The sequence below is a fragment of the Streptomyces sp. NPDC033178 genome (assembly GCF_055577685.1).
This window is the reverse complement of the sequence record NZ_JBVIPT010000006.1, coordinates 303,590-356,401: the sequence shown is the minus strand read 5'-3', so window position 1 is coordinate 356,401 and position 52,812 is coordinate 303,590. Positions and strand designations below refer to the sequence as shown.

Annotated in this window: 72 protein-coding genes (1 of these 72 running past the window's edge); 62 read left to right on the top strand and 10 right to left on the bottom strand. The window is 69.9% G+C overall.

Going from position 1 to position 52,812, the window contains the following annotated elements; translation table 11 throughout:
- Positions 1–346: 346 nt before the first annotated feature.
- Positions 347–1,015 (bottom strand): HAD family hydrolase, encoded by a 669-nt coding sequence (locus ACZ5VQ_RS17895; protein ID WP_469105711.1) that lies wholly within the window; start codon positions 1,013–1,015, stop codon positions 347–349.
- A gap of 332 nt (positions 1,016–1,347) precedes the next feature.
- On the opposite strand from ACZ5VQ_RS17895, the gene ACZ5VQ_RS17890 reads away from it, so the two are divergent.
- From ACZ5VQ_RS17890 to ACZ5VQ_RS17875, 4 genes are all read left to right on the top strand, one after another.
- A complete protein-coding gene (locus tag ACZ5VQ_RS17890; protein WP_189838102.1) occupies positions 1,348–1,992 on the top strand; it encodes an HNH endonuclease family protein in 645 nt (214 codons plus the stop codon).
- 188 nt (positions 1,993–2,180) lie between these two features.
- A complete protein-coding gene (locus ACZ5VQ_RS17885; RefSeq protein WP_469105710.1) occupies positions 2,181–3,824 on the top strand; it encodes an alkaline phosphatase D family protein in 1,644 nt (547 codons plus the stop codon).
- Positions 3,825–4,375: 551 nt separating this feature from the next.
- Positions 4,376–6,301, top strand: coding sequence for an FAD/NAD(P)-binding protein (locus ACZ5VQ_RS17880; protein WP_469105807.1), 1,926 nt, complete (start codon positions 4,376–4,378; stop codon positions 6,299–6,301).
- Between the two features lie 89 nt (positions 6,302–6,390).
- On the top strand, positions 6,391–6,855 hold the full coding sequence (locus tag ACZ5VQ_RS17875) for a DoxX family protein (protein WP_469105709.1): 465 nt from the start codon (positions 6,391–6,393) through the stop codon (positions 6,853–6,855).
- Between the two features lie 136 nt (positions 6,856–6,991).
- Here the strand turns inward: ACZ5VQ_RS17875 and ACZ5VQ_RS17870 are convergent, their stop codons facing one another.
- Positions 6,992–7,534, bottom strand: a complete 543-nt coding sequence (locus ACZ5VQ_RS17870; RefSeq protein ID WP_469105708.1) for a superoxide dismutase family protein — start codon at positions 7,532–7,534, stop codon at positions 6,992–6,994.
- Between the two features lie 335 nt (positions 7,535–7,869).
- On the opposite strand from ACZ5VQ_RS17870, the gene ACZ5VQ_RS17865 reads away from it, so the two are divergent.
- Positions 7,870–8,586, top strand: coding sequence for a DedA family protein (locus ACZ5VQ_RS17865; protein WP_469105707.1), 717 nt, complete (start codon positions 7,870–7,872; stop codon positions 8,584–8,586).
- Between the two features lie 241 nt (positions 8,587–8,827).
- Here the strand turns inward: ACZ5VQ_RS17865 and ACZ5VQ_RS17860 are convergent, their stop codons facing one another.
- The gene (locus ACZ5VQ_RS17860) at positions 8,828–9,109 is read right to left on the bottom strand and encodes a DUF2277 domain-containing protein (protein ID WP_469105706.1); all 282 of its coding nucleotides are present in this window, start codon (positions 9,107–9,109) and stop codon (positions 8,828–8,830) included.
- 150 nt (positions 9,110–9,259) lie between these two features.
- Complete coding sequence (locus ACZ5VQ_RS17855; protein ID WP_469105705.1) at positions 9,260–9,772, bottom strand: GNAT family N-acetyltransferase; 513 nt, start codon at positions 9,770–9,772, stop codon at positions 9,260–9,262.
- Between the two features lie 145 nt (positions 9,773–9,917).
- On the opposite strand from ACZ5VQ_RS17855, the gene ACZ5VQ_RS17850 reads away from it, so the two are divergent.
- A complete protein-coding gene (locus tag ACZ5VQ_RS17850) occupies positions 9,918–10,289 on the top strand; it encodes a hypothetical protein (protein WP_469105704.1) in 372 nt (123 codons plus the stop codon).
- Between the two features lie 36 nt (positions 10,290–10,325).
- Here the strand turns inward: ACZ5VQ_RS17850 and ACZ5VQ_RS17845 are convergent, their stop codons facing one another.
- Complete coding sequence (locus tag ACZ5VQ_RS17845; protein WP_469105703.1) at positions 10,326–11,723, bottom strand: Tat pathway signal sequence domain protein; 1,398 nt, start codon at positions 11,721–11,723, stop codon at positions 10,326–10,328.
- 266 nt (positions 11,724–11,989) lie between these two features.
- Here ACZ5VQ_RS17845 and ACZ5VQ_RS17840 point away from each other — a divergent pair, with 266 nt between their 5' ends.
- Positions 11,990–12,487: a hypothetical protein gene (locus ACZ5VQ_RS17840; protein WP_469105702.1), complete on the top strand. Its 498-nt coding sequence runs from the start codon at positions 11,990–11,992 to the stop codon at positions 12,485–12,487.
- 303 nt (positions 12,488–12,790) lie between these two features.
- Here the strand turns inward: ACZ5VQ_RS17840 and ACZ5VQ_RS17835 are convergent, their stop codons facing one another.
- The 3 genes from ACZ5VQ_RS17835 to ACZ5VQ_RS17825 all read right to left on the bottom strand — a co-directional run bounded on the left by ACZ5VQ_RS17835 (position 12,791) and on the right by ACZ5VQ_RS17825 (position 14,931).
- On the bottom strand, positions 12,791–14,074 hold the full coding sequence (locus tag ACZ5VQ_RS17835; RefSeq protein ID WP_469105701.1) for a tyrosine-type recombinase/integrase: 1,284 nt from the start codon (positions 14,072–14,074) through the stop codon (positions 12,791–12,793).
- A 38-nt stretch (positions 14,075–14,112) separates the two neighbouring features.
- Entirely contained in the window at positions 14,113–14,364 is a 252-nt protein-coding gene (locus ACZ5VQ_RS17830; protein WP_469105700.1) for a hypothetical protein, read from the bottom strand.
- Between the two features lie 204 nt (positions 14,365–14,568).
- A complete protein-coding gene (locus tag ACZ5VQ_RS17825) occupies positions 14,569–14,931 on the bottom strand; it encodes a helix-turn-helix domain-containing protein (RefSeq protein ID WP_469105699.1) in 363 nt (120 codons plus the stop codon).
- A gap of 268 nt (positions 14,932–15,199) precedes the next feature.
- Here ACZ5VQ_RS17825 and ACZ5VQ_RS17820 point away from each other — a divergent pair, with 268 nt between their 5' ends.
- From ACZ5VQ_RS17820 to ACZ5VQ_RS17695, 26 genes are all read left to right on the top strand, one after another.
- Entirely contained in the window at positions 15,200–15,514 is a 315-nt protein-coding gene (locus ACZ5VQ_RS17820; RefSeq protein ID WP_469105698.1) for an XRE family transcriptional regulator, read from the top strand.
- Complete coding sequence (locus ACZ5VQ_RS17815) at positions 15,498–15,722, top strand: hypothetical protein (RefSeq protein WP_469105697.1); 225 nt, start codon at positions 15,498–15,500, stop codon at positions 15,720–15,722. Before ACZ5VQ_RS17820 ends, ACZ5VQ_RS17815 begins: the two co-directional genes overlap by 17 nt.
- A gap of 92 nt (positions 15,723–15,814) precedes the next feature.
- Complete coding sequence (locus tag ACZ5VQ_RS17810; RefSeq protein WP_469105696.1) at positions 15,815–16,168, top strand: hypothetical protein; 354 nt, start codon at positions 15,815–15,817, stop codon at positions 16,166–16,168.
- Positions 16,165–16,644 carry a hypothetical protein gene (locus tag ACZ5VQ_RS17805; protein ID WP_469105695.1) on the top strand — a complete coding sequence of 160 codons (480 nt, stop codon included), beginning with the start codon at positions 16,165–16,167 and terminating at the stop codon, positions 16,642–16,644. Before ACZ5VQ_RS17810 ends, ACZ5VQ_RS17805 begins: the two co-directional genes overlap by 4 nt.
- The gene (locus ACZ5VQ_RS17800; protein WP_469105694.1) at positions 16,641–16,964 is read left to right on the top strand and encodes a hypothetical protein; all 324 of its coding nucleotides are present in this window, start codon (positions 16,641–16,643) and stop codon (positions 16,962–16,964) included. The genes ACZ5VQ_RS17805 and ACZ5VQ_RS17800 overlap by 4 nt, the downstream gene beginning before the upstream one ends.
- On the top strand, positions 16,961–17,422 hold the full coding sequence (locus tag ACZ5VQ_RS17795) for a hypothetical protein (protein ID WP_469105693.1): 462 nt from the start codon (positions 16,961–16,963) through the stop codon (positions 17,420–17,422). Before ACZ5VQ_RS17800 ends, ACZ5VQ_RS17795 begins: the two co-directional genes overlap by 4 nt.
- Complete coding sequence (locus ACZ5VQ_RS17790) at positions 17,422–18,357, top strand: hypothetical protein (RefSeq protein ID WP_469105692.1); 936 nt, start codon at positions 17,422–17,424, stop codon at positions 18,355–18,357. Before ACZ5VQ_RS17795 ends, ACZ5VQ_RS17790 begins: the two co-directional genes overlap by 1 nt.
- Positions 18,357–19,499: a recombination directionality factor gene (locus tag ACZ5VQ_RS17785; protein WP_469105691.1), complete on the top strand. Its 1,143-nt coding sequence runs from the start codon at positions 18,357–18,359 to the stop codon at positions 19,497–19,499. Before ACZ5VQ_RS17790 ends, ACZ5VQ_RS17785 begins: the two co-directional genes overlap by 1 nt.
- Positions 19,496–20,248: an exonuclease domain-containing protein gene (locus ACZ5VQ_RS17780; RefSeq protein ID WP_469105690.1), complete on the top strand. Its 753-nt coding sequence runs from the start codon at positions 19,496–19,498 to the stop codon at positions 20,246–20,248. The genes ACZ5VQ_RS17785 and ACZ5VQ_RS17780 overlap by 4 nt, the downstream gene beginning before the upstream one ends.
- Positions 20,248–20,733: a hypothetical protein gene (locus ACZ5VQ_RS17775; RefSeq protein WP_469105689.1), complete on the top strand. Its 486-nt coding sequence runs from the start codon at positions 20,248–20,250 to the stop codon at positions 20,731–20,733. Before ACZ5VQ_RS17780 ends, ACZ5VQ_RS17775 begins: the two co-directional genes overlap by 1 nt.
- Positions 20,730–21,098, top strand: a complete 369-nt coding sequence (locus tag ACZ5VQ_RS17770) for a hypothetical protein (RefSeq protein WP_469105688.1) — start codon at positions 20,730–20,732, stop codon at positions 21,096–21,098. Before ACZ5VQ_RS17775 ends, ACZ5VQ_RS17770 begins: the two co-directional genes overlap by 4 nt.
- Positions 21,095–21,376: a hypothetical protein gene (locus ACZ5VQ_RS17765; RefSeq protein WP_469105687.1), complete on the top strand. Its 282-nt coding sequence runs from the start codon at positions 21,095–21,097 to the stop codon at positions 21,374–21,376. The genes ACZ5VQ_RS17770 and ACZ5VQ_RS17765 overlap by 4 nt, the downstream gene beginning before the upstream one ends.
- Positions 21,373–21,795, top strand: coding sequence for a restriction endonuclease (locus ACZ5VQ_RS17760; protein ID WP_469105686.1), 423 nt, complete (start codon positions 21,373–21,375; stop codon positions 21,793–21,795). Before ACZ5VQ_RS17765 ends, ACZ5VQ_RS17760 begins: the two co-directional genes overlap by 4 nt.
- Complete coding sequence (locus ACZ5VQ_RS17755; protein ID WP_469105685.1) at positions 21,792–22,217, top strand: hypothetical protein; 426 nt, start codon at positions 21,792–21,794, stop codon at positions 22,215–22,217. The genes ACZ5VQ_RS17760 and ACZ5VQ_RS17755 overlap by 4 nt, the downstream gene beginning before the upstream one ends.
- Positions 22,217–22,609, top strand: coding sequence for a hypothetical protein (locus ACZ5VQ_RS17750; RefSeq protein ID WP_469105684.1), 393 nt, complete (start codon positions 22,217–22,219; stop codon positions 22,607–22,609). The genes ACZ5VQ_RS17755 and ACZ5VQ_RS17750 overlap by 1 nt, the downstream gene beginning before the upstream one ends.
- Complete coding sequence (locus ACZ5VQ_RS17745) at positions 22,606–23,031, top strand: WhiB family transcriptional regulator (RefSeq protein WP_469105683.1); 426 nt, start codon at positions 22,606–22,608, stop codon at positions 23,029–23,031. The genes ACZ5VQ_RS17750 and ACZ5VQ_RS17745 overlap by 4 nt, the downstream gene beginning before the upstream one ends.
- Positions 23,028–23,222 (top strand): transcription factor WhiB, encoded by a 195-nt coding sequence (locus tag ACZ5VQ_RS17740; RefSeq protein ID WP_469105682.1) that lies wholly within the window; start codon positions 23,028–23,030, stop codon positions 23,220–23,222. The genes ACZ5VQ_RS17745 and ACZ5VQ_RS17740 overlap by 4 nt, the downstream gene beginning before the upstream one ends.
- The gene (locus tag ACZ5VQ_RS17735) at positions 23,219–23,485 is read left to right on the top strand and encodes a hypothetical protein (protein WP_469105681.1); all 267 of its coding nucleotides are present in this window, start codon (positions 23,219–23,221) and stop codon (positions 23,483–23,485) included. Before ACZ5VQ_RS17740 ends, ACZ5VQ_RS17735 begins: the two co-directional genes overlap by 4 nt.
- Before the next feature lie 128 nt (positions 23,486–23,613).
- Entirely contained in the window at positions 23,614–23,985 is a 372-nt protein-coding gene (locus tag ACZ5VQ_RS17730; protein ID WP_469105680.1) for a hypothetical protein, read from the top strand.
- 2 nt (positions 23,986–23,987) lie between these two features.
- Positions 23,988–24,806: a DUF2303 family protein gene (locus ACZ5VQ_RS17725; RefSeq protein ID WP_469105679.1), complete on the top strand. Its 819-nt coding sequence runs from the start codon at positions 23,988–23,990 to the stop codon at positions 24,804–24,806.
- 85 nt (positions 24,807–24,891) lie between these two features.
- Complete coding sequence (locus ACZ5VQ_RS17720; protein ID WP_469105678.1) at positions 24,892–26,499, top strand: DnaB-like helicase N-terminal domain-containing protein; 1,608 nt, start codon at positions 24,892–24,894, stop codon at positions 26,497–26,499.
- Positions 26,500–26,872: 373 nt separating this feature from the next.
- Positions 26,873–27,340 (top strand): hypothetical protein, encoded by a 468-nt coding sequence (locus ACZ5VQ_RS17715; protein ID WP_469105677.1) that lies wholly within the window; start codon positions 26,873–26,875, stop codon positions 27,338–27,340.
- 85 nt (positions 27,341–27,425) lie between these two features.
- On the top strand, positions 27,426–27,620 hold the full coding sequence (locus tag ACZ5VQ_RS17710) for a hypothetical protein (protein WP_469105676.1): 195 nt from the start codon (positions 27,426–27,428) through the stop codon (positions 27,618–27,620).
- On the top strand, positions 27,617–27,967 hold the full coding sequence (locus ACZ5VQ_RS17705; RefSeq protein ID WP_469105675.1) for a hypothetical protein: 351 nt from the start codon (positions 27,617–27,619) through the stop codon (positions 27,965–27,967). Before ACZ5VQ_RS17710 ends, ACZ5VQ_RS17705 begins: the two co-directional genes overlap by 4 nt.
- Entirely contained in the window at positions 27,964–28,638 is a 675-nt protein-coding gene (locus tag ACZ5VQ_RS17700) for a hypothetical protein (RefSeq protein ID WP_469105674.1), read from the top strand. Before ACZ5VQ_RS17705 ends, ACZ5VQ_RS17700 begins: the two co-directional genes overlap by 4 nt.
- A 204-nt stretch (positions 28,639–28,842) precedes the next feature.
- A complete protein-coding gene (locus ACZ5VQ_RS17695) occupies positions 28,843–29,592 on the top strand; it encodes a hypothetical protein (protein ID WP_469105673.1) in 750 nt (249 codons plus the stop codon).
- A gap of 51 nt (positions 29,593–29,643) precedes the next feature.
- On the opposite strand, the gene ACZ5VQ_RS17690 is transcribed toward ACZ5VQ_RS17695, so the two are convergent.
- Entirely contained in the window at positions 29,644–29,940 is a 297-nt protein-coding gene (locus ACZ5VQ_RS17690; RefSeq protein WP_469105672.1) for a helix-turn-helix domain-containing protein, read from the bottom strand.
- Positions 29,941–30,105: 165 nt separating this feature from the next.
- On the opposite strand from ACZ5VQ_RS17690, the gene ACZ5VQ_RS17685 reads away from it, so the two are divergent.
- The 11 genes from ACZ5VQ_RS17685 (at position 30,106) to ACZ5VQ_RS17635 (ending at position 37,535) form a co-directional block, all read left to right on the top strand.
- On the top strand, positions 30,106–30,282 hold the full coding sequence (locus ACZ5VQ_RS17685; protein ID WP_469105671.1) for a hypothetical protein: 177 nt from the start codon (positions 30,106–30,108) through the stop codon (positions 30,280–30,282).
- A complete protein-coding gene (locus ACZ5VQ_RS17680; protein WP_469105670.1) occupies positions 30,279–30,473 on the top strand; it encodes a hypothetical protein in 195 nt (64 codons plus the stop codon). Before ACZ5VQ_RS17685 ends, ACZ5VQ_RS17680 begins: the two co-directional genes overlap by 4 nt.
- A gap of 61 nt (positions 30,474–30,534) precedes the next feature.
- The gene (locus ACZ5VQ_RS17675) at positions 30,535–30,918 is read left to right on the top strand and encodes a hypothetical protein (protein ID WP_469105669.1); all 384 of its coding nucleotides are present in this window, start codon (positions 30,535–30,537) and stop codon (positions 30,916–30,918) included.
- Complete coding sequence (locus tag ACZ5VQ_RS17670; RefSeq protein ID WP_469105668.1) at positions 30,900–31,073, top strand: hypothetical protein; 174 nt, start codon at positions 30,900–30,902, stop codon at positions 31,071–31,073. Before ACZ5VQ_RS17675 ends, ACZ5VQ_RS17670 begins: the two co-directional genes overlap by 19 nt.
- Positions 31,070–31,615, top strand: a complete 546-nt coding sequence (locus ACZ5VQ_RS17665; protein WP_469105667.1) for a hypothetical protein — start codon at positions 31,070–31,072, stop codon at positions 31,613–31,615. The genes ACZ5VQ_RS17670 and ACZ5VQ_RS17665 overlap by 4 nt, the downstream gene beginning before the upstream one ends.
- Positions 31,612–32,241 carry a hypothetical protein gene (locus tag ACZ5VQ_RS17660; protein WP_469105666.1) on the top strand — a complete coding sequence of 210 codons (630 nt, stop codon included), beginning with the start codon at positions 31,612–31,614 and terminating at the stop codon, positions 32,239–32,241. Before ACZ5VQ_RS17665 ends, ACZ5VQ_RS17660 begins: the two co-directional genes overlap by 4 nt.
- A gap of 303 nt (positions 32,242–32,544) precedes the next feature.
- A complete protein-coding gene (locus ACZ5VQ_RS17655; RefSeq protein WP_469105665.1) occupies positions 32,545–32,967 on the top strand; it encodes a PASTA domain-containing protein in 423 nt (140 codons plus the stop codon).
- 69 nt (positions 32,968–33,036) lie between these two features.
- A complete protein-coding gene (locus ACZ5VQ_RS17650) occupies positions 33,037–33,576 on the top strand; it encodes a helix-turn-helix domain-containing protein (RefSeq protein ID WP_469105664.1) in 540 nt (179 codons plus the stop codon).
- On the top strand, positions 33,566–34,858 hold the full coding sequence (locus tag ACZ5VQ_RS17645) for a PBSX family phage terminase large subunit (RefSeq protein ID WP_469105663.1): 1,293 nt from the start codon (positions 33,566–33,568) through the stop codon (positions 34,856–34,858). The genes ACZ5VQ_RS17650 and ACZ5VQ_RS17645 overlap by 11 nt, the downstream gene beginning before the upstream one ends.
- Positions 34,845–36,392 (top strand): phage portal protein, encoded by a 1,548-nt coding sequence (locus ACZ5VQ_RS17640; RefSeq protein ID WP_469105662.1) that lies wholly within the window; start codon positions 34,845–34,847, stop codon positions 36,390–36,392. Before ACZ5VQ_RS17645 ends, ACZ5VQ_RS17640 begins: the two co-directional genes overlap by 14 nt.
- Before the next feature lie 3 nt (positions 36,393–36,395).
- Positions 36,396–37,535: a phage minor capsid protein gene (locus ACZ5VQ_RS17635; protein WP_469105661.1), complete on the top strand. Its 1,140-nt coding sequence runs from the start codon at positions 36,396–36,398 to the stop codon at positions 37,533–37,535.
- Here ACZ5VQ_RS17635 and ACZ5VQ_RS17630 read toward each other — a convergent pair whose 3' ends face one another.
- Positions 37,536–37,751, bottom strand: a complete 216-nt coding sequence (locus ACZ5VQ_RS17630) for a hypothetical protein (RefSeq protein ID WP_469105660.1) — start codon at positions 37,749–37,751, stop codon at positions 37,536–37,538. It abuts the gene before it with no gap.
- Between the two features lie 88 nt (positions 37,752–37,839).
- On the opposite strand from ACZ5VQ_RS17630, the gene ACZ5VQ_RS17625 reads away from it, so the two are divergent.
- The 18 genes from ACZ5VQ_RS17625 to ACZ5VQ_RS17540 all read left to right on the top strand — a co-directional run.
- Complete coding sequence (locus tag ACZ5VQ_RS17625; protein ID WP_469105659.1) at positions 37,840–38,610, top strand: hypothetical protein; 771 nt, start codon at positions 37,840–37,842, stop codon at positions 38,608–38,610.
- A 15-nt stretch (positions 38,611–38,625) separates the two neighbouring features.
- Positions 38,626–39,630: a major capsid protein gene (locus tag ACZ5VQ_RS17620; RefSeq protein WP_469105658.1), complete on the top strand. Its 1,005-nt coding sequence runs from the start codon at positions 38,626–38,628 to the stop codon at positions 39,628–39,630.
- Between the two features lie 14 nt (positions 39,631–39,644).
- Positions 39,645–40,046, top strand: coding sequence for a hypothetical protein (locus ACZ5VQ_RS17615; protein ID WP_469105657.1), 402 nt, complete (start codon positions 39,645–39,647; stop codon positions 40,044–40,046).
- 3 nt (positions 40,047–40,049) lie between these two features.
- Positions 40,050–40,637 carry a hypothetical protein gene (locus ACZ5VQ_RS17610; RefSeq protein ID WP_469105656.1) on the top strand — a complete coding sequence of 196 codons (588 nt, stop codon included), beginning with the start codon at positions 40,050–40,052 and terminating at the stop codon, positions 40,635–40,637.
- 13 nt (positions 40,638–40,650) lie between these two features.
- The gene (locus ACZ5VQ_RS17605; RefSeq protein WP_469105655.1) at positions 40,651–41,160 is read left to right on the top strand and encodes a hypothetical protein; all 510 of its coding nucleotides are present in this window, start codon (positions 40,651–40,653) and stop codon (positions 41,158–41,160) included.
- A gap of 12 nt (positions 41,161–41,172) precedes the next feature.
- Positions 41,173–41,589 (top strand): hypothetical protein, encoded by a 417-nt coding sequence (locus ACZ5VQ_RS17600; protein ID WP_469105654.1) that lies wholly within the window; start codon positions 41,173–41,175, stop codon positions 41,587–41,589.
- Complete coding sequence (locus ACZ5VQ_RS17595; protein ID WP_398893624.1) at positions 41,583–41,897, top strand: hypothetical protein; 315 nt, start codon at positions 41,583–41,585, stop codon at positions 41,895–41,897. Before ACZ5VQ_RS17600 ends, ACZ5VQ_RS17595 begins: the two co-directional genes overlap by 7 nt.
- Complete coding sequence (locus ACZ5VQ_RS17590) at positions 41,894–42,247, top strand: hypothetical protein (protein WP_469105653.1); 354 nt, start codon at positions 41,894–41,896, stop codon at positions 42,245–42,247. Before ACZ5VQ_RS17595 ends, ACZ5VQ_RS17590 begins: the two co-directional genes overlap by 4 nt.
- A 60-nt stretch (positions 42,248–42,307) precedes the next feature.
- Positions 42,308–42,739 (top strand): minor capsid protein, encoded by a 432-nt coding sequence (locus tag ACZ5VQ_RS17585; protein WP_469105652.1) that lies wholly within the window; start codon positions 42,308–42,310, stop codon positions 42,737–42,739.
- A gap of 14 nt (positions 42,740–42,753) precedes the next feature.
- Complete coding sequence (locus ACZ5VQ_RS17580; protein ID WP_469105651.1) at positions 42,754–43,227, top strand: phage tail tube protein; 474 nt, start codon at positions 42,754–42,756, stop codon at positions 43,225–43,227.
- The gene (locus ACZ5VQ_RS17575) at positions 43,227–43,736 is read left to right on the top strand and encodes a DUF7426 family protein (protein WP_469105650.1); all 510 of its coding nucleotides are present in this window, start codon (positions 43,227–43,229) and stop codon (positions 43,734–43,736) included. Before ACZ5VQ_RS17580 ends, ACZ5VQ_RS17575 begins: the two co-directional genes overlap by 1 nt.
- Positions 43,737–43,822: 86 nt before the next feature.
- Positions 43,823–43,963 carry a hypothetical protein gene (locus tag ACZ5VQ_RS17570; protein WP_469105649.1) on the top strand — a complete coding sequence of 47 codons (141 nt, stop codon included), beginning with the start codon at positions 43,823–43,825 and terminating at the stop codon, positions 43,961–43,963.
- 190 nt (positions 43,964–44,153) lie between these two features.
- Complete coding sequence (locus ACZ5VQ_RS17565) at positions 44,154–46,034, top strand: phage tail protein (protein ID WP_469105648.1); 1,881 nt, start codon at positions 44,154–44,156, stop codon at positions 46,032–46,034.
- A 2-nt stretch (positions 46,035–46,036) separates the two neighbouring features.
- Entirely contained in the window at positions 46,037–49,825 is a 3,789-nt protein-coding gene (locus tag ACZ5VQ_RS17560) for a hypothetical protein (RefSeq protein ID WP_469105647.1), read from the top strand.
- Positions 49,826–49,833: 8 nt separating this feature from the next.
- The gene (locus tag ACZ5VQ_RS17555) at positions 49,834–51,441 is read left to right on the top strand and encodes a right-handed parallel beta-helix repeat-containing protein (RefSeq protein WP_469105646.1); all 1,608 of its coding nucleotides are present in this window, start codon (positions 49,834–49,836) and stop codon (positions 51,439–51,441) included.
- An 18-nt stretch (positions 51,442–51,459) separates the two neighbouring features.
- On the top strand, positions 51,460–51,711 hold the full coding sequence (locus ACZ5VQ_RS17550; RefSeq protein ID WP_469105645.1) for a hypothetical protein: 252 nt from the start codon (positions 51,460–51,462) through the stop codon (positions 51,709–51,711).
- Between the two features lie 66 nt (positions 51,712–51,777).
- Complete coding sequence (locus ACZ5VQ_RS17545; RefSeq protein ID WP_469105644.1) at positions 51,778–52,005, top strand: hypothetical protein; 228 nt, start codon at positions 51,778–51,780, stop codon at positions 52,003–52,005.
- A protein-coding gene (locus ACZ5VQ_RS17540) for an N-acetylmuramoyl-L-alanine amidase (protein ID WP_469105643.1) crosses the window boundary here: on the top strand, positions 52,005–52,812 show its 5' portion. 20 nt of this gene lie beyond the right edge of the window; only the first 808 of its 828 coding nucleotides appear in the window; its start codon is at positions 52,005–52,007; its stop codon lies off the right edge, out of view. The genes ACZ5VQ_RS17545 and ACZ5VQ_RS17540 overlap by 1 nt, the downstream gene beginning before the upstream one ends.

Below are 52,812 nucleotides of genomic sequence, written 5' to 3'. Positions count from 1 at the left end.
CCCAGACCCCTGAACCCCGAAGGCCCCGGCTCCTGACAGACGGAGGGGGCCAAGTCCTGGCCTTCGAAGGCACCGGGCTCCAGTCCTTGAAGCCGCTGCCCCTTGGGCCTCGACAGCTCCGGGCTCCGGGCTCCGGGCTCCGGGCTCCGGGCTCCGGGCTCCGGGCTCCGGGCTCCGGGCTCCGGGCTCCGGGCTCCGGGCTCCGGGCTCCGGGCAGTGAAGGCATCGGACGCTGCCCTGTCAAACGGCTTGACCCCAAGCTTTCAGGGGCGCGGGGAACTGCGCAACAACCCCCACTCGGCCGAACCCGAAAGCCCACAGCCACAATCCCCACCCCCGCCCCCGCTCACCCCACCCGAAGCCGAACCTCCCCACCCCCCAAATCCTCGACCCGCACCTGCCGAAGATCCCGCACCACAACATCCGGCCGATGAAACCCGGCCCGGGGCCCGACCCCGACCACCCGCATCCCCGCGGAGCGCCCCGCCGAGATCCCCGCCCCCGAGTCCTCGAACACCACACACTCCTCAGGCGCGACCCCCAACTCGGCCGCCCCCTTCAAGAACCCCTCAGGATCCGGCTTGCTGGCCCCCACGGACTCGGCCGTGACCCGAACCTCCGGCAGCGAAAGCCCCGCCGCCCCCATCCGCGCGGTGGACAGCGCGACATCCGCGGACGTGACGAGCGCGTGCGCCACCACCCCCCGCAACGAGGCAAGAAACTCCGCGGCCCCCGGAACCGCCACGACCCCGTCCATGTCCGCCGTCTCCTCGGCGAGCATCCGCGCGTTGTCGGCGTAGTTCTGCTCCATGGGCCGGCTGGGCAGCAGCACGGCCATCGACGCGTACCCCTGCCGCCCGTGGACGACCTTCATGACCTCGTCCCCGTCGAGCCCGTGCCGGTCGGCCCAGCGGCGCCACACGCGCTCGACGACGGCGTCCGAGTTGACGAGGGTGCCGTCCATGTCCAGCAGCAGGGCACGGGCGGTCAGCACGGTTGACGCCGTCATCGGCATGCTCCAAAGCGTGGAAGAGGGGTCCCGAGCGGGGCCGTTCCGTGACCCCGGGGACAAGGCGGCCCCGCCCGCCGGTCAGGGAGTGCGGACGGGAGCCACTTTGTTCCTTCACGGTACAAAACAAGGACCCGATCCCGCTACCACCCCAGAGGCCCCATTCCGCACGAACCCACGACAAGGCGGCCGACGAAAACCCGAAAGTCCCGCCCCGCCCCTTGTTGTGTCATGACCACGTCATTAACTTCTCACCTGACGCACATCTCCCGGAAACCAACCACCGCGAGCATTCAGTAGCTCGCAGGTCAACTTCCCCCCACCCCAAGGGAGTTCGCATGCCGAAGATCTACGCGCGTCGACGGCTGAGTCTAGTGGCCGCCTTCGCCGGATTGATAGCCATGGTCGGGCTTTTCAACGGCCCGACCGCCTCCGCCGCGCTGCCCACCCCGGTCAGCGCCGCCACCGCCCGCACCTACCTCGCCTCGCTCACCGTGGCGACCGAGGACCGCACCGGCTACGACCGCGATCTCTTCAACCACTGGATCACCATCAGTGGCACGTGCAACACCCGTGAGACGGTCCTGAAGCGCGACGGCACGAACGTCGTCACCAGCTCCGCCTGCGCGGCCACCAGCGGCAGCTGGTACTCCGTCTACGACGGCGCGACCTGGACCGCCGCCTCCGACCTCGACATCGACCATCTCGTCCCGCTGGCCGAGGCCTGGGACTCCGGCGCCGACAGCTGGTCCGCGTCCACACGCCAGGCCTTCGCCAACGACCTCACCCGCCCGCAGCTCATCGCCGTCACGGACAACGTGAACCAGTCGAAGAGCGACCAGGACCCGGCCGAGTGGATGCCGTCGCGCACCGCCTACGCCTGCACCTACGTACGCGCCTGGGTCCAGGTGAAGTACTACTACGACCTCTCCGTCGACTCGGCGGAGAAGAGCAAGCTCAGTTCGGTCCTCAGCGGCTGCTGATCAGCGACCGATCCACAGCCGACCGGCAGCAGAAAGGCGGCCAACCGGCAGCAAGAGGGAAGCCGATCGCCGGCCGACGGGCAATTGGTCGGAATCGATCGGCGGCTGATCAACTGCACCATGCACGGAACCTCCCCGCTCACCTCCGTCGTTCCGTACCGTACGGGGCGACGGAGGAGAGTGATCGCGTGGCGGGACTGCGCCTGGGTCCACTGCTGAGGTACCTCGACGGCTCGTCCGCGACCATCTGGGTCGAGGCGAGCCGCCCATGCACCGCCGAGGTGCGCTGCCCGGACGGCGCGGGCGGTGAGTCCCGCACCTTCCAGATCGCGGGCCATCACTACGCCCTGATCCCGGTCACCGGACTGACCCCGGGCACGACATCCTCGTACGAGGTGCTGCTCGACGGGGCACAGGTCTGGCCGCTCCCCGACTCCCGATTCCCGCCCTCGGTCATCCACACCCCGGTGGACGACCACGAGACCGTACGGGTCTCCTTCGGCTCCTGCCGCTGGGCTGCCCCGGTCGCGGGCGAAAAGGACCCGGGAGGCCCGGACGCCCTGGACACCCTCGCGGCCCGCATCGCCGCGGACCCGGAGACCGAACGCCCGGACGTCCTGCTGCTGCTGGGCGACCAGGTGTACGCGGACGAGGTCTCGAACGCCACCCGCCGCTGGCTGGAGGCCCGCCGCGGGCTGAACGAACCGCCGGGCGCCGAGGTCGCGGACTACGAGGAGTACACGCACCTCTACTACGAATCGTGGCTCGACCCCGAGATCCGCTGGCTGCTCTCCACCGTGCCCAGCTGCATGATCTTCGACGACCACGACGTCATCGACGACTGGAACACCAGCGAGGCCTGGGTCGCCGACATGCGGGCCACGCCCTGGTGGCGCGAGCGGATCCTGAGCGGCCTGATGTCGTACTGGGTCCACCAGCACCTCGGCAACCTCCCGCCCGAGCACCTCGCCGAGGACCCCCTGTACGAAGCGGTCCGCGCCACCCCCGACGGCACGGACGCCCTGCGCACCTTCGCCGCCCGGGCCGACACCGAACCGGCCTCGGTCCGCTGGAGCTACCGCCGCGACTTCGGCCGCACCCGGCTCCTGATGGTCGACTCCCGCGCGGCCCGCGTCCTCGACGAGAAGAACCGCTCGATGCTCGACCCGGCCCAGGAGGCATGGCTGCGCGAGCAGGTACTGGAGGAACCGGGTTCGTACGACCACCTCCTCATCGGCACCTCCCTGCCCTGGCTGCTCCCCAACCTCGTGCACGACGCGGAGGGCTGGAACGCCGCGCTGTGCCGGGGCGAACGGGGCGAGCGCTGGGCCCGGTTCGGGGAGAACCTGCGGCGGGCGGCGGACCTGGAGCACTGGGCGGCGTTCCCGTCGTCGTTCGACACGCTGGCGGAGCTGATCGCCGAGGCCGGCTCGGGACCACAGGCACCGGCGACGGTGTGCGTGCTGTCCGGGGACGTGCACCACGCGTACATCGCCGAGCCGGTCTGGCGGGAGGGGCTGCAAGGACCCGACGCCCGGGTGCTCCAGCTGACCTGTTCCCCCGTCCACAACTCCATCCCGCTCTCGATAAGGCTCGGCTTCCGTTTCGGCTGGAGCGGGGTCGGCCGCGCGATCGGCCGCCGCTTCGCCCGGCACGGCAGACTCGGGCGTCCACCCGTCGACTGGCGGAAAACCGGCGGGCCCTGGTTCGGCAACCAGCTCATGACACTGACCCTGCGCGGCCGTTCGGCCCGCCTGCGACTCGACCAGGCGCGGCAGGTACGGGGCGGCACGGCCCGGCTGCGGACGGTCGTCGAATCCGAACTCAGCTGACACACGGACACGGAGAGTCACAACTCCCCCACGCGCAAGCGCTCTTCACGCGATCCGCGACGGGACGGGGCGGGGACGGGACGGGGCGGGGACGGGACGGGGGGCGCTCACGGCGACGCGCCACGCCCCGCAATTCCCCGATTGCATACGTTTATTGCCCACGATGCCCACGTTGCCCAAGTACTGTCGCGTTGCCCGTGATGCACACGCTTGTTGCCCGTGATGCTCGTGACGCATCCCACAACCGGCCCGGTTGATCCGTTCCAGGGCTCGGCTCCCGTGGCGCGCGACGGCATGATGATGCGGACCGTCCGCTTCCGGCGGACGGTGTGCTCTGCCCAGCGCCCCAGCGCCCCACCTGTCCGGGAGTCACACCTTTGTCTGCAGCGACCGCGGAGCCGACGGACCCGGCACGGACCACGGAACCGGCCAAGACCGCGGAACCGGCGGAGAGCACGGGACCGGCGGAGACCGCGAAGTCCGGGAGAGGCCGCCCCGCGTCCGTCGCGTCCGTCGCGCTCGTCGGCGCCGGGCCCCGCGGCACCAGCGTCCTGGAGCGCCTCTGCGCCTCCGCGCCAGAGCTCCTCGCACCCGGCACACATCTGACGGTCCATGTCATCGATCCGTCGCCGCCGGGCCCCGGCCGGGTCTGGCGCACCGCCCAGCCTGCCGAGCTGCTGATGAACACCGTGGCCTCGCAGGTCACCCTCTTCACCGACGACAGCGTGGACTGCTCGGGCCCGATACGCCCCGGCCCGAGCCTGCACACCTGGGCGGACGGCGAGCTGGGCCCGGACGACTATCCGACGCGCGCCCAGTACGGGCAGTACCTGGAGTGGGTCTTCGGCGAGGTGGTCCGCGGGGCACCGCCCGCGCTTCGGGTCCTGACGCACCGGGCGCGCGCGACCCGCCTCGACGAGACGGCCGACGGCCACCAGACCCTCGTACTAGACAACGGCCGCACCCTCCCGGACCTGTCTGCCGTGGTCCTGGCCCAGGGCCACCTGCCGGCCGTGGCCGACCGGGCACAGCAGCGCCTGGCCGCGTACGCCGACCGCCACGGCCTCCGCCATGTCCCGCCCGCCAACCCGGCGGACCTCGACCTCTCCTCCGTCGCCCCCGGCGAGACCGTCCTCCTGCGCGGTCTGGGCCTCAACTTCTTCGACCACATGGCGCTGTTGACGACGGCCCGCGGCGGCCGTTTCCGGCGCACCCCGGCCGGCCTGCGCTACCTCCCCTCGGGCCGGGAGCCGCACCTGCGGGCCGGGTCCCGCCGCGGTATCCCGTACCAGGCCCGCGGCGACAACGCGAAGGGCCCGTACGGGCGTCACGTGCCGCTCGTCCTCACCCCGGAGGTCATCTCCCGCTTCCGCAAGCGCGCGGACTCGGGCGACGCGCCCGACTTCCTCACGGAGATATGGCCGTTGGTGGCGAAGGAGGTCGAAACCGTCTACTACGAGGGGCTGTTGGGGTGCCCTCGGCGGCGGGAGGCCCTCGCGGAAGCCGCCCAGGACCCCATCCCGGGCCCCACCCCGGCGCCCGCCCTGGCCACCGCCCTGATACGTGGCTTCCGTGAGCGCTTCCTCTCCGTCCCCCACCGCGACCCCCAAGAGGCGGTAGTCCTGGGCGAGTTCGGGATCGCGGAGGCCGACCGCTGGTCCTGGGACCGGATCTCACGGCCGTACGGCGGTCGGGTCTTCACCGGTCCCGGTGACTTCCGGGAGTGGCTGCTGGACCATCTCCGCGAGGACGCCGCACAGGCCGCGCTCGGCAACGTCGACGGTCCCCTCAAGGCGGCTCTCGACGTACTGCGCGACCTGCGCAACGAGTTGCGGCAGATCGTCGACCACGGCGGGCTCGGCGGAGCCTCTCGCCGGGAGCACCTGGACCGCTGGTACACCCCGCTCAACGCGTTCCTCTCGATCGGCCCGCCCCGGCGCCGCATCGAGGAGATGACCGCGCTGATCGAGGCGGGCGTCCTGGAGGTGCTGGGCCCGCGGCTGGAGGTGCGGGCCGAGGGCGGGGCCTGGGTGGCGCACTCCCCCGACGTACCCGGCTCGACCGTGACGGCGACGACGCTCGTCGAGGCACGCCTGCCTGAGCCGGACCTCCGGCGGACGGCCGACGAACTCCTCGCCCGGCTCCTGAAGACGGGCCAGTGCCGCCCGCACACGGTGGACGGTTACGAAACCGGAGGGCTGGACGTAACGCAGCGCCCCTACCGCCTGATCGACCGTCAGGGACGCGTGCACGCAAGGCGGTTCGCGATCGGAGTGCCTACGGAGGGTGTGCACTGGGTGACCGCCGCCGGGGCCCGGCCCGGTGTGGACTCGGTCACGCTGTCGGACGCCGACGCGGTGGCGCGGGCAGTTCTGCGAACGGCCACGGAGCAAGCGGGACAAGGCCGGGAGGCGGATCCGGAACCCACAGCAGGCGTACAAGCATGGCCAAAAGTTGAACTTGCAAGCATCGATTAGGCAGACCTAACGTGGAGCACTCACTCGGTTCCGTCCCCCACACCGGCCCCTTTCCGGGTCCGGATCCAGACCGAAGGAGTTCTCCCCACATGACCGGACGCCTCAACAGCGCCCAGCCGTACGCCATCGGCCTGTTCCGCATGGTCATAGGCCTGCTCTTCACCTGCCACGGCGCCGTCTCGCTCCTCGGCGTACTCGGCGGACTGGACGGCAAGGGCTCCACCGTCGAGACCGGCGCCTGGCCCAACTGGTACGCGGCCGTCATCGAGCTCGTCGGCGGCAGCCTGGTCCTGCTCGGCCTCGGCACCCGCGTCGCGGCGTTCATCGCGTCGGGCGCGATGGCCTACGCGTACTTCAAGGTCCACCAGCCCGAGCACCTCTGGCCGATCAGGAACAACGGCGAGGGTGCGGCCATGTACTCCTGGTCGATGCTCCTGCTGGTCTTCACCGGCTCGGGCGCACTCGGCCTGGACCGACTGTTCAAGGGCCGCTCGTCCTCATCCGCGTCCTCGTCCTCGGACGGGGAGCGCTCCTCGGAGCCGATCACGGCCTGACACCCGCACCCGCAGGCGAGCCGTGCCCGCCCCTGCCGCATCGAGGGGCGGGCACCCGCGCCCCTAAGGGGCGCGGGGAACTGCGCGACCAGCCACGACGCACCCGCAGGCGACTCACTGGCCCCCGGCGGAGCGCTCACGCCCAGCCGAACGGCACCGTGAAGCAGGCCAACCGCACGCCCGAGCCACCCTGTTCACCGTGCAGCACAACGGACGCGGCCTCCCCGAACCGGAAGTTCCAGTCGTGCCGCGCACTCGCCCCACCCGCCCCACGTGAGTCGGCCGTGAAGTCGAGCCAGACCTCGTTGTCGGGGTTCACACTGGCGGGGTCCGTGGACGGCCGGTGCTGGTAGTGCCCGCCCGCGGCGGCCGGATCGGCGCCGCACGGCTTCCGGTGCACATGCGCGCCGTACTCGTGGCCCGCCTTCAGCCCGGTCACCCGCAGCTTCACCGTCGTGGCACCACGCTCCGCACTGCGCTGACCCACCTCGATCCACGAGCCGGCGGGCACGAGCCTCATGTCGTACGTGACGGCCGCCGACGGGACGAAGGCGCCGGGCGGGGCGAAGCGGGCGTCCGTCCGCATCGAGTACCCGTGCTTGCCGCCGGTACCGCCGTCGGCGGTCGCGCCGTGGGCACCGCCCGCGCCGGTCACGAGCGCGGCAGATGTCAACGCCACGACGACGAGACCAACCGCTCCGGTTCTTCCTGCCCGACCCGTGCGCCCTGTCCGACCTGTTCGTACTGCCGCTATTCCTGACACCATCGCCGGTTCCGCTCCTCACACCGTTGGTCGCCCCTCTCCGTTGGTACGGGACGCGGCGCGGGCCCGCCCGCCGGGAAGCGGCAGCCGGGTGAACATGATGTGGCGAACGCACGTGCCCCCTGTGGATCTCCTGTCGTACCCGAGGCGTACGCTGTATGGCTGTCACAGGCCGCTCCTGCCGCTCCCCCGCGACATCGCGGCATTCACGGCACGGTTCGGGCCTACGGGGGAGACACAGGGGAGTTCGGGTGCTTGAGAGTGTGGGGTCGCTGTCCGGCAGCCCATGGATCTACAGCCAATGGATCTATGCCGTGGTGGCTCTGTCGGTCCTGTTCGACGTCTTTCTGCCGGTACTGCCGAGCGGCGTCCTCGTCATCACCGCGGCGACGGCGGCCGCGGCCGGTACCGGTGCGGCGGCCGTGCACGTGCCGGACATCCCGACCGCGCACGTGCCGGACCTCCTCGCGCTGACCCTCTGCGCCGCGACGGCCTCGGTCCTCGGCGACCTGGTGGCGTACCGGCTGGCCTGGCGCGGCGGGGAGCGCCTGGACCGCGCCATCGCCCGCTCCCGCCGCCTGCGAGGTGCGCAGGAACGTCTCGGCGCGGCGCTCGCACGCGGCGGCGGCACCCTGGTCGTCCTGGCCCGCTTCGCGCCCGCCGGCCGCTCGGTCGTCTCGCTCGGCGCGGGCGCCGCGCACCGCCGCGTCCGCGAGTTCCTGCCGTGGTCGATCCTCGCGGGGCTCGCCTGGGCCGCGTACAGCGTCGCCCTCGGCTACTTCGGGGGCCAGTGGCTGGGCGCGACCTGGCTCGCCACCGGCGTTTCGCTGGTGGCGCTGTTCGGGGCGGGCGCGGGGGCGGCGTTCCTGATGCGACGACCGTCACCGGCACCTGTGTCGGTACCCGTACCCGTGTCGGTGCCGGCGCAAGTTCAGGTGCAGGTGCCCGAGGCGGGCCCGCGCGCCTGAGGCGTACGCGGCCTGGGCGGGAACGCCATCGGATGGGCGCGACCTCGGGTGGGCGCGCACTCGGGTGGGCGCGCCACTGAATGGTCGAACCGCCGGCAGGCCTCTCCAGCGGCTCAGCGCATCCCGGCGGCTGGCCGCCCCAGCGGCTGAGTACGCCAGGCCAGTGGCTGCGCGCCTCGGACGGTCCTCGTTCGACGGACGCCGCTCGGCAGGCCTCGTCCGACGGACGCCGGTCAGCCGGTCAGCCCGCCTGACGGCTGTGGGTCTGACGGCTGTGGGTGTGACGGCTGTCGACCTGGCGGCCGGCGGCCGTCTGTCCTCGTATCTCCAGGCCGTCCAGCAGCTCGGCCGTCGCCTCGGCGATCGCGTCGACCGCGCGGTCGAAGACCTCGCGGTTGTGCGCGGCCGGGGCGCGGAAGCCCGAGACCTTGCGGACGTACTGAAGCGCGGCGGCGCGAATGTCCTCGTCCGTGGCCTCTTCGGGCAGGACGGGCGGTCGGAGAGTCTTGATGCTGCGGCACATACGTCCAGTCTCGCGCGCGGCACTGACATCGCGCCCGGGAACGGCGGCGCCTCCACGGATCGCGGAGGAAACGCCCATGGGCATCGGCCCCGGCGCCGAGCCCCACGCCGGGCGGACGGACATCCCCACCGAGCCCCACCAAGCCCCGCGTCAGCCTTCGCCGAGGTCCACCCGCCAGTCGTTCGACGTGATCCAGTGGCCCTTCGGGTACTCGAACTCGGCCGTACCGAGCAGTTCGAATCCGGCGCTGCGGCAGACCGCGTTCGACGCGGGGTGATCCACACTCGGAAAGGCGTGAAGGTACCGGTGCTCGCCGGCAGCCCGCGCTTCCTCGACGACCACGCGGGCCGCCGCCGCGGCGAACCCGTGTCCCTGGAACTCGGGCAGGACCCCCCATCCGGTCTCCCACACCTTCCCGCCCCGCCACTCCCGCTCCCAGAAGCCGATCGAGCCCACGGTGTCGCCGGTGTCCGCCGACGTGACCCGGTACATGCACCCCGGCCCCAGGCCGACGTAACGCCGGTGCCGGTCGATGAGCTTCTCCTCGGTCTCCGGACCGCCCAAGTGCTCCGTCATCTCGGGGCTGTTGGCCCTCTGGAGAAGCCAGAAGTCGCCTTCCGCCCACGCGTGCAGTCTCACCTGCGATGTCTCTGCGCTGTCCATGGTGGCCACCCTAGGACGGGGGTCGGACAACGCCAGGAGCCCGACAGGGCACCGTGGCCGTGGAGGCGGCCGCCGCCGCGACACATTCGCGTGAAGTCCCCCAAGGAACTCGCATCCCAAAATCGAACAGGCGTAGCATTGTCGCGTGGCTACGACCTATGACTTCCCGAGTGACCTCCTGGCCGGTCAGGAGGAGCTGCATCAGGTCCGGGCCGAGCTTCTGGCCCTCCTGAAGCGCCTCCCCTGGTCGGTCGAGCCCCTGGACGGCTTCAGCGACGACCACGGCTGGCGCAAGGTGGAGCGCCCCGCCTCCCCCGGCTGGACGGCCGACGAACAGGCCGAGGTGGAGAAACTCCGCGAGCGCGAGCGCGAACTCACGGTCTTCGTGACCTGCCACCGCTTCTGGGCGGAGGTCGCGGCCGCGGAGAAGGTGGACGCGCGGATGTCGCTCAAGCACGCACGGGAGACGGAGGCACGCGTACGGGAGGCAGAGGCGGAGGGCCGCTCCGCCCCCTGAGACCTGCGACCGGCTCGGCCGTTCAGGCTCTGCCGCTCAGGCCCGCAGCGGATTGGTGCGAGTAGCCGCCAGCAGGTACCACGCCGTCGCCCCCACGTGCCGGTACGGGTAGTAGCCGAAGCCGAACCCGGTGTCGAGCGGGCTGCTCGCCGAGACGACACCGGAACGCTCGGGAAGCGCACGACCGCCGACGGTCTGCCCGGCGCCGAGCAGATCCTGAGCCCGCTCAATGCTCGCGACCAGCCGTCGGGCACGCGTCTCGTCACCGGCCCTGCTGCGGCCCCGCAGAGCGAGCGCGAGGTGAGCGGTCCCCTCGAACCACACCCCATTACGGTCGGGCTTGGGCTGGAACTCGGCGATCGGGGCGTCCTCGTTCGCCACCAGACTGGCGGAGCTGAAGGTGACGCCTTCGTACGTCTGCCCCGCGGGCACCGTGCTGTTCCGCCGCTCGGAATGGTCGACCACGGCCAGCTCAGCCGCAGCCCAATCCAAGGACCGGGAGTACGAGCGGGAGTACGAGTGGGACTCCGGCCGGGAGCCGAGGGCGAGGTGGGTCCAGGTCTGGGTGTCCTCGGGGATCGGGGACTTGTTGACCGTCACCCCGTCATTGGTGCCGGTGTAGAAGAAGCCCCCGTCCGGCTCCCACATCTTTTCGACGAAGGCCTCGGCCCGCGCACGCCGCCCCCGCCACACCCGGTCACCGGTGAGCAGGGCGAGCCGGCCGAACAGACAGACCAGATCGGTGTTGTGCTCGGTGGAGGTGAAGGGCAACTTCTCGTCGGCCCCGTTGACCCCGAACTTGTAGCCCCCGAGGGGTTCGTCGGTGCGCCCGATCCGATCGATCCACGCACCGATCCGCACGGCACCGTCAAGAAAACGGCGGGCCCCGGTCCGCCGGGCAAGGGCACTCAGCGCGATCCCCGCCCAGGCCATGTCACCCACGGCCGTCCCCGTGAACCCGAACTGCGTACCCACGTTGGCAGTTCCGTCGGCCCGCACGAATCCATCCGGCTGCAGCGACCCGTCGAAGAAGGTGTACGGCCCGACGTTGTAGGCCTGCCGCAACCTGCCGTCGTCGTACGCCGGGTCATGTTCCTGGGCGTAGAGCAACGCGTCACCGAGCGCCACGGCTCTGGCCCGCCCACCGGCGCCACCACCCGCCAGATGAGCCAGGATCGCCAGCGCGTTGTCATACGTGAACGCCGTGCTGAACAGCCCCGCCTGATCGCTGTAACTCTGCGTCAGCCGAACACTCCCATGATCCGGATAGCCATCCATGGCAGCACCCAAAAACCCGTGCCCACGCCGCTGAGCGGAACCCCCGGAGGCATGCGCCACCCCGGAACCAACCGCGACGACCCCCGCGGCACCGACACCGAGCCCGGCACCGATGAGCGCACGACGACTGAACGCCGAACCTTGCCTGCCGACCATGACTCTCCCTGGAAACGTACGAGACGAACGTACGAGGAGCACCCGCCCTGAGAGCGCTCTCAAGAGTGCGCGCTCATTGTGCTGACACAGAGGGCCGGGGTCAACGCCCCTGTCACACGCACCTGTTGAGACCCGGTCGACTCAGGACAAGTCACACAACTCACCTGCGCCGAGCCTCCGTTGACCACATCGAACGCCACGGGCGATGCTCCATGACGCATGGCGCACCGCAGCACCGAGGGATTCCCGACCGAGACTGGAAGAGAATGCTGTCGATCACCATTTCGACCATCGCAGTCACCCTTAGCCTCATCTCGCTCTTCATCAGCAGACGCAAGGACCAACGAGACGTGTTCCTGAAACTCCACGAGCTCCTGATCAGTCCTGATCTGCAGAACGGCAGACGAGTCCTGTTCGAACTGCACGCGCGAGCCGGTCGAATCGAGGATCTGAGCGAGCCCGACTACGCCAGCGCGAATCGGGCGCTGTCGGCGCTGGATGCCGCGGGCCTCTATTGCCACAAGAAATATGTGAGCGAAAAGGAAATACTCGACCTCTGGGCGCCCTCCCTGACCAGAATGAAGTACGCCTCCAGGACATTCCTTCAACACCGAGACGCCTTCTGGCCGGGCATCCCCACATGGCCGTACTACCGACGCCTGGCCGACAACGCGGAGCGGCACCTCAGATCCCAGGGCATAGACATCGAGCAGTTCGTCGCCCCGATACCCGCTCGCCCGCCGAGCCCCTCGGACCCCGCGTAGCCTCCTGCCACCGGCGCCCCGCTCCCGATCCGCCCAAAACGACCAAGGCCCAGGTCCCCGGATTCACACCGGTGGACCTGGGCCTCGTTCATGTCCTGAGACTGGTGGGCGCGGACGGTTTCGAACCGCCGACATCCGCCTTGTAAGGGCTCACCTCGATAAACGCAGGGTTTCCGAGCCTCGCCGAGACTCGCCGAGTTTCGAGCGCGACCCTCGCGAGACCCCTCGTCGGAACTCGCCGAGACTCGCCGGAACTCACCGAGGGGGCGTTGTGGACTCTTTGTGGATTCCGGCCCTAAACGATCACTGCACGGCGCGGAGTCCACTTTCCTCCCCATTCAGCGCGGCACGCACGTTCTCACGGGCGCCCTCGCTCTCGTGGGTGTAGAGCCACGTCACCTTGCCCCCGCGCTTCTGCCCGAGGAACGCCTGCGTGTCCCGCTCCTTCACGCCCGCGTGGTGCAGCCGACTGCTCACGTCGTGCCGATACTCGTAGATCCGGGGCCACCACTGCGAGCGCCCGGTCTCCGGGTCGACGAACTCCCGCGACACTCCGGCCTGATCGCACGCCTTCCGCCATGGCCGGCGGAGGTTGTTCTCGTTGAGCGCCGCGCCCCTCGGACCACGGAGCACAAGCTCCTCAAGGTGGAGGTCGAACCCGTCACCGATCGCGGAGCGCGTCCGCAGCGGCTTCCACTTCTGCTTCATGAACAGGTAGGCGCCCCACGCTCGATCGGTCAGGGGCACACCCCTGAACCCGGCGTCCGTCTTGGGAGCCGCCTGGCGACGCAGGCGCCCGCCATCGAGGATGAGGATCTCCTTGATGTAGGCGATGCGCTCTCCCTCGTCGATGCAGTGCTCGCGGAGGCCGGCGTACTCCCCCGGTCGCATGCCGGTCTCGTTGGCCCAGTCCCGGAAGATCACTTGGTAGTACGAGGGCAGTGCCGCGTGGATGAGCGTGTACTGAGCCTCGGTCGGTGGTTTGAGGTCGTCGGGATGCTTGACGATCTTCGCGGCCGTGGGCTCCAGGTGGGCCGCAGGGTTGGACGTGATCCGCTCGCCGTCCTTGATGGCCGCGTCCAGGAGCGCGACGAGCAGCTCCTTGGTCTTCTTCTGGGTCTCGTAGCCCTTCACGTCGCGGGTGAGCCACTGCTGAAGGGCCATGTACTCCAGGTCGATCAGCCGATACTCGCTCCACTTGGGCTCGATGTGGGCCCGCCACACGCCCGACTTCCGGTTCCTCGTGGTGGGTCGGCCCTTCTTCTGCTCGACCTCCCAGAACTCGGCCCACCACTTTCCCAGCGTGATCTTTCCTCGCTCGGGGTCGCGGTAGGTGCGTTGGCGGACGGCTGTCCGTGTCTCGTCGAGGAAGGCCTCCGCGGCGGCTTTGCCTCCGTCCTTGATTGGGAAGTTCCTGGACTTCTGCCTCCCGGTCGGATCCCGGTACCGGGCCTGCCAGGATCCGACGCAGTCACGCCGGGGCCGGCGCTCGCCGTACTCGTCTGGTGGGTACTCCTCCAGGCACAGGGCGCAGCCGCACACCTTGCTGCGGACCTGGCGGGGGTTGTTCGCGGCCCTACGCGGCATGGCGCCTCGTTTCCGCCATGGCGTTCTTGGGCCTCGGGCTACGCGCCAAGGTTGATCACCTCGTCGTTCCTTCGCTGCTGAGGTATGTAGGCGAGGAGTTTGATGAACTCCCCGCACCAGCACCGTGCGCCGTCCTCGTCCTGCTCGATGTCGAGCTCGGTGAGTACAGCGCGGACGGCTCGAAGGGCGAAGTTGCCCTTCAGCTCGCCTGGAATGGTGATCAGTTGGCGGGACGCGTCCCACGGCTCGTCGAGCTGGTGGCGCGGTACGTACTGGACGCGGATGCACATAGCGGCTCCCCCGGATACACGTGTGGCTATCGAGGGCCAAAGGGGGAGGACATCGGCCGTGTGCTCGAAACTACCCCGTGTTGGTGGAATATGCGACCACTCTGCGCCAGTTCTGTACGCGGAACCTAACCGTGAGTGATTGAGTCCGTTTAACGGAGACCAGCGACCCCAAGCGAGGGTTGTACGCGGCTTTATGACGCTATGTCAGTTCTGCTCGCGGTTGCTGTCCGCGAGCGCCTTCCCCTGAATCAACATGATCTCCTGCTGCTCTTCCGTCAGCTGGTCGAAGATGTCGAGGACCCGCTCCCTGCGGTCAGGTGTCAGTGGCGCCGACGGCTTGCGACCGACCGCTTCAGTCAGGCGCTTGACCGTGTACTTCGGGTAGGCCTCAGCGATCGTCCTGATCGTGTCGTTGCGCGGGGTTCGCCTCCCGCGCAGCCAGAGGCTCACCGTGGAAGGGGAGCCCTCGATGGCTCGCGCGATGTCGCTTTGGCTGACGTGGTACTCATCCATCAGCTCAGCGAGCACCTCCGCGAACGTCTCGCCGGGCTGCTCCTGATTCTCCACGCGCTAAGGGTGCCCTTCGCCATCTACTTTTTGCAAGCAAAAGTAGAAGCATGGCGCGAACGTTCGCAGCGCGCGACCTCCCCGCCACGCGCCGTGCTGGCTTGCATATGCGCAGAGAATAGAACACTCATTCGAAAAATGCAGGCCACTCGGCAGTTCTCGGGGAGTCTCGGCGAAACCGTTGACTACGCTGTGACTGTGACTGTAAAAATGTCACAGCACCCCAACCTGGGGGTGTCACACAGCCACCACCCGGCACGGGGTCCACATGCCAAAACTGCACCGCAAGGGCGAAGGCAAGCCACTCAGAGCCGCCATGCAGGCCGCCGGCCTCTCCGGCGCGGAGCTCGCGGAGGCCACGAAGGAGGTGGATCCGACGGGCAAGGGCGTCAGCCCGGCCACCGTCGGACGCATCGCCGGACGCGGCAAGACTGCCCGCAACTCCTGTGAGATGACGACCGCCTGGTTCCTTGCTGAAGCGCTGCACCGGAGGGTCAACGCGCCCCTCCAGGACCTCTTTGCCATGCCCCCACATTTGACTGTGACAGTAGAAAGGTCAAGGTCCGATGCCGAAGAAGGCTGACCGAGTCACCCCCCTACCGGCCGGTCTCATCCCCCTGCTCAACCAGCGCGAGATCGAGACGTACTACGGCGTCTCGGACTGGCAGATCCTCCGCTGGATCGAGGACGGGATGCCTGAGGAGCCCTTCGCGGGCCGCGGGCGCCGGTTCTCCCTCGCGAAGTGCGAGGCCTGGCACGCCAAGCAGAGCGCGCTCGCGCCGACTGCCTGATCCCCCTGAACGCGCCGAAGGGCCGCTCCGACTTCCCGGCCTGAGCGACCCCGCGACTCGGCGACTCCACCACAGAGAAAGCAGAGGTCACCGTGACCGCATCATCCCAGACCGCGCCCGCCGAGAACGGCGTGAGCGTCCAGCGCCGGAACTATATGGCTGCTCTGTCGCTGGCCGAGCAGATCATGAGCGAGACGGCCAAGCTGCCGACGAACTTCGACGTCCAGGTCCCGGCGTTCGCACCGAACAAGCCGGAGCTCCGCTTCTACTTCCACCGCGACGTCGCGGGGCTGCGGCAGTTCCGGGACGACCAGATGCTGACCGAGACCCGGGAGGACCGGGCGAACTCGGTCTACATCGAGGCCACACGGGACGACATCGACGGCGTGCGCGTGGTCGCCTGGACCTTGCTCGACGCCGATGGGAACGCGGCGGTGGCGGCGTGACGATCTCGCCCCTCGCCCTGGCAGCGAAGAAGGTTATCGATGCGGCATGGCTGCACGGTGACGCGTACGACCTGTCGTCGCAGGCCGCGTTCGCGCTGGAGTCGGCGCAGCTGCTCCAGTCGCCCGAGACAGCGGCCGAGTTGGTCGAGCTGCGGCGGCAGTTGGAGTCGGCGCGTGTCCACGGCCAGCGGCTGATCCGGGCTGAGCAGCGGACGGCGGAGCTTGAGGCGGTCCTCGGGACGCACCGGAAGGACGACCAGGCCGAGATCGAGCGGCTGCGGGCCCGGCTCGTCATCGCGGAGGGTCTGCTTGCTGAGCGGGAGCGCCCGGTCGACGAGGACCCGATCGCGTACGCGCTGACCGACAAGGCCGTCGCCACCGCCCGCGAGCCTCGCGACGAGGACGTTCGGCCGCAGGTGCGGAAGCTGCGCGAGCTCCTCGCCGGGCAGCGCACCCAGGCAGGTGAGTCCCTGTGAGCGCCCCCGACGAACAGCCCACGCCCGCCGAGGAGAAGGCCACCGCTCCGGCGAGGACGGCCACTCCCACCAAGAAGGCCCTCACCTGGCCGGACGACTGGGACCGCGTCCTCGAAACCGCGATCCGCCAGTGGCAAGGCGAGTGGACCCCTGAGCGCGTCCAGCACCTCTACATGGCCCGCTACGCCCGCGGTCTCTACCGCGGCGACGCCCGCCGCTTCCTCTCCGAGCGCGCCCACCGAGGGCTGCTGACGCTTCACGACCGGCCGAAGACGGGCCGTGTCTACACCCTGAACACCTGGAAGGACGGCCGCGCATGACCGCCGCCGAGCAGCACACCCGCGAGGCCCTGCGCCTCGTCACACAGGCACACCACTACACCTACGGTGACGGGGGCGACCCGGTCACCGGCGCTGCCCTCGCCGCCGAAGCGCAGGTGTACGCCACGCTCGCTCTCGCCGCCGCGCAGGCCCCGGCCGAGGGCGCCGTACAGCTGGAGACGGACCCCGCCGTCGCCTACGTCTACCGCGCCGCGTGGGGCATGACCCCGATCGGCACGTACACGATCTCGGACGCTGCGCGGGAGCACTGCGAGGCCGACGCCCTCAACAACACCCCGGAGTACGACGGCGGGATCTTCGACTGGCTCGGCGACGAGTCCGAGCCCGACGCCCCGTACGAGCTGCTCATCGCCAAGGACGGCGCCGAGAGCACCACGGACTACACCGCCACCCGCATCACCGTCGCCACCGAGTACGACCCGGAGGCGGACGCCTGATGACGACCACCGCGCAGGCCGGGGCTTCGGCCCCGGCCGCCGGCCGCCGCCGCAAGGCCGCAGCCCCCGCACCCACCGGCGCCGACCGCATCCCCAAGCCCTCCGCAGGCTGGTACCGGGACAAGGTCACCGGCGACAAGCTCCGCCGCGTCACCACCATCCTCAACCAGGGATGCGCGAAGGGCGACGCCCTCACCTTCTGGGCCGGAAACATCACCGCCGAGACGGCGATGGCGAACCTCCCGTACCTCGTCCGCTCGTCGCTCTTCCCCGACCAGCGCACCGAGGCCTACGACTGGCTCCGCCGCGCCCACACCCGCAAGAAGGACGAGCGGAAGGACGTCGGATCCGCCGTCCACTCGCTGATCGAGTCGCACGTGTTGGGCACCCCGATGCCCCCCGAGCTGCTCGACAACCCGGAGCTGACTCCGTTCCTCGATCACTTCCTGACCTTCGTCGAGGAGTGGCAGGTCACCTTCGAGGCTTCCGAGATGGTCGTCGGCAACCGCGAGCAGGGCTACGCCGGAACCCTCGACTACCTCCTCCGCTCACCACTCGTCGAGGCCGCGATCGCCGCCTACTTCGACACCGAAGTTCCCTCTGGCTCCGTGTTCTTGGGCGACACCAAGACCGGCGGCGAGCTGGACGTGAAGGGCGTGTACCCGGAGGCCTCGTTGCAAATGGCCGCGTACCGCAAGGCGAAGGTCGCGTGGCTCCGTGACGGGTCGACCGTGCCGATGCCTGACACGTTCTGGGCTGGCGTCGTGCTTCACCTGCGGCCGGAGGGCTACCGGCTCATCCCGGCTGTCGCCGACGAAGCCGTGTTCGACGCGTTCCTGACGATCAAGGACGCCGCCGACTGGGCCTCCGGTCTCTCGAAGACGGTCATCCGCCCCGCTCTCACCCTTCCCACGCTCACGGAGAGGGCTGCCTGATGCCCCCCATCATCGACTTGCAGCGCCGCATGCGGCAGCTCGGCGAGATCCGGATCGGCCACGTCGTGCCGACCGGCCGCCCCCGTAAGGACGGCTCGCCCGGCACCCGTCCGGCCAAGCTGGACAAGTTCCGGTTCACCAGCCCCTCCAGGGAGATCCTGACCAGCGTCGCTGAGCTGTACGGCGGCGAGGTCAAGCCCTGGACCCCGGCCAACGGCGGGCCCGGCGAGTTCGAGGTGTACTCGCAGGCCAACCGGCTGCCCGTTCTCATCCCGCCGCAGGACGCCGTCTCTCAGTGGTACGAGCTGTACGCCGGATCGCGCTGCCAGCGCCGATGCGACGGCCAGACCGAGCACAAGAGCGACCGGCCGTGCATGTGCGACCCGGAGAACCGGGACTGCAAGATCACGACCCGCGTGAACGTGATGTTGCGCGACGTGCCCGCGCTCGGCCAGTGGCTCCTCATCTCCAAGGGCTACCACGCCGCCGTCACCCTGCCGCCCGCGGCCGAGCTGCTGGCTCAGGCCGGCGGATACGTCGCGGGATGGCTCGGGATGGAAGAGAAGACTGCCATCGTCAAGGACAAGCCCGCCCGGTTCATGGTGCCGACGCTGGACGTGGAGATCACCCCGGCCGCGCTGATGGCCGGGCAGATCACCGGGGCCCCGGCCGCGGTCGCCTCGGCCGAGCGGACCGCGATCGAGGCCGCCCCGAGCGAGGTTCCGGGCCCGAGCCGGGACTACCTCCTCGAAGCGAAGGAGGCCCCCACGCAGGCCGCGGCGCTCGCCGTCTTCCAGGCCGCCAAGCAGGCAGGGGCGTCGATCGCCTACCAGGAGCAGCTCAAGGCCATCGGGTTGGCCAAGCCCGCGGCAAAGCCCGCGCAGGAGACTGAGCGCCAGGAGCAGCAGGAGCCGACCCCCGACGACGAAGGCGTGTACGACGTCGAGGTCCTCGACGACGACCCGGCCGCCGTCCAGGACGTCTGGTTCCAGGTCATCGCCGCCGCCGGCGCCCACGGCCTGACCACGGAGCAGGTCGAGCACGGCTTCGCCAAGCGCCACGGCGGCACCCACCCGTCCCACGGAACGGTCACGCAGATGACCGCATACCTCGCCGCGGTCAAGGCTGGTGAGGTCGCGTGAAGTTCACCGACATCCGCAAGGCCGCCTTCGACACCGAGACGACCGGCCCGAACCCGCTCGAAGACCGCATCGTCACCGCGGCCATCGTCGTGCGCGGCGGCGGCCGGGACGACAAGGACATGTCCTGGCTCATCAACCCCGGCATCCCGATCCCGCCGGAGGCGACTGCGGTCCACGGGATCACCGACGAGCAGGCTGCCCAGGGCGCGGACCCGAAGGAAGCCCTCGACGACATCGCCGGGAACCTCGCCGCGGCCCTCCGCTACGGCATGCCGGTCGTCGCCTTCAACCTGTCGTTCGACTGGACGATCCTCGTCCGCGAGCTGGAGCGGAACGGCCTGCCGTCCATGACCGACCGGCTGCCCGGCCTCCAGGCCCTGCCGCTGGTCGACCCGCACGTCATCGACAAGCAGTGCGTCCAGCGGCTCCGCGGCAAGGGCATGAGGAAGCTCAAGCCCACCGCCGAACGGTACGGCGTCGAGCTGGAGGACTGGCATACCGCCGAGGCCGACGCGCTCGCCGCGCTCCTGATCGCCGAGGCGCAGTTCGCCAAGTACCCCCGTCAGCTCGGCTCGATGGGCCCGCAGCAGTTGTTCGCCGCTCAGAAGGCGTGGCGTGCGGAGCAGCGGGCCGGCCTTCAGCAGTGGTTCCGGACGAAGGCCTCGCCGGAGCAGGGCGGTGACCCGAAGAAGGTCATCGACGGGTCATGGCCGCTCATTCCGACGCAGCGTGCTGGGGGTGAAGCGTGATGTTCGTTTCCCGCCGCAAGTACGACGACCTCCAGGCCCGCTACCAGAACCTCGGGGAGAACCACGAGCAGCTGAAGAAGGAGCTGAAGAACTCCCGGGGCGCCACGCTCCGGCTCGCCGGGAACTACACGCAGCTGCTGGAGACCGGCGAGCCGATGCGGATGTTCTCCCGGCCGAGCAAGGTCCAGGAGCGCGTCATCAGCCTGGAACGTCGGCTGGCCCGCGTCGTGCGGGCGTGCCGCCGCTACCGGGCCGAGCTGGCTGACGAGCGGGCCTTCCATGCCAAGACCATGGACAACTTCGAGGCTTTCATCAAGGTGTCCGGGGGCGTCTCGGTCGACGTGCTGGAGGAGCGCCGTCTCCGCCGGCTCGCCGAGCAGGCGCACCGCAGCCTGGACGAGCAGATGCGCACGCTCCAGGCCGCGAACGAGGCCATGACCGCCGAACTGCGCGACCACGCCGAGCGGGCGGGCGGTGACGCATGACGCCCATGACCCCCGAGCAGCTCGCCGGGATCCGGACCGTCCTCGGCTTCGCCAGGGCCGCCGAGCCCCACGCCGTCCTCGACGCGTTGACGGCCGCGCGCCGCGCCAACCGGGTCGAGGACAAGTGCGCCCGCCTCGTCATCGTCTCGCTGCCGTCGCTGGTGAAGCGCCTCCTCGACAACGAGGCCGAGAACGCCACCGTCCGCTCGACGATCGCCCGGCTCGTCGTCGCCAACCAGCACGGAGACGACTACGGCTTCGGCGACCTCGCCTTCGAGCTGGAGCGCGCCGGGGTGGACCTCAAGGACGACTACGCCGCGGCCGACGACCTCGCCCGCGCCGCAGGAAGAGAGGGACTGCTGTGAGCCCGCTCCGTATCCTCCGCCAGCTCGTCGCGCCGACCGGGCAGCACCGCGGCGCGCGTGCGGGCTCGCTGCCCGCGCTGATCGAGGTGCCCATCGACAGCCTCCTCCGTCCTCAGCTGCCCGGCTTCCCCGAGGCCCCGGCTCACGGCGCTATCGCCCCGCAGGCCTTCCGGCACTGCCTGCCTTGTGGTGGCGACGTCGCGGTCGTGCTCCACGGCAACGGCACGCACAGCTGCGACGAGGGCCACTTCACGATCACGAGGAGCGCAGACCAGTGACCGTGCCCGATCTGTTCACCCCCGAGGTTCCGGCCGCCACCACGGCGGCCGGGCCCCGGCCCCGCAGCAACTACGCCCGAGGCCGCGACCTCGAACACCGCGTCCGCACTCACCTCCGCGAGCAGGGCTACGAAGTCCTCCGCACCGCAGGCTCGAAGTCGAAGATCGACCTCGTCGCCATCAAGACCGGACAGATCCTCTTCGTCCAGTGCAAGCGCTCCGGCGCCCTCCCGCCGGCCGAGTGGAACGCCCTGTGGGACCTCGCCCGGATGGTCGGCGCTGTCCCGGTCCTGGCCGAGCAGCTGAAGCGCGGACGGAAGTACTGGCGGCTCACCGCGCGGAAGGACCAGCCCGGCCGCAAGCAGCCGATGGAGGAGCTGCTCCTCGACGAGCTCGCTCGCGAGGCGGTGACCCGATGACCCCCGAACAGGCGGCGTGGGTCCGCGAGCACGTGTGGCGGCCGTCGTGGCTCCGCCACTACCAGGAGATGCCCGGCCCGTTCACAGACTGCGCCTGCCAGAAGCCGCCGTCCGTGGAATGCCAGATGGGCCACCACGGGGTTTGCCGCCACGACGGACACCCGATCAACGAGACCGTGATCGCCACCAACCAGGGGCGCGCGGCACGGTTCCCCGAGCCGTACGAACACCGCACCCCGGCGGGGCGGAACGGCAGGCGCCTGGTCTACGGCGTCAACGACGTGGCATGGGTGTGGCTCGGCGGGGTGCCGTGCCACGAGGTCTGCAACTGCGGGTGCCACAGGCCGGGGTCGACGCTGGCTGACGACATGCCGACGGCCGTCGAGCCGGTCCAGCTCGGGCTGTTCGCGGGGGTGTCCTGATGATCGAGATCACCATCCGCCTCAAAGGTCCCGCCCAAGCCCGCCGCCTCGCCACACTGCTCCGCACCCTGGCCGACACCGACGAGGACCGCGGCCAGGCCAAGACCTACCGCGGAGCCGCCCGCCGCCTCGAACACCTCGCCCGCCCTTTCCGGTCCACCACCACCCGGCCTCCCCGCCCGGCGCACACCGAGCTGGACGAGGAAGCCGTACAGCGCGCCGTGCAAGGGCTCCGGCCGCTGCCTGAGCTGTCCCGCGCCGAGGCCCGCATCGCCTGCTGGCGCCTCACCGCGCGGCGGTGCAGCGCCCCGGAGATCGCCGAACGGATCGGCGCCACTGAGCGGACCGTCCGGCGTTGGCGCGCCGAGGACCGAGGGGCGGTGCCCGCATGACGAGCCACGACAACGCCCTGAGCTGGGCATCGCGCGCCGCATGCACGGGCTACGACCTGGACGTCTTCTTCACCGAGTCCAAGAGCGGCATGAAGCGCGCCAAGCAGATCTGCGCGGGCTGCCCGGTCCGTCGGCAGTGCCTCGCCGAGGCCCTCCGCGCAGAGAACGACTCCCGCTTCGGCGTCAGCGGCGGTCTCACCGCCGCCGAACGCTCGCGCCTGGTGAAGAGCAGGGCTGAACCGGCCGAGCCCACGCCCGAGCCGGTCACGAGGTCCGGTCGGGCCCCCGCCAAGTGCGGGACGAGGAGCGGCTACACGCGGCACACCCGGGAGAAGACGGAGATCTGCGGTCCGTGCAGGCAGGCGAACACGGATGCCTACAACCGGCTCGTACGGACCGGCACCACCAAGGCCCTCATGTGACCGGCCCGTGGCTCGGCGGTGTGACCGTCCGCCGCACCGAGTGGGGCCGGACCCCGATCGCAGACCAGCTCTGCACCGCGTGCGGCATGCACCGCCGAGTCGCAGGCCGCGACCTCGTCCGCGACTTCATGAAGTCCAACCCGATCCACGCACACCGCACGGTGTGCACCGCCGCGAAAGGCGCCTCGTGAACGAGAACACGCTCCCGCCCGACGTCGTCAACGCGATCGTCCGCGACATGGACGACCCCCGATACCCCACCCGGATCACCGTGTTCTGCGACCACTGCGGCCACGAGCACACCGGCGAGTACATGGTCCGCGAAGGCATGACCAGCACCGAACGCCTCGCCATCGCCCGCAAGCACCTGGTCGACAACGAGGGCTGGGAGCACACCGCCGACGGGGACGACTTCTGTCCCGAGCACGCCGGATCCGGCGCCAAGACCAACTGACCGGCGGCCGAGCTCACGGCGCCCTCCACGCCGCGGCCGTCACCGGGCCCGCCCCCAACTTCCCCCCTGAACGGGGGCGGGCCCGGACCTCAACCGCAACACCCGTCACAGAAAGGCACCACCAGCACATGACCCAGCAGCAGACCGAACCGGCCCAGAAGGACGACGAGTTCGCCGTCTTCCTCGTCCAGCACAGCCGCGGCGAAGCCCACGACCAGATCAGCGGCGAACTCCGCGAGCTCCTCACCGCCGTCCAGGAGCACGGCCGCAAGGGCTCCCTCACCGTCAAGGTCACCGTCGAGCCGCCCAAGGGCCACGTCGACGGCGCGCCCGTCCTCGTCACCGTCGAGTCCGACCTCAAGGCGCCCAGGCCCATCGCCCCGCCCGCCATGTACTTCGTCGACGACGACGGCCGGCCCACCCGCAACGACCCCCGACAGACCTCGGCGTTCGACGTCCGGGACCTGCCCACCAGCAAGAACGAGATCAAGGAACTCTGAACATGACCGAGACCGACACCAGCGTCCAGGCCATCAGCGCCCTCGCACAGCAGGCCCTCGACCCCAAAGAGGTCGAGCCCGGCGGCATCTACCTCGTCGCCACCGCCGACGGCGGTATCCAGCCGTTCGACCTCACCGGGCCCGAGTACACCGGCCGAGTGACCCGCAAGACCGGCACCACGACCGTCCGCGACGCTGCCAGCTTCCTCACCTACTACGGCAAGCACCGCGACGTGGACGCGAGCGAGGTCTACTCCGACGTCGAGCGGCTCTCCGTCACCGCCGTCCTGGACGCCCACGCCGAGGACGAGCCCGGCTTCGCCGAGCACCGCCTCATCCTGGCCCTGCGCCGCACCAAGGCCTGGCAGGAGTGGACCGACCTGGACGGAAAGCTCGTCGACCAGGAGCGGTTCGCGAACTTCCTCGAGGACCACCTGCCGAACCTCGTCGAGCCGGACGCCGCGACCATGCTGGAGATCGCGCAGTCCATCAAGGCCACCACGAAGTCGGAGTTCCAGTCGTCCACACGACTGCAGTCCGGCGAGCGGAAGTTCGCGTACGTCGAGGACACCAAGGCCAGCGCCGGCGGCAAGGGCGACATCGCGATCCCCGAGACCTTCAAGATCGCCGTCCCGCCCTTCGAAGGCGCCGACGCGTACTCGATGGTCGCGCGCTTCAAGTACCGCATCGACCGCGGGCAGCTGGCGCTGGGCTTCAAGTTGGAGCAGCCCGAGGAGCGCGCCAAGGCCGCCTTCGCGGACGTCCTCAAGGCGATCGCCGAGGGCATCGACACGCCGATCCTGAACGGCTCCCCGGCCTGACCCGCCCCGCGGGTGGGGCAGCGCCAACTCTGCCCCGCCCGCGGCCACCCTCCCCATCACCACGCACCACCGAGGAGACCCGCACGTGGAGAACGTCCGCCGCATGAACCCGCGCGACACGGCGGACGACGACGGCTTCACACGGGTGCCACCCCAAGATCTGGACGCTGAACAGTCCGTCCTCGGCGGCATGCTGCTCTCCGAGCGGGCCATCACCGAGGTCATCGAGGTTCTCGACGGCCCCGAGTTCTACCGGCCCGTCCACGAAACGATTTTCCTCGCCATCACCAGCATGGCTGTGCGCGGCGAACGCGTCGACCCGATCACCGTGGCGGCCGAACTCACCAAGCTCGGCGACCTCGTCAAGGTGGGCGGCGCGACCTACCTCCACGGCCTTGTCCAGAAGGTCCCCAGCGCAGCCAACGCCGAGCACTACGCCGAGATCGTCCGTGACACCGCCGTACGCCGCCGCATCATCGAAGCCACCGACCGCGCCGCGAACCTCGTACGGTCCGGCGAAGGCGACCTCGACGACGTCCTCGACCTCGTCCGCGAAGAGATCACCACCGCCACCGAACCGACCGGGCCCCGCTCGGCCGAGACAACCGGCTGGGACTTCTCCGACCTCACACCCGTCCTCGACGGCACCCACAAGCCCGCTCAGCCCGTCATCGGCGCGCGAGACGACGGCATCGGCCTCTTCTACCCCGGCCGCGTCAACGGCATCCAGGGCGAGTCCGAGGCCGGCAAGTCGTGGGTCGCGCTCATCACTTGCCTCGTCGAGATCAACCGCGGCAACCGCGTCGTCTACCTCGACTTCGAGGACTCGGAGGAGGGCGTCGTCTCCCGCCTCCTCCTCATCGGCGCCACCCCCCAGGACATCGCCGAACGCTTCCTCTACGTGCGCCCGGGCGCCACGCCCACACCCGCCGCGCTGCGCGCGTTCATCGCCCGCATCGGCGACCTCCAGCCCACCCTGGTCATCGTCGACGGCGTCACCGAGGCCATGGTCATGCTCGGCCTGGAGCTCAAAGAGAACACCGAGATCGCCAAGTTCGGCCGCATGCTCCTGCGCCCCCTCGCCGACACCGGGGCCGCCGTCGTCCCCCTGGACCACGTGGTGAAGAACAACGAGTCCCGCGGCCGCTACGCCCTCGGTGGCGTCCACAAGCTCAACGCCGTCGACGGCGTCCAGTACATGCTCGAAGCCGTCCGCCCGTTCGGCATCAACACCGAAGGCCGCAGCCGGCTGCGCGTCGCCAAGGACCGGCCCGCGCAGATCCGCAAGCACGCCCTGCCCGGCGGCCGGAACCCCATGCACTGGTTCGCCGACCTCGTCATCCGCTCCGAGGGCGACCAGTTCGCCACCGCGCACCTCTTCCCGCCGATCGACCGGACCGAGGAGCCCGTGGATCGCACCGCGGAGGAGGAGAAGGACGCGCAGGAAGAGCAGGAGACCAAGGAGCGGGAGGACAAGGTCCTCCAGACCCTGGCCAAGGCCAAGGAGCCTCTGTCCAAGAACGCCGTCGAGGAGCTCATCCCCGGCCGCGTGTCCGTCACCCGCCGGGCCCTCACGCGCCTCGTCCACACCGGCCGAGTGAAGGCCGAACGCGGAGTCCGAGGAGCGGTCCTTCACAGCATCCCGGACGCCCCCACGGACGCCGTCGAGGACACCACCGCGGAGGCCTCATGAACCACCCCACTTACTTTTCCTCACCTCGTCCCGACCTCGTCCCGATCATGAACCACCCCAGACCAGCACGCGAAGAAACCCCAGGTCACAGCCCCGCCGACCTCGTCCCCGATCTTGAAACGACCTCGTCCCGACCTGACACACCATCACGGGACGAAGTCAAACCCCCTCCCACCAGCCAAAACACACACACCAACGACCTCGTCCCACCTCGTCCGGGACGAAGTCAGGACGACGTCAAGCGACCTCGTCCCTCGTCCCCCGCCCTATAGGGGACGAGGACGAGCGTCGCGCCGCACACGCCACAGAGACCACACGAGACCCGCCGCCGACATCCGGTTCCGCCCACCCACGCGTACAGAAGGAAACGATCATGACCGCCCGCACCCACACCCCCGACCGCGTCACCACCAACGAGCAGGGACACAAGACCACCACCTTCACCGTCAAGCGCGCGTGCAACGGCTGCGGGACCTTCCTCGGCGACGTCACCGACGAGGAGATGGCCCACGCCATCGCTGGGCTGCCGCAACAGGACGTGCGCGCGGAGTGCGACCACTGCCGGCCCCTCGTCGAGTTGGAGGCCGCGGGCTGCAAGTCGTGGAAGCTCACCGAGCGCAGCTTCGCCCGGGTCGCGCACGAGATCGACCAGTTCCGCCCCTGGGTCTTCACCAAGGGCTACTGGCAGACCGTCGACGGCAAGTTGCAGATCGTCGGCCTCCGCATCGGCCAGTACCCCGGCCACGTCGTCGCTCGCTTCAGCGACTGGATCGTCCGGCACCCCGACGGCGGATTCACCGTCCACAAGGCGCCTGCGGCGAGCGCCCAGGAGCCGACGTGATCGCCGTCTTCGCCTTCGTCGCCCTGGTCGTCATCACCGCCGGCCTGCCCCTCGCCCACTGGCTACGCACGCCCTGGAGGAAGCCGTGAACAGCCCCTGCCCCTCCTGCCGCACGCCCAAGGGCACCGGCAAGTACCTCTGCTACGGCTGCTGGTGCGGCCTGACCATGGCCGCCCGCCGCGCCCTGAAGCGCCGCGACCGCGCGATCTCCAGGCTCCAGGAGCTGTACTCACAGCTCGCCGAGGGCGTCCCGCTCGCCGAGATCGAGATCAGCGAATGACGCGCCGCTTCACCCACGCCCTCGCCGGCCTCTACGCCCTCATCGCCCTCGTCCTGCTCCGCTGCGCCGCCATCAGCTACCAGCACGGCGCCATCCACTACGCCCTGTTCTTCACCGCGGCCTCCGTCGCCTTCGCCACCGCGATCGTCCACCACTCCTACCTGCGCGACGAGTTGCGCGCAGCACACCGCGAACTCGACGCCGCCACCAGACCCCGCGCCGCCACACCAATCGAAGACGGCGTCCAGTCCGTCCTCGTCACGGGCTGGTGCTGCGACGCATGGGCCGCAACCGCCGGCGCCGAACACGACCCCGCCACCTGCACCCGGAAGGACCACCACGCATGACCCAGTACCTCGACCACACCCGCGTCGCACAGACCCTCCTCGACCAGCAGGGCGACATCAACCACCTCGCCGAGGAGCGGGACGGCGCGTACCGCGAGCGCGCCCACCTCCTCGCCTGGCTCGCCACCCTCTACGCCCAACACGCAGTCCTCGCCCCCGCGATCGACATCGACGACGAAGACGGCTGGCACCTGCTCTTCCTCACCGTGGCAGGCCGCCAACTGTCCTGGCACATCTCCCCGCGCGACATCGAGCTGTTCAAGCACGTCGAGCTGGTCGACGTTGGCGACGCGCGCGCTCAGTGGGACGGCCACACCACGGACGAGAAGTACCAGCGCATCCGCACCATGCCCTGGGGTCAGATGCGCGACGCCCTCACCGCTGCGGGCCCCATGAACATGCTCAGCGACGACGAGGGCGTTCCCCTGTGCACCTGCACGTACGTCGAGCGCTGCCCCAACTGCCCAGCGATCGAGGCCGAGAAGACCACCCGCGTCTTCGCTGCCCTCCACCGGTCCGCCGAACAGGACGTCACCCGCGTCATCGAACTCTACGAGCGGTGGGTGAAGGCTGGTCCGCCGCCGCTCGGCGCGAGCCTCGCCCGCTGGTGGGACGCACGGCTCGTGGAGCTCCACGACGCACTCCTCCCCTCCAAGGAGCAGCAGCGTTGATCGATGCCCAGGTCGAAGCGTTCTTCCTGCCCATCTACTTCGTGATCGGCGCCTGCTTCGGCGTGCTGATCGGCGTCTACCTCAGCCGCAACGACCGCCGCTGAGCACGACGAAGGGGCGCGCGCCACACGTCTCCCCAGACCAGCGCACGCCCCTCAGGTGCTGATCACCGTACCGCCCCCGCGCACCACAGGAGCACCCACGATGACCACCACCGCGCACCTCTCCACCGTGATCCTCCACTGGCCCGATCTCGTCGAAGCCCTCGGCGGAACCAGCCACCCCACATGGCCCCCCGCCGGCCGCATGAGCGACTACCTCCGCGCCCTCGAACAGCGCGACGCCGAGCAGCTGGAGGCCGAACGGCACCGCGCCCTCGCCCTGCGCACCCTGGAGCGCGACCCCGCGCAACTCGGCGAACGCCCGATCCCGATCCGGCTCCCCGTCCACGAGACGATGCGCATCGTCCGGGCCGCGCTCCTGCACTGCGCCGACGCCGTAGCCGAGACTGTCCAGCGGACGCCGATGAAGCCCCCGCCGAACCGCCGCGCCGCGTACGCCCGCACGAGGGCCGAGCGCATCGCGTGGGAGGACCACGCCCGCCGCGTGCAGGTCGCGCAGGATGACGCTGCGGACAAGCGCCGCTGGCGGTGGACCGGGATCCGACCGGACGCGCCGTACACCGCCCTGTGGTTGCTCGGCCGAGTGCAGGGCGCGCCGGGCCCGTTCCGCCCGCTGACGGACGCCGAGGCAGAGCGCATCGCCACCGTCGCGCGAGGGGCGGCCGATCGCGTGGAGCAGGCTCTCGACGTCGGCGAGCGGACCGCGGCCATCGCGCTCCCGTGCCCGGAGTGCGGGGGCCGGTTGAACCTGCATGGCGGGGCCGGCTCTTCCCCGGTCGCGCGCTGCACGGCGTGCGGGCACGTGTGGGGCGGGCAGCCCGCCGCCGCCTGAGCACGACGAAGCCCCCGCCGGCTCCTCCGGCGGGGGCTCGCGTACGCCCTGCTACTCCTCGGCCTGCGTCGCCCGCGGCCGGTCCCTCCCGGAACCCGTGTAGCCCCGCTCGATGTCCTGCACCGTGGCCAGTCCCACGCCGAGCGCCGCCGCGATCTTCCGGTACGAGACGGGCGGATCCTGCGCGCGCATGTCGAGCACGACCTGCCGGCGCAGCTCCCGCCACCGCTTCCCGCGGTCCGCCTGATCGGCCATCACCTCGCCGATCGCCTTAGCCCGTTGCTCCGGGTTGGTCATCGCCTCCACGGCGTCCATGGCGTCGATCACGCGCTGAGCCTCCTCGGTCACACCCGGCCTCATCTCATCGGGCGGGCCGCTTGCCCGAAGTGTACGGGGCCCCGTACGCTCGCAGGAAGTAGCCCGAGCTACTACGCACAACGGCCCCGTCCCGCTGAGTTGGCGCTCCGGGACGGGGCCAGGCCCACCTCAACCTTCACGAAAAGGCAGGCCCTGATGGCCAACCGTACCGATCGACCCCCTGAGCAGCCCACCCCTCCGCACCGCACGCCGTCCCGCGTAGCCAACGAGCCCGCCACCCCGCAGGCCTGCGCCGACGAATACGCGAACAGCAAGGCCGTCCGCATCGTCATGGACAACCAGGACGCCAAGAAGCGGAGCACCAGGCGGTGAGGGGCCGCCGCGCCAAGTCGACCCGCGCCCGCGCCTACCCTGCCGCCGGAGTCAGCGTCACCGGCCTCGCGAGCCGCTTCCGCAGTCACAAGACCAGCGGAGCCCGCGACGCCGACGGCCAGGGCCAGGACTGGGAGGACCGCGACCGCGCCCAGGACCGCAAGGGCCCGTGGTTCCGCTCCGCCCGCTGACCTCACCCCGACCGGCCGGGCCCGCATCCTCTGCGAGCCCGGCCTCCCCCTGGAGCCCCTCATGAGCACACCCCCCGACATCGGCAAGGCCCTCTCCGTCAAGGTCGACGCACAGCTGTATGACGACCTGGAGACCATGCTCCGCACCGGTATGACCGTGTCCGACGCCGTGCGCACCGCGATGCGCATCGTGGCCGGCACCTACCGCCAGGCGTGGGAGACCGAGCGCTGCCCGGACGCGGTCCGTCCGACGATCACCCGCTACTGGATCACACGGTATGACGCAGGCCAGGAGCCCGAGCGCGGCACCGTCCAGCGCGAGATTCCCACGCCGTACAGGGAGCGTCCGACGCCGAGTCCGACGATCACACCCGCCCGTCCGACGCCGCGCCCGCAGCGTCCGACCGGCGTCCGACGGAGCACCCCGTGGCCACTGCCGGGCTGATCATCTGGCCGACCCTCGCCACCATCGGCGCCCTCGGCCTCTGCGCCATCGCACCCCGTCATACGCCCGGCCTCTACCTGCTCCCCGTCGCAGGCACCGTCGCCCTCATCACCCTCGCCGTGATCTACATCGCGGCCATCTGGAGCCACACGTGAACCTGAACCTCGGCTCAACCGCCGTCAGCCTGGGAGGAGTCACGGCGGGCACGATCATCGTCGTCCTCGTCGTGCAACGCTGGTGGAAAAAGGGCGGCGGCGGCAAGAAGGGCGATGACGGCGGGGGCCGCGACTGGAAGCAGCTCATCCCCTTCGTCGTGGCCCTGTGCTTCGGCATCCTCGCCGTCCTCGCCGCCGGCCCCATCAGCGTCCTCGGCCTGATCACTCGGCTCAGCCTGTGGGCCGGAGACGGCATCGGCACCCTCTACCTGATCTACGGCGTGGGCGGCAGCAGCCCCGGCGTCACCCGCTCCGCGCCCGTCATCCTGACCCCGGGCGGCTACGCGGTCTACGCGATCTGGTCCGCAGTCCTCGTCGGACAACACCTGTGGTCCAAGAAGCTGCCCCGCCTCCAGTCCGTCCTCGGCGTCTTCGCCGGAATCCTCCTCGGCCTGTCCCGAGGCGTCGCCGGAACCGCGGCCGTCCCGCTCGCCTCACTCGTGAACCTCGCGGGAAGCTGGTACGCGGGGGTGTTCCAGTGACCGCCCTCCACACGCACACCGACCGTCTCGCCCTGGGAGCCGCGGCCCTGGTCCGCCGCTCCGGTCGGGCGTTCGCCAACTGCCCGCGCCGCGAGCTCCTCCACCGTCTGGGGGCCGGCCTGTTCGGGCTGTGGATGCTCGGCGGCCTGGTCCTGGCCGAGCGCCGCATCCTGTGGGTGCTCCTCGCCCTCGGCCTGATCGTCTGCTGGCGAGCAGGCCGGGCCATCGAGCGGCATCGCGCTGCGGAGGCCGCCCTCGTGCAGTACGTACGCGACCGGATCGGCGACCGCCAGGGCGTCCTCCTCGCCGACGTCCTGGCCGGGCTCCATCACGCGGGCATGCACCGCGACTGGGACGTGCACGCGCTGCGCGGCGTCGTCGAGGGGCTCGGCATCCCCGTGCGGGACTCCGTGAAGTCCGGCGGCGCGGTGTCGGTCGGCGTGCACGTCGAGGACCTCACGGGTGTGTGGGACGTACAGCCAACCCCTCCCCCGGCCCCTTCTGAGAGCCCCTCCCCTGGGGCTGTGACCAGCGACGACTACCCAACTACCCCTGACGCGCGCCCGATCGTGGAAGGGCTCGCGTGGTCGCTACACAAGACCGGCGGGGAGGTGAACGAGACGTGATCACACGCCTGTTGGCCCGCCTCATCTACGAGTATTGCGAGACCTGCGGATGGTGGACCAAGCCCGGATGCGGGCACTGACCGGCCCATCAGACGAGTCGGTACTACGCCCGTAGTTGCATTCCGCGCGATCTTGTCGCATGCTGACCTCACGTCCCGCGTGCCCGGACACAACAGGCCCACCACTGTGTGGGCCTTCGTCATGTTCGGCGCCCATTCGGGTCACAGAACCGTCACTGTGCCGTCACGCACTGCACACGCGGCGCATGATGCCTCCCTCAGCAACACCATCCCAGGGGGGACCATGCGCACCCGCGCCACCATCACCGCCATCACCGCCGCCGCACTGCTCGCGCTTACCGGCTGCGCAGCCGAGGACACAGGCACCGACTCCGACCCCGCGCCCAAGGCGCCCGCGACGAGCCAGGACAGCGACACCAAGCAGGACAGCGACAGCGACACCACCAAGGACGACGCCCCGGCCGCCGAGCAGAAGGCCGAGACGGCAACACTGCCCGACGTCGTCGGCCAGGACCTCCAGGCCGCCCAGGACGAAGCGCAGGCCGCCGGGTTCTACGCCCTCGACGACCAGGACGCCAGCGGCCAGAACCGCTTGCAGGTCCTGGACCGCAACTGGACGGTCTGTCGCCAGGAACCCGCGGCCGGCACGCACCCCACGGACACGCCGGTAGTCCTGTACGCCGTCAAGGACACCGAGACCTGCTGACACACCCCGCTGAACTGGCCCGGCCCGCGCCCGCGTAGGCCGGGCCTTCGCACGCCCGGAGGTGACCTCGTGTCCGTCAACAAGGACAAGCGCCCGGTCACCGACGAGGATCGCAAGGCAGTACGGCGCCTCGCCGCCCAAGGCCTCGGCCGGAACGCCATCGCCCGCGAGCTGAACCGCTCTCCGCGCACCATCACCGTCATCGCGGAAGCCCTGGACCCTCCGGTCACCTTCGACCGCACCATGACCGCCGTCGCCACTGAGGCCCGCGTCATCGACGCCAAAGCCCGGCGCGCCGCGCTCATCCAACGCGCGTACGGCCGGGCGGAGAAGATCTTTGACCGACTCGAAGCCGACGAGACCAGCGGCTACAAGTTCACCGCGACCACCGTCAACGGCATCGAGACCAGGAACCTGGACCACGTCCCCGGCCCCGAGGAACGCTCGCTCGCCACAGCGGCCGGCCAGTACCTCACGCAGGCCGCGAAGCTCGAAGCGCTCGACACGAACAACGGGGTGGACGGCGCCAAGAGCATGCTCGGCGAGCTGGCCGCTGGCCTCACGGCGGCGTACAACGCCATGAACGAGGGGGACGGTGATGCTCCGTGACCTCGTCCTCCCCCTCTCGCCCAAGCAGATCCAGAGCATCGTCGAGGCACAGAACACCCCGATAGCCCTCTGGTCCGGCGCAGTCTCCTCCGGCAAGACCATCGCCTCCCTGGTGGCGTTCCTGATCGCGCTTGTCGCCGCCCCGGACCACGGCCTGGTCGTCATCGTCGGCCGCACCCTCCAGACGATCGAGCGGAACCTGATCGACCCGCTTCAGTCGAGGCACCTGTTCGGCCCGCTCGCCGCGCACGTCCACCACACCAACGGGTCGACAACCGCGACGATTCTCGGCCGTACGGTGCACCTCGTCGGCGCCTCCGACGCGCGAGCGGAAGGCCGGATCCGAGGCGCGACGATCGCCCTCGCGTACGTCGACGAGGCGACGCTGTTGCCGCATCCGTTCTGGATGATGCTGCTGTCCCGCCTCCGGGTCGGGGACAAGTCCCGTCTGCTGGCCACCACGAACCCCGACGGGCCGTTCCACTGGCTCCGCAAGGACTTCCTGCTCAAGGCCGCCGAGGTGGGGCTGGTCAATTGGCACTTCACCCTCGACGACAACCCGTCGTTGGATCCGGGGTTCGTCGCCCGGCTGAAGCGGCAGTACGTCGGGCTCTGGTACCGGCGGTTCATCCTCGGTGAGTGGTGCCTCGCCCAAGGCGCGGTCTACGACATGTTCGACGAGGACCGCAACGTCATCGACGTCCTGCCGTACATGCGCCGCTGGATCGCGGTCGGCGTGGACTATGGCACCGTCAATCCCTTCTCCGCAGTCCTGATGGGGCTCGGCGAGGACCAACACCTGTACGCGGTCTCGGAGTACCGATACGACTCCTCGACGGCGTTCCGGCAGCAGACCGACGCGCAGTACTCCGCGGACGTACGCGCGTGGCTCGCGAACGTCCGCCGGCCCGGAGAGATCGGGAAAGGCCGCGGCGTCACCCCGGAATGGATCTTCGTAGACCCGTCGGCCGCCTCGTTCATGAACCAGTTGTGGACCGAGCGAGTCCCGAACATCGCCCCCGCGGTCAACGACGTCCTCGACGGCATCCGCTCCGTTGGCGTCGCCCTCGGCTCCGGCCTGCTGCGTATCCATCGATCCTGCGACGGCCTGCTTGGCGAACTCCCCGGCTACGCCTGGGACGAGAAAGCCGCCGAGCGCGGCGAGGACAAGCCCTTGAAGATCGACGATCACAGCGCCGACGCGCTCCGCTACGCCGTCCACTCCACCGCGCACGAGTGGCGCGGCCTGATCGATTGGGAGGCGACCGGTGCCGCTGCCTGAGAACAACAGCCCGTGGCCGCCCCAAGAGTTGGCGCCGCAGCTGCGGGACATGTGCGTAGACGACGCCTGGTACTCCGGCGACAAGACGAAACTCCGCAAGGTCTACGCCCTCCAGGGCTACGACCAGGGCAGCGGTGACCTACGCGACGCGCGGGGCAGGCCATGGCGATTCTGGGAGCGGCCCCGCCCGACCGGTATGCGCGACGGGCGGCTGCACGTGCCGCTCGCCGCGGACATCGCCTCAACGAGCGCGGACCTGCTCTTCAGCGAGCCCCCGACGTTCACCGTCGACAACAAGACCACCCAGGAGCGCCTCGACGAGATCCTCGAAGAGGGCGGCGCGGCCAACACACTGCTGGAGGCCGCCGAGTTGTCGGCCGCGCTCGGCGGGGTGTGCCTGCGCGCGACGTGGAACACCGACCTGGCGCAGCGCCCGCTCCTCACCGCAGCCCACGCCGACGGAGTGATCCCCACCTGGTCGATGGGCGTCATGACGAGCCTGCTGATCTGGCGCGAGGTCGAGCGCCGCGGCAACGAGGTACGCCGTCACCTGGAACTGCACGAGTCTGGGCGTGTCTCGCACGGCCTGTACGAGGGCACCCTCGACAACCTGGGCATGAAGGTGCCGCTCACCGAGCACGAGGCCACGAACGATCTCGTCACCTCCCTCGGCGTCGAGGGCGACAGCATCCTCACCGGCATCAAGCCCCTGACGGCCGTCTACGTACCGAACATGCGGCCGAACCGGAAATATCGCGGCAGCATGCTGGGCCGGTCGGACTGGCAGGACGACGGAATCCGCGACCTGTTCATGAGCCTGGACGAGACCTACTCGTCGTGGATGCGGGACATCCGTCTCGCCAAGTCGAGGATCATCGCCCCGAAGGGCATGCTCCAGAGCGAAGGGCCCGGCCAGGGCGTCTCCTTCGACGACGACCAAGAGGTCTGGACCGGCATCAACGCCTCCCCGACCTCCGGCGAAGGCCTCACCCTCAACCAGTTCGCGATCCGCGTGCAGGAGCACGAGCAGACCTGGACCGCGCTCACCCGCCAGGCCGTGCAGTCCTCCGGCTACTCGGCCCAGACCTTCGGGCTCGGCGACTCCACTGCGGTCACCGCGACCGAGGTTGTGGCCCGCGAGCGCAGGTCGATGATCACCCGGGACCGAAAGGGCCGCTACTGGGCACCGGAGCTGTCGCAGATCGGTGAGGTGCTGCTCCTCCTGGACAAGTTCTTGGGCCTGTCCACGGTCGAGGTGGAACGGCCCCGGATCGAGTTCGGCGACAGCGTCTCCGAGGACCCCAAGAGTGTTGCGGAGACCGTCGAACTCCTCACCCGGGCGCAGGCCGCGAGCGCGGAGACCCGGGTGCGGATCGTCCATCCGGACTGGGAGGACAAGGAAGTGAAGGAGGAAGCCGACCGGATCCTGAAGGAGACCGGCGCCCTCGTCAACGACCCGGCCATGACGGGCGCCGAAGGCCCGGGCTCCGGCTTCCCCGCGCCCGCCGGCGGGGACGGACCGCCGGAGGAGTAGCTCATGCCTGTCTCCCCGGCACTGGCCGAAGACCTCGCAGCCGCGATCACCAAGCTGTACGAGGACGCCGAGCTGTCCATCATCGAGCGGCTCGCCAAGGCGCTCGCCGCAGGCATCGATTCGCCGCTTTGGGCAGAGATCAAGCTCCGCTCCATTGGCGACCTGCGGGAGGCTGTCGAGCAGATCGCCGACGCACTCCAGCAGGACGCCAACGGGGCCGTCGCGCAGGCGCTCGCCACCGCATACGGGCGCGGAAGGCAGGCCGCCGTCGCCGAGCTGGGGGCGCTGGACATCGGTCGGGAGCTCCAGGCCCGCCGTGTCCTGCCGAACGCCCCGTCGGTGGACCGGTTGGCCGCGTCGTACGCCGCGGACACACGGCCGCTGTACGTACGGATCACCCGCGCGGTCCTCGACACGTACCGCAACGTGGTCTCCCGCGTGTCCTCCGGCCCGCTGCTCGGCACGGTCACCCGACGCCAGGCCAGCCAGAGGGCGTTGGACCAGTTCGCGCAGCGCGGCGTGTCGGGCTTCGTCGACCGGGCCGGCCGTTCCTGGGAACTCGCCGCGTACGCGGAGATGGCCGTCCGGTCCGTCACCGCCCGCGCGGCAGTCGAGGGGCACATCGACGCCCTCGCGGAAGTCGGCGTGGGCCTGGTCATCGTGTCGGACGCTCCGCTGGAGTGCCCGCTGTGCCGCCCGTGGGAGGGCGAGATCCTCACCCTCGGGCAGCAGTCCGGGCCGCACACGATCCGCGCGGAGCACTCGATCCAGCCGTCCGGCCTGTTCGCACCCACGCGGACGGTCGCCGTGCACGTCACCGGGAGCCTCGTCGAAGCCCGGGCAGCCGGCCTGTTCCACCCGAACTGCCGCCACAGCTTGGCCGCGTACCTGCCGGGCGTGACGACACGGCCGCCGCACCATGCAACCCCGGGCACGATGTACGAGGACACGCAGCGGCAGCGGGAGATCGAGCGGCATATCCGGGCGTGGAAACGTCGCCAGGCCGCCGCCATGGATGAACAGGTCCGCCGCGCGGCCGGGGCGAAGGTCCGTGCGTGGCAGGCCGCCATGCGCGAGCACATCGACGCGCACGACGACCTGCGCCGCAAGCCCTCACGCGAGCAGATCGGAACTGCTCGCTGACTACTTGGCGGGACCGGTCACCTTGATCCATGCTCCCGGGCCGTAGGCGACCTCGATCGCGGGCTCGGCTCCGGAAGGACGCTCCCAGATGAGCAGTGCGCCTCCGTTGTTGATCTCGTACTCGTAGCGAACTTCAGCCGAGGAGTGGAAGAGCACATCGGTGCCCTCCTCCTCATGCATACCGCTCTTACCAGGCAATACGACTTTCAGAGACATGCCTTGACGGTACCTCAGACGGTCGTGTTGCCCGAATCAATCCCTGTATGCCCGCCAGGCGCGGGCCCGATGCGCCCCTGGAGGGCACATGGACAGCATCCCTTTCCGCCACCCGCTCGCTACGCACGCGGCGGGAACGGTCCTTGGCCGACGAGCCAACGGATCCCCGATCTACGCCATCGCGGGTGGCAACGGCGCGGGCGAAGACGGATCCGGTGGCAACCCGCCCGCACCCCCCGCCGGTAACCCGCCGGCTCCCACGCCCCCGGCCCCGCCTGCCGTGCCCCCTGCCCAGCCTCCGACCCCTCCGGCCGCGCCCCCGGCGCTTCCCGAGGGTGACGTGAAGTCGCTGCCGGACTGGGCACAGAAGGCCCTCGCGGACGCGCGCGCCGAGGCAGGCAAGGCGCGTACCACGGCCAAGGAGAACGCGGCCAAGGAGGCCCGCGAGCAGCTGCTCAAGGACCTCGGCCTCCTGAAGCCGGACGAGACACCCGACCCAGCGAAGCTCGCTGCTGAACTTGGGGAGAAGGACTCTCGCCTTGCCGAGCTCGCCGCGTCCGCCAAGACGCAGGCGATCGAGCTCGCCGCGTACAAGGCCGCGAGCAAGCACGACGCGAACCCGGCCGCGCTGCTCGACAGCCGGTCGTTCCTGAAGTCCGTCGAGGGGCTGGACCCCGAGGCCGCGGACTTCGCCACCAAGCTCGACGACGCCATCAAGAAGGCCGTCGAAGGCAATCAGCAGCTCCGCGCAGGCCAGGCGCCGCGGCGGGGCGGGGGCGACTTTCCCGGCGGGCCCGGGACCACAGGCCGCCCCACCTCCCTCGGACAAGCCGTAGCCGCCGCCCTCGGGGGCGGCTGACCCTAGGAGCACCACATGCCCATCACGCTCGCCCAGGCGCAGGTCAACGCCGCGAACGACGTTGACTACGCCGTCATCGACAACCTGCGCCGCAGCTCGTGGCTCGTCGACCAGATGGTGTTCGACGACACCGTCACGCCCGGCACCAACGGGGGCAGCCTCACGTACGCCTACGTGCGGCTCACCTCCGCCGCGCCCGCCGGTTTCCGCGCGATCAACTCCGAGTACACGCCGGGGCAGGCGGCCCGCGCGCAGGCGTCGGTGAACCTGAAGCCGATGGGTGGCGCGTTCACCCTGGACCGTGTGCTGAGGAACCTCGGTCAGGCGGCAACCAACGAGACGACGTTCCAGCTCCAGCAGCTCCAGACGTCGATCCCGATCCGCTTCGCGCAGGAGCTGATCCTCGGCGACACCGCGGTCGACGCCAACGGCTTCGACGGCCTGTCGAAGATCCTCACGGGCACCACCACGGAGAAGACCGCCGTGGTGGCGGACTGGACCGCGGCCACGGTCATCACTCAGCCGCTGGCCATGGCGCGCCTGGACGAGGTCGACGAGTGGCTGTCGAGCATCGTCCCGTCGCACACCGGCGGGGGCGACGCGGGCACAATCGGCGCGCTGCCGCCCGGCCAGAAGGCCATCCTCGGCAACACCAAGAGCATCACGCGCTTCAAGGCGCTGGCCCGCTGGGCTGCGATCTTCACCGAGGAGAAGGACGACCTCGGCCGGAAGATCATGCGGTACGGCGACTGGACCCTCGTCGACATCGGCGACCGCCTCGACGGCTCCGCGCCGATCATCCCCGTCTCATCGTCGTCGACCGACCTCTACGCGATCACGTTCGGACTGGACTCCGTGCACGCTGCGTCTGCCGCGGGCAACCCGCTCGTTCAGACCTGGCTGCCCGACTTCTCCACCGCCGGAGCAGTCAAGACCGGCGAGATCGAGATGGGCCCGGCCGCACTGGTCGTCAAGAACACCAAGGCCGCCGGTGTCCTCCGCGGCATCGACGTGGTCTGAGGGGAGTGAGCAGCATGAGGTATCGCATCACGACGCCCGTCATCGGATTCACCGGCGTTTCCGCTGGCGTCAACTTCAGCAACGGCTCCGCTGAGATCGAGGCGCCCGTCCTCCCCGACCTGCCCGAGGGCAAGGAGCTGGGACGCAAGGAACGCGCGGAGCGCAGCGAGATTGCGCAGCACGAAGGGCTCCGCAAGGTCGCCTACTTCCGCTCGCAGGGCTACGGCGTCGAGGAGATCGAAGAGGACGAGCCGGACGCCGTCGAGGAAGACGACGAGCCCAAGCCGCCTGCCCGTTCCGCGTCCAAGGCCGACTGGCTCGCCTACGCCATCGCGCAGGGCGTGGACGCCGACGAAGCCGACAAGCTCACCCGGGACCAGCTCGCCGAGCGGTTCCTCGACAAGAAGGAGGGCTGAGCGGTGACGCAGCTCGGCGCCTACACCCGCAACGTGCGCGACGCACTCGCGGCGTTCAACCTCTCCGACCCGGCATCGCCGGACACATTCTTCCGCCGCAACCTGCCGCGGATCGGCCTCTACGACTCCGCTGGGGACACCGGGCAGGTCGCGCTCGTCACCCAGGTCATGACCTCCGTGCCGATCTACCTCCAGGCCGGGGACGTCATCACCAACCTGTCGTTCCGCTCCGGAGCGACCGCGGCCGACACCCCCACCAACTGGTGGTTCGCGCTCTACAGCGACGCTGCGACTCCGGCGCTGCTCGCGCAGACCGCCGACCAGCTCACGACCGCGTGGGCTGCGAACACGACCATGACGAAGGCCCTCGCCTCCGCGTACACGGTGCCGAAGACCGGGATCTACTGGGCCGCGATCATGGTCAAGGCCACCGCGGTCCCGACGCTTCTCGGCTCGGTCGCCGCTCCGGCGATCGTCACCGGCGAGCGGAACCTGTCCCAGTCGTCCGGCTCGGCGCTGACCACCACGGCGCCGGCCACGATCGCGACCCCGACGGCGAAGCAGTTCGTGCCGTACGTGGTCCTGACCTGATCCGGAGGTCGGGATGACCCTCACATCGAGTATGTCGGTCGCCGTCTCCGCGGACCTGACTGCCGCACTGGACCTGGCCACGGCATCCGTGCCGCTGAACTTCCGGCGCGCGGTGAACCTGTCGACAGGCACTACGGCAGGGAAAGCAGACAAGATCTTCAGCGACCGGCGCACGCTGGCGGCGTCCGGGACCGAGGACCTCGACCTTGCCGGGGTGCTCAGCGATGCCTTCGGCGTGGCGATCACCTTCGCTCGCGTCAAGGGCCTGTTCATCAGCGCGGCCGCTGCGAACGCCAACAACGTGGTGGTCGGAGCGGCCAGCGCCACTCAGTGGGCGACGCTCCTCAACGCGGCGGGCACGGTGACGCTGCGCCCGGGGGCCACGTTCGCGGCGATCGCGGGGGCCGCGGACGCCACCGGGTACGCGGTTGGCGCTGGCACCGGCGACCTGCTGAAGATCGCCAACAGCGCAGGCGGCACACCGGTGACGTACGACATCGTCGTCGTCGGCGCGAGCGCGTAGAGGGGATGCCCGGTGGCCCGGAACTACGCGACGTCGGCGGACTACCAGAGCTACACCGGGCAGACCCCGCCGGCGGACATCGAGGCCCGGCTCGGCCGCGCCTCGCGGTTCCTCGACAGCGACGTCTTCCGGCTGTGCTGGTACGAGGTCGACGAGGACGGCTACCCCTCGAACGCCATCGTGGCGGAGGCGTTCGCAGCATCGGTGTGCGCGCAGGTGCAGTGGTGGGCGGAGACCGGCGACGAGCTGGGGGCCGGAGGGCAGTGGGACTCCGTGAAATTGGGGTCTCTGTCTCTGTCCCACGGCTCGTCGTCCGGCTCCGGCTCCTCCTCGTCGGGCCGTGAGGTCGCTGAGACGGCGATGGAGGCCCTGCGGAGTCCGGACCTCACTCGGGAGATCTTCGTCCTGGGGCTGGTGGTCCAGTGCTGATCCCCGGCTTCCTGTTGCAGCACGAAGTAACGGTGGAGGCGTGGGAGGGCGAGAGCCCGTACGGGCCCACGTACGCGGCCCCGGTCGTGGTGCGGTGCTTCCTGGAAGAGAAGACCCGCATGGTGCGGAACCCTGCGGGCGAGGAGGTCACCTCCTCCAGCACCTTCTACGCCCTCCCGACAGAGACCTGTCCGGCGAAGTCCCGCGTCACGCTGCCATCAGGTCGGGTGACCACGGTCATCGCCTCCTACAGGCACGACGCGGGCACTCTGCCGGCCCCGGCTCACAGGGAGGTGCAGCTCCAGTGACCCAGTACGCGCGCATGCGCTGGGAGGGCAACCGACTGTGGACCTCACGAGGACGGCGGCTCGCGTCCGAGGGCCTCCAGCGGGCGTTGGAGCACGCCCTCGGCAAGGCCAAGGAACTCGTGCCGCTGGAGGAGGGAACACTCGAACGTTCTGGCCGCGTCAACATGCTCGGCGACCTGGAAGGCCAGATCACTTTCGACACGGTGTACGCGGTCCGGCAGCACGAGGAGCTGACCTGGAAGCACTTGCCGGGCAGGCAGGCGAAGTACCTGGAGCAGCCGATGAACACGGAGCGCCAGGTGATGTTGGAGCTGATGGCGGTGCCGTTGCGCCGCTGGCTCCGCGGCTGACCGGACTTCACCCATGCCCCCGCCTGCGCGGGGGCTTTCGTATGCCCGGAGGAGGCGCCCATGGGGTACACGACCTCGCTCCTGGACGGGCTCGCCGCGCTCATCGCGGAGGCCGGCCTCGCCGTGTACCGGCCCGACGGCACGTACACGGCGGGCGAGACCGGGCTGTTGTTCACGGTCATGCCCGACACCCCCGAGCGCGTCATCGTCCTGACCGCCTACCCGGTCGAGGACACCGACCTGACGGACGCGATCACCGGCATTCAGGCGCGCATGCGATGCGGCCGCGACCCGCGCGAGGTCGACGACCTGGCCGACGGGCTGTTCGCGCTGCTCCACAACCGCCGGGGTCTGGTCCTCGACGGCGTGCAAGTCGCCCTGATCTGGCGGCAGTCGCAGGTGCCCATGGGCCAGGACACCCACGGGCGCCAGGAGATCGCCGCCAACTACTACGCGCGCACGACGCGCCCCGCACCTCACCTGTACGAGTAGAAGGAGGCCGCGTCATGTCGACGCCCACCGAGACCGCACTCGCCCGCCGCTGGCGGCTGGACATCAACATGGACGAGGTCCTCACCCCGGACTTCCAACTGTGCCCGGCGATCACCGAGTTCCAGTGGACGGCCGAGCCGAACCTGGAAGACGACACGTCGTACGACACGGACGGCTGGGGCGAGCAGACGAAGACGGGCCAGGACTGGGAGGTGCAGGTCACCTTCAACCGCAAGGCGAGCCCGGACTCCACCGTCTACAGCGCGGTTCACGAGAAGATCCGTCTCGCGGCCATCGGCGCCTACGGCGAAGCCTCGAAGATCCACCTGCGTTTCCTCGACCGCAACGGCCTCCCGGAGGCGTACGAGGGCCGTGCGATCCCCGAGTGGGAGCCCCAGGGCGGGGAGGCGAGGGACTTGGACCAGGTGCAGGTCACCTTCCACGGCACGGGCCCCCTCACTCCGATCACGAATCCGGTGACCCCCTGATGGCGGGCTCCTTCAAGGTCCTGGAGGAGTTCCAGGACGACGCGCTCACCCTGCCCGTACGTCTGCCCAACGGGAAGGTGAAGGAGTTCCGTATCCCGTCGCCGTCCGCGGAGGACGGCCTGCGGGTGCAGAAGCTCATGGAACAGTCCGCGCGCATGGCGGACAGCGGAGCACCGCTGGACACCGAAGTCCTCGACGACGCCCAAGAGCTGGATCTCTTCCAGACCGCGCTCGGATCCGCCTACGCCGACCTGTACGCCGCCAGCCTGGACTGGTCCCGGTTCCGGCACGTCGCGATGACGGCCGTCATGTGGATCACGGCCGGGCTGGAGATGGCGGAGAAGTACTGGGAGGCCGAGGGCGACCCTTCTCGGGTGGCCCCGCCGAACCGGGCGGCTCGGCGTCAGGCCTCATCGGCTGCGGCGAGTACGACGAAGCGACGGGGCTCCACGAGTGGTACGAGCACCCGAAAGGCCACCGCCCGCGCCCCCAGGGCCGCGAAGACCTGACATGGGGCGCCCTCCTCGATGAGTGGGCGCTGATCGAGGCCGACCTCCACTCGGTGTACGGCATCGACCTCGACACCCCCGGCCTCATGCAACAGCGCACGTGGCGGTGGCTGCGCATCCGCATCCTCGGCCTGCTCTCGGCCGAGTCGCGGCTGAACCAGCACTTCGCACCTCCCGAACCCAAACCGTCCAAGGGAGGACTGCGTCGTGGCGCTCAACCTCGGTGAACTCGTCGCAGGCCTGCGCGCGGACGAGGCCCCGTTCACGCGGAGCCTAAACGCCGCCCAACTCCGCATGCGCGGCCTCACCCGCGACGTCAACGGCCAACTCCGCGACATCAACGGCCACTTCGTCAGCGCATCACGAGGCATGGGCCAGTCCCTCTCCCACGGAATCGGGATGGGCGCACGCGAGGCCGTGTCCGCGCTGCGGAAGATCGGCCCGGCGCTTGCCGGGATCAGCGTGGGTCTGCCGGCTGTTGCGGCGGCAGCAACGGCCTTGGGTGGCGTGGCGGCGGGTGCTGCTGCGGCTGGTATCGCCGTGAAGGCGTTCTCTCTGGCTGCGACGCCGCAGATGGAGCAGGTCACCGAGGTCAGCAAGCTGGCCGAGGAGGCGCAGAAGGCTCACGCCGCGGGCGCCGAGGACGCGGCGGAGAAGCAGAAGGCGTACGCGGACGCGCTCAGGGCGCTGCCCCCGGCGACGGAGGCGACGGCGCGCGCGTTCATCGGCATGAAGAAGGACTACAAGTCGTGGTCCGACAGCCTCGCCAGCACGACGATGCCGGTGTTCACCAAGGGCATCCAGATCCTCCGGGATCTGCTGCCCACCTTGACGCCGTTCGTCCAGGCCGCGGCGACCGCGATCGGTGGGTTCCTCGACAAGGTCGCGGTCGGCGTGAAGTCGGCTGGCTTCAAGGAGTGGGCGGCGGACATGGCGGCGGCCGCTGGGCCGGCGCTGTCCGACTTCCTTGAGGTCATCAAGAATCTTGCGGTCGGGTTCGGCGGTCTGCTGCAAGCCTTCCTGCCGGCCTCGGCGGGGATGACCGGCGGCCTGGTGAGCATGTCCGAAGCGTTCGCCAACTGGGCCACATCGTTGAAGGGCTCGGAGGGGTTCGCGCAGTTCCTGGAGATGGCGTCGGCGGGCGGCGACACTCTGGGGAGTCTGGCGTCGGCGGCGGTGCAGCTGCTGGTGGCGCTCGGCCCGCTGATCGGGATCACCGCGCAGCTGGCGACGTGGCTGGCGAACGTGATCAGTGCGACGCCGGCGCCGGTGCTGACGGCGCTGGCGACGGTGATCGGCACCGTGACCGTTGCGATGAAGTTGTGGGCGATCGCTCAGGCTTTGGTGGCGGCACGGAACCGGATCTGGACGGCGACGCAGTGGCAGCTGAACGCGAGCATGTTCGCGTCGCCGATCTTCTGGGTTATCGCGGCGGTCGTGGCGTTGATCGCGATCATCGTGCTGATCGCGACGAAGACCACGTGGTTCCAGACGGCGTGGGAGTACACGTGGAACGCGATCAAGGCCGTGACCGCGTGGGTCGTGTCTGCGGTCGGGGCGACGCTGTCCTGGTTCGGCACGCTGCCCGGGAAGTTCGCCGGGTGGATCGGGTCGGCCAAGGACTGGGTGGTCACCAAGTTCACGGAGATGGTCGCCTGGGTTCGCGGGGTGCCGGGCCGGATCGGTGCGGCGCTGGGCAGTTTGCTCGGGGTGCTCCGGTCGTCGGCGACGAACGCCTTCAACGCGTTCCGGTCTGCCGCGGTGTCGCGCGCGACCGCGATGGTGGCCTGGGTGAAGGGCCTGCCCGGGCGGATCAAGTCCGCTCTCGGCTCGCTGGGATCGCTCCTCATCGACAAGGGCAAGGATGTCGTCCGCGGCCTGTGGAACGGCATCAAGAGCATGGGTTCGTGGCTCAAGGGCCAGCTGATCGGCTTCGCGAAGGGCATGATCCCCGGCCCGATCGCGAAGGCCCTCGGTATCGGTAGCCCGTCGAAGCTGATGGCGGATGAGATCGGCCACTGGCTGCCGCCCGGCATCGCCCAAGGCGCCCTGGCCAACACCGGGCCCCTCGACAAGGCAATGTCCAGCCTCGTCACAACCCCCACCCCGTCCGCCGCGATGGCGACGGCCGGCGCCAGGGGCGGCCCGTCAGCTGCCACAGGCGGTCTCGCGGGCTCGTTGCCGCTGGTGCGTGTGGACCTCGGCGGCGAGCTGGGGGACGCCCTCGTCGGGGTGCTCCGGGACAAGATCGGTATTGGTGGTGGGGACGTGCAGCTCTACCTGGGCAAGAGGAGGTAGCGGTGGCGTTTCCTGAGACTCCGCTTGGCCTGCGGGTCGAGGCCCGTATGGGCCTGGTGTGGACGGACATCACGAGCCGGGTGAAGCTGGCGGACCCGATCGTCCACACGCGCGGGATCCGCCAGGGCAGCACCCTCGCGGACCCCGCCACCGTCCCCCTGAAGATCGACAACAAGGACGGGGCGTTCTCCACCCGCAACCCGATGAGCCCCTACGACGGGCTGTTCGGCCTCAACACGCCTGTCCGCATGTGGCTGCCGGACGGGCCGCACTTCCTCGATCTCGACGGCGACCCGGCGAACTACGTCTCGACCCCGGACACTCCGGCGCTGGACATCGCCGGGGACCTGGACATCCGTTCCGAGGTCGACGTCAGCTGGTTCGCCCCCACCGCGAACCAGGTCCTGATCTCCAAGTGGGAGCCGGGGCAGCGCTCGTATTCACTGCGGGTCTACGACCAGCTGCTCACCTTCAACTGGTCGGCGGACGGCACCACCAACCTGTTCGCGTCCCGGCCCCTGCCCGCGCTGCCGTCGCGCGCCGTAGTGCGCGCCACTTTGGACGTGGACGACGGCAGCGGCCAGTTCGTCGTGCGCCTGTATTGGGCCGAGACCATCGACGCCGACGAGTGGACGCAGATCGGCGCCGATACCACCGGTCCGGCCACCACGGTGCACTCCGGGACGGCTCCGCTGCGGGTGGGCGGCTACGACCCCACCGTGACGCCGCCCCGCACCCCCTTCACGGGCAAGGGCTACCGGTTCGAGGTGCGCTCCGGGATCGGCGGCACGGTCGTCGCGAACCCGGACTTCGAGGCGCGGCCGCTCGGCGCGGCAGGGTTCACGGACTCGGCCGGCCGCGTGTGGTCCTACAGCGGGAATGCGGCGGTAGCCGACCGGCAGGACGTGTTCTATGGGGAGATCTCCAACTGGCCGCAGCGCTGGGTGCCTTCGGAGGAGGCGGTGTGGACGCCCGTGGAGGCGTCGGGGATCGTGCGGCGTCTCGGCCAGGGGTCGAAGCCGCTGGACTCCACGCTGCGCCGCCGCATCCCCTCCGGGAACCCTGACGCGTACTGGCCGTTCGAGGAGGACACCAACGCCTCCCGCGCCTACTCGCCCATCACCGGAGTCTCCCCGGCCGCAGCGACCGGCGTGGAGTGGGCTGCGGTCGACACGCTGCCCTCGTCGAAGGCTCTCCCGCGGCTGACCGCGGCGGCGACGCTGTCGGCGATCGTCCCGGACACGGCCTCGGACGGCCAGTGGCAGGTCGAGTTCGTCTACAACGCCGACGACAAGGCGCCCTCCAGCGCCGTCCCGCACGCCGAGGTCATCAGCATCTCGACCACGGGCACCATCCGCCGCTGGGTGATCGGCATGCGCGCCGGGAACGTACGCATCTGGGGCTTCGACGCGTCCGGTACGGACATCATTTTCCGGTCCATCAACGTCGGCGGGGACGTCTTCCACGGCTGGGTCCGCATGCGGATCTGGGCCCGCGACAACGGGGACGGCACCCTCGGCTACTTCGTCGTCTTCCAGGACGTCGGGGGCGATGCCGGAGGACTCGGCGGCACCGAGACCGGCAATGCCGGCCGCGTCACCGCCGTCACCGCGAACTGGGGGGCGCTGACCGAGGGGTGGGCGTTCGGGCACCTGAGCGTCCTGCCGACCGCCAACAGTTCCCTCTACACCGGCAGTGACAACGCCTACAGCGGCGAGACGGCGTGGGCGCGGCTGCGGCGTCTGGCCGGGGAGCAGGGCGTGCCGATGGCCCGGGTGGCAGGCGAACTGACCCCAGAGCGGGTGGGCCCGCAGAGGGTGGCCAGGCTGCTGGAGGTGTTCCAGGCTGCGGCGGACGCGGACGGAGGGCTCCTGCTGGAGGACCGCAACCGGCTCGGACTGGTCTATCGGGACCGGTCCAGCATGTACACCCAGGAGCCTGCCCTCACCCTCGTCTACAAGACGCCGCCCCTGGCCCCGCCGTTGGAGCCGGACGACGATGCCGACGTCACACGCAACGACAGGACCGTGAAGAGAGACGGCGGGTCGGAGGCGCGCGCCATCCTGCGTGAGGGCCGCCTGTCCGTGCAGGATCCGCCGGACGGCATCGGCTTGTACGACGACAGCTTCACCCTGTCGCTCGCCGACGACACCCAGGCCGAGCCGATCGCCTACTGGCTGCTCCATCTCGGCACGTATGACGGGGCGCGCTACCCGGCGGTGACGATCCGTCTGCACCGTGCCCCGGACCAGATCCCGCAAGTGCTGAAAGTGCGGGAGGGCGACCTCATCCGCATCAAGGGCCTGCCGGGCTTCGTCGCGTTCGGGGACGTCGACCTGATCGTCACGGGCTGGAAGGAGACGCTGAAACCCCGCACGTGGGAGCGGACGTTCGTCTGCGAGCCCGGCGGCCCGTGGAACACGGCGGTCGCCGACCACACCGTGTATGGAAAGGCCGGCACCGACAACTCCCGCCTGGCAGCCGCGGTCACGGCGGACGCGACCAGCCTGTCAGTGCGGGCAACGGCGGCCGGCCTGCCGTGGGTGTCCGCGAACCCGGTCCTCAACGCGAACAGCGACTTCGCAGCGGGTCTCGCGCCCTGGTCGCCGTTCGACTCGGCCATCGAGCGGATCCCGAAGCCGGCCGCTGCCCCGTTCCGCGGGGACTGGGTCATGCAGATCACCCCGAACGGGGTCGGTCAGTTCCCCAACGCGGGCTCCGAGATGATCCCGGTCGTGCCCGGCCTGGACTACGTCCTCTCGGGCTGGCTGCACTGCGCCGTCGCGAGGAACGTCGCGCTGAACGTGAACTGGTTCGACTCCGGCTTCGACTACGAGGACACAGGCTCCAACGACATTGGCGTCCAGGCCGGGGTGTGGACGTGGTTCGAGAAGACGTTCACCGCGATGCCCGGGTGGGTGTGGGCCAACCTCAGCCCGACGGTGCCGAACTTCCCTCCGTCATCGGATGTCCTGCTGGCTGGGAAGGTCACGCTGCGGCGGGCAGGCGGCATGCCGAAGGAGTTCCCGATCGACATCAGCGTCGGCGGCGAGGTGATGACGGTCAACGCCATCAGCCCTGCCCTCGTCGACTCGTTCGCCCGCACGACGTCACCCGGCTGGGGCACCCCCGACATTGGCGCCGCCTGGGTGTCCAGCGGGGGCGCTGGCGCCGACCATTACACCCAGGGTGCCGAGGCCGCGCATCTGCTCACGAACGTCGACGTGCCGAGGGTCGACCTCAGCCCGGTGGCGGGGGCGGACCATGACGTCCAGGCGTCCGTTGGGACGTTCGCGCTCGCCACGGGCGGCCCGCAGTTGGTCGCCGTCGTCGCCCGGGCCGCGGACGGCGACAACGCGTACATGGCCCAGCTGAGCATCAGCACGGCGCAGGTCATCACGCTGACGCTCCGCAAACGGGTCGCCGGAGTCGAAACGCAACTCGCGACGGTCACGACGCCGTTGGTGCACTCCGCGTTCGCATTCTTCCGAGTCCGACTACAAGTCATCGGCGACCAGTTGAGGGCCCGCGTGTGGCCAGCAGTCGGCACGGAGCCGCTCGGCTGGCAGGTGACGGCCACTGACACCGCCCTCACCACGGGCGGAAATGTCGGCTGCCGCAGCGTGCGGCAGACCGCGAACACGAACACGGACCTAGTCGTCGCATGGGACAACGTCGCGTTGCTCAACCCGCAGGCGTTCAGTGTGGCCCGGTCGCAGAACGGCGTCGTGAAGGCGCATGTGGCTGACGTTCCGGTCCGACTGGCCCATCCCGCAATCGCACCCTTGTAAGGAGGAGCATGGCTACGCCTGTGTGGCTGCCCGGCATGGACATTACGGCCGAGCGCCTGGCTGCGATGCAACAGGCCGCATCGCTGCTCGTGACCAACTACGGTGCCGATCCCTCCGGAACGGCGAACGCGGACTCGGGGATCCAGGAAGCGCTGAACATCGCCCGGGACCTGGGTGGCGCGCAAGTAGTGATCCCGCCCGGCGTGTACCTGACCGGGGCCACCCTGCGGACCTACGACAACACCAGGCTCACCCTTATGGCGGGCGCGGAGCTCCGCCGCAACCACGCCGGGACGATGCTCATCAACGGGGACGCAGGCCAGGACCTGGGCGGCTACACGGGGCATTCCCGGATCGTCATCGAGGGCGGCCTGTGGAACATGCGCGGGACGACCGCGGGCCTGACGGCGTCGGCGATGTGCATCTCGATCGGGCACGCCACCGACATCGTCATCCGCGACCTGGAGATCCGCGATGTCCCGGGTTTCCACGGCATCGAGCTCAACAGCACCACGCACGGGACGATCTCCGGCTGCCAGTTCCGCGGCTACGTCGACCCCGGCGGCCGCGACTTCTCCGAGGCCGTACAACTCGACCTCGCCAAGAGTGTCGGCGTGTTCGGAGGGTTCGGCCCCTACGACCACACCCCGTGCGAGGACGTTCTCGTGACCGGCTGCCACTTCGGCGCCTCGGGTACGGCCGGTACGACGGCGTGGCCGCGCGGTATCGGCTCCCACTCCGCGACGATCACCAAGTACCACCGGCGGATCCGCATCTCGGACTGCTCGTTCGAGGGCACCCTGCAGTACGCGGTGTCCGCGTACAACTGGGAAGACGCCACGATCACGGGCAACACGTTCGTGTCCTGCGGCTCCGGGGTGCGGCTCCGCACGGTGATCGCCGCGGACACCGAGGACACGAAGCTCCCGGACGGCACTCAGACCAGCGCGTCGCAGTCGATGCGGAACCTGTCCGTGGTCGGCAACACCTTCCGGTCCGGCGCTGGCTACGACGAGCCGATCGTCGCGCTCGGGGAGACCACTGGGCAGGTCCTGAACCTCACGATCGCGGGCAACTCGATCGACGGCTCGACGACGGCGCAGAACGGCATCCGCCTCCAGCAGGTCGAGCGGTCCTCGGTCACCGGTAACGCGGTCGCCAACAGCGCGGGTACGGGCATCTCGATGGAGAACTGCTCCCGGGTCATCGTGGACGCCAACCAGGTCACGTGGGCGGGCGGACACGGCATCACCGCGGTGACCTGCACCCAGATGACGATCAGCGCCAACCAGATCATGTTCCCCGACCAGAACGGCATGCTGATCCAGGCCGGCCAGGACATCCAGGTCCGCGGGAACTTCGTGAAGGGCCCGGGCCGCGTCACCAACGCCACCTACTACGCGGTCCGCCTGTCGACGGCCGTGAACTCGGTGAGCCTGTCGGGCAACAAGTGCCGCGGCTTCGGCTCCGGCAACGAGGCCATCAACGGGTTCAGTGCGACGAACACCTGCGACGCGATCGCCCGCTACGGCAACGACTGGCGGGGCAGTTGGACGGGCGCCAACATGGACGACCTCTCCGATGCGCCGACCACCACGGCCACCGACCTTTCCTGACCGCCCTGTGGAGGGTTCATGAGTTTCAGCGTGCACGCCGAGGGTCTGATCGAGGACGTCGTCGAGCAGGTCACGGCGGCCGACAACCAGGGCGACACCGAGCAGTTCGAGGCAGTACGCGCGTTCGTGCTCGCCGAACTGGCCGCGTGGCCGACCGAGGCCGGAGCGCCGAACGGGGCGCTCGTGGAGATGGCGGGCCACCACGACCCAACGTCCCGGAACACGACGGTCGTGATCCGTCCGCTGCGCATCGTTCCCCCGGAGGACTGACCGCCGCGTCCTCTCGTCCGCCCCGCGCCGTCCGGCCGGGGCTTTCTTCATGCCCTGGAGGCATCCATGTCCACACCCCACCCGAGCGTGAGCGGCATTCTCCGGTACTTCGAGTACAGCCACCTGCCGCCTTTGCTGCGCGGCGTGTCGAGCCGCTTCCACGCCCTTGCGTGGGCGCTCGTCGAGGAGGAGTACCTGGAAGGGCCGGAGCTGACCGTGGCCCTCCGCAAGCTCCTGGAGTCCAAGGACGCGGCGGTACGGGCGGCCCTGGACAAGATGCCCAAGGAGGGCTGATGAAGCTCGTCACCCGCGCCGCGTGGGGAGCGCGCGCCTACCGCAGACCGAACGGTGCGACGACGTACAGCCGGGCCCGCCGTGGCGTGAAGCTCCACTACCTCGGCACCGCCTACACCGACCGGACGCACGACCGGTGCGACGACTACGTGCGGCAGATCCAGGCAGATCACATGGACGGCAACGGCTGGTCGGACATCGGCTACAGCTTCGTCGTCTGCACCCACGGCTACGTGTACGAGGGCCGCGGCCTGAAGCGCCGCAACTCGGCGAACGGCTCGACCTCGCTGAACGAGCAGGACTACGCGGTGCTGTTGATGGTTGGCTCGGAAGAGCTGACGAAGCCCACCGACGCGCAGCTGCACGGCGCCCGCGACGCGATCGAGCACTGCCGGGAGGACGGGCCGGCGGGTGACTGGCTCGGCGGGCACAAGGACGGTTACGCCACCACGTGCCCGGGCGCTGTGGTCTACGCGTGGGTCAAGAAGGGTGCGCCCCGTCCGGGCGGGAAGCCCGCGGAGCCGAAGCCCAGTACAGGGCGGCCGGTCGTCGACCTGTCGAAGCTCCTCGCCGCGGCGAAGGCGGACCCTCCGAAGGCCGGCACCCCTGTCTCGTACCCGGGCGTGAAGGTCGTCGAGGACGCCCTCGTCCAGGAGGGGCTCCTCGCGAAGTCCCTCGCCGACGGGCACTTCGGCACCGCCACGAAGGCCGCCTACGGCCTGTGGCAGATGCGCTGCGGCTGGCTCGGCAAGGACGCCGACGGCCTACCCGGCAAGGCCTCACTCACCAAGCTCGGCAAGCGCCGCG

Excerpts from the sequence above, each read along its gene's own strand:
- ACZ5VQ_RS17895 (WP_469105711.1), bottom strand. The coding sequence starts at position 1,015 with ATGCCGATGACGGCGTCAACCGTGCTGACCGCCCGTGCCCTGCTGCTG.
- ACZ5VQ_RS17890 (WP_189838102.1), top strand. The coding sequence starts at position 1,348 with ATGCCGAAGATCTACGCGCGTCGACGGCTGAGTCTAGTGGCCGCCTTC.
- ACZ5VQ_RS17875 (WP_469105709.1), top strand. The coding sequence starts at position 6,391 with ATGACCGGACGCCTCAACAGCGCCCAGCCGTACGCCATCGGCCTGTTC.
- ACZ5VQ_RS17860 (WP_469105706.1), bottom strand. The coding sequence starts at position 9,109 with ATGTGCCGCAGCATCAAGACTCTCCGACCGCCCGTCCTGCCCGAAGAG.
- ACZ5VQ_RS17855 (WP_469105705.1), bottom strand. The coding sequence starts at position 9,772 with ATGGACAGCGCAGAGACATCGCAGGTGAGACTGCACGCGTGGGCGGAA.
- ACZ5VQ_RS17845 (WP_469105703.1), bottom strand. The coding sequence starts at position 11,723 with ATGGTCGGCAGGCAAGGTTCGGCGTTCAGTCGTCGTGCGCTCATCGGT.
- ACZ5VQ_RS17840 (WP_469105702.1), top strand. The coding sequence starts at position 11,990 with ATGCTGTCGATCACCATTTCGACCATCGCAGTCACCCTTAGCCTCATC.
- ACZ5VQ_RS17835 (WP_469105701.1), bottom strand. The coding sequence starts at position 14,074 with ATGCCGCGTAGGGCCGCGAACAACCCCCGCCAGGTCCGCAGCAAGGTG.
- ACZ5VQ_RS17830 (WP_469105700.1), bottom strand. The coding sequence starts at position 14,364 with ATGTGCATCCGCGTCCAGTACGTACCGCGCCACCAGCTCGACGAGCCG.
- ACZ5VQ_RS17820 (WP_469105698.1), top strand. The coding sequence starts at position 15,200 with ATGCCAAAACTGCACCGCAAGGGCGAAGGCAAGCCACTCAGAGCCGCC.
- ACZ5VQ_RS17815 (WP_469105697.1), top strand. The coding sequence starts at position 15,498 with ATGCCGAAGAAGGCTGACCGAGTCACCCCCCTACCGGCCGGTCTCATC.
- ACZ5VQ_RS17795 (WP_469105693.1), top strand. The coding sequence starts at position 16,961 with ATGACCGCCGCCGAGCAGCACACCCGCGAGGCCCTGCGCCTCGTCACA.
- ACZ5VQ_RS17790 (WP_469105692.1), top strand. The coding sequence starts at position 17,422 with ATGACGACCACCGCGCAGGCCGGGGCTTCGGCCCCGGCCGCCGGCCGC.
- ACZ5VQ_RS17785 (WP_469105691.1), top strand. The coding sequence starts at position 18,357 with ATGCCCCCCATCATCGACTTGCAGCGCCGCATGCGGCAGCTCGGCGAG.
- ACZ5VQ_RS17775 (WP_469105689.1), top strand. The coding sequence starts at position 20,248 with ATGTTCGTTTCCCGCCGCAAGTACGACGACCTCCAGGCCCGCTACCAG.
- ACZ5VQ_RS17770 (WP_469105688.1), top strand. The coding sequence starts at position 20,730 with ATGACGCCCATGACCCCCGAGCAGCTCGCCGGGATCCGGACCGTCCTC.
- ACZ5VQ_RS17755 (WP_469105685.1), top strand. The coding sequence starts at position 21,792 with ATGACCCCCGAACAGGCGGCGTGGGTCCGCGAGCACGTGTGGCGGCCG.
- ACZ5VQ_RS17750 (WP_469105684.1), top strand. The coding sequence starts at position 22,217 with ATGATCGAGATCACCATCCGCCTCAAAGGTCCCGCCCAAGCCCGCCGC.
- ACZ5VQ_RS17745 (WP_469105683.1), top strand. The coding sequence starts at position 22,606 with ATGACGAGCCACGACAACGCCCTGAGCTGGGCATCGCGCGCCGCATGC.
- ACZ5VQ_RS17730 (WP_469105680.1), top strand. The coding sequence starts at position 23,614 with ATGACCCAGCAGCAGACCGAACCGGCCCAGAAGGACGACGAGTTCGCC.
- ACZ5VQ_RS17725 (WP_469105679.1), top strand. The coding sequence starts at position 23,988 with ATGACCGAGACCGACACCAGCGTCCAGGCCATCAGCGCCCTCGCACAG.
- ACZ5VQ_RS17715 (WP_469105677.1), top strand. The coding sequence starts at position 26,873 with ATGACCGCCCGCACCCACACCCCCGACCGCGTCACCACCAACGAGCAG.
- ACZ5VQ_RS17705 (WP_469105675.1), top strand. The coding sequence starts at position 27,617 with ATGACGCGCCGCTTCACCCACGCCCTCGCCGGCCTCTACGCCCTCATC.
- ACZ5VQ_RS17700 (WP_469105674.1), top strand. The coding sequence starts at position 27,964 with ATGACCCAGTACCTCGACCACACCCGCGTCGCACAGACCCTCCTCGAC.
- ACZ5VQ_RS17695 (WP_469105673.1), top strand. The coding sequence starts at position 28,843 with ATGACCACCACCGCGCACCTCTCCACCGTGATCCTCCACTGGCCCGAT.
- ACZ5VQ_RS17685 (WP_469105671.1), top strand. The coding sequence starts at position 30,106 with ATGGCCAACCGTACCGATCGACCCCCTGAGCAGCCCACCCCTCCGCAC.
- ACZ5VQ_RS17675 (WP_469105669.1), top strand. The coding sequence starts at position 30,535 with ATGAGCACACCCCCCGACATCGGCAAGGCCCTCTCCGTCAAGGTCGAC.
- ACZ5VQ_RS17655 (WP_469105665.1), top strand. The coding sequence starts at position 32,545 with ATGCGCACCCGCGCCACCATCACCGCCATCACCGCCGCCGCACTGCTC.
- ACZ5VQ_RS17645 (WP_469105663.1), top strand. The coding sequence starts at position 33,566 with ATGCTCCGTGACCTCGTCCTCCCCCTCTCGCCCAAGCAGATCCAGAGC.
- ACZ5VQ_RS17635 (WP_469105661.1), top strand. The coding sequence starts at position 36,396 with ATGCCTGTCTCCCCGGCACTGGCCGAAGACCTCGCAGCCGCGATCACC.
- ACZ5VQ_RS17630 (WP_469105660.1), bottom strand. The coding sequence starts at position 37,751 with ATGTCTCTGAAAGTCGTATTGCCTGGTAAGAGCGGTATGCATGAGGAG.
- ACZ5VQ_RS17625 (WP_469105659.1), top strand. The coding sequence starts at position 37,840 with ATGGACAGCATCCCTTTCCGCCACCCGCTCGCTACGCACGCGGCGGGA.
- ACZ5VQ_RS17620 (WP_469105658.1), top strand. The coding sequence starts at position 38,626 with ATGCCCATCACGCTCGCCCAGGCGCAGGTCAACGCCGCGAACGACGTT.
- ACZ5VQ_RS17615 (WP_469105657.1), top strand. The coding sequence starts at position 39,645 with ATGAGGTATCGCATCACGACGCCCGTCATCGGATTCACCGGCGTTTCC.
- ACZ5VQ_RS17605 (WP_469105655.1), top strand. The coding sequence starts at position 40,651 with ATGACCCTCACATCGAGTATGTCGGTCGCCGTCTCCGCGGACCTGACT.
- ACZ5VQ_RS17585 (WP_469105652.1), top strand. The coding sequence starts at position 42,308 with ATGGGGTACACGACCTCGCTCCTGGACGGGCTCGCCGCGCTCATCGCG.
- ACZ5VQ_RS17580 (WP_469105651.1), top strand. The coding sequence starts at position 42,754 with ATGTCGACGCCCACCGAGACCGCACTCGCCCGCCGCTGGCGGCTGGAC.
- ACZ5VQ_RS17575 (WP_469105650.1), top strand. The coding sequence starts at position 43,227 with ATGGCGGGCTCCTTCAAGGTCCTGGAGGAGTTCCAGGACGACGCGCTC.
- ACZ5VQ_RS17570 (WP_469105649.1), top strand. The coding sequence starts at position 43,823 with ATGCAACAGCGCACGTGGCGGTGGCTGCGCATCCGCATCCTCGGCCTG.
- ACZ5VQ_RS17555 (WP_469105646.1), top strand. The coding sequence starts at position 49,834 with ATGGCTACGCCTGTGTGGCTGCCCGGCATGGACATTACGGCCGAGCGC.
- ACZ5VQ_RS17550 (WP_469105645.1), top strand. The coding sequence starts at position 51,460 with ATGAGTTTCAGCGTGCACGCCGAGGGTCTGATCGAGGACGTCGTCGAG.
- ACZ5VQ_RS17545 (WP_469105644.1), top strand. The coding sequence starts at position 51,778 with ATGTCCACACCCCACCCGAGCGTGAGCGGCATTCTCCGGTACTTCGAG.